The sequence below is a fragment of the Ruegeria sp. CDSC068 genome (genome assembly GCF_059610545.1).
Window position 1 is genome coordinate 55,320 of the sequence record NZ_JBXWNV010000012.1, and the last position, 56,133, is coordinate 111,452.

Annotated in this window: 56 protein-coding genes (2 of these 56 running past the window's edge); 20 read left to right on the forward strand and 36 right to left on the reverse strand. The window is 58.4% G+C overall.

Features of this window, described 5'->3' with window-relative positions; genetic code table 11:
• The 3 genes in view from AC2FID_RS20070 to AC2FID_RS20080 are tightly spaced (at most 28 nt apart) and all read right to left on the reverse strand, a layout consistent with a single transcriptional unit that may run on beyond the window.
• Positions 1 to 55, reverse strand: the 5' end (the start) of a protein-coding gene (locus tag AC2FID_RS20070; protein WP_496838388.1) for a 5-carboxymethyl-2-hydroxymuconate Delta-isomerase. Its footprint begins 293 nt before the window's first position; 55 of the gene's 348 nt are visible here — the first part of the coding sequence; it begins with the start codon at positions 53 to 55; the stop codon falls past the left edge of the window.
• 12 nt (positions 56 to 67) lie between these two features.
• Positions 68 to 994: an ornithine carbamoyltransferase gene (gene argF / locus AC2FID_RS20075; RefSeq protein ID WP_496838390.1), complete on the reverse strand. Its 927-nt coding sequence runs from the start codon at positions 992 to 994 to the stop codon at positions 68 to 70.
• 28 nt (positions 995 to 1,022) lie between these two features.
• Entirely contained in the window at positions 1,023 to 2,210 is a 1,188-nt protein-coding gene (locus AC2FID_RS20080; RefSeq protein ID WP_496838392.1) for an aspartate aminotransferase family protein, read from the reverse strand.
• A 292-nt stretch (positions 2,211 to 2,502) separates the two neighbouring features.
• Between AC2FID_RS20080 and AC2FID_RS20085 the strand changes: the two genes are divergently transcribed.
• The gene (locus tag AC2FID_RS20085) at positions 2,503 to 3,387 is read left to right on the forward strand and encodes a DMT family transporter (protein ID WP_496838394.1); all 885 of its coding nucleotides are present in this window, start codon (positions 2,503 to 2,505) and stop codon (positions 3,385 to 3,387) included.
• Between the two features lie 112 nt (positions 3,388 to 3,499).
• Positions 3,500 to 4,735 (forward strand): MFS transporter, encoded by a 1,236-nt coding sequence (locus AC2FID_RS20090; protein ID WP_496838395.1) that lies wholly within the window; start codon positions 3,500 to 3,502, stop codon positions 4,733 to 4,735.
• Here AC2FID_RS20090 and AC2FID_RS20095 read toward each other — a convergent pair.
• Positions 4,732 to 5,535, reverse strand: coding sequence for an ABC transporter permease (locus tag AC2FID_RS20095; protein WP_496761358.1), 804 nt, complete (start codon positions 5,533 to 5,535; stop codon positions 4,732 to 4,734). The two genes, AC2FID_RS20090 and AC2FID_RS20095, sit on opposite strands and share 4 nt — an antisense overlap.
• Positions 5,536 to 5,661: 126 nt before the next feature.
• Here AC2FID_RS20095 and AC2FID_RS20100 point away from each other — a divergent pair, with 126 nt between their 5' ends.
• Together AC2FID_RS20100 and AC2FID_RS20105 are read left to right on the forward strand one after the other, a co-directional pair.
• A complete protein-coding gene (locus AC2FID_RS20100; RefSeq protein WP_058272305.1) occupies positions 5,662 to 6,237 on the forward strand; it encodes a GcrA family cell cycle regulator in 576 nt (191 codons plus the stop codon).
• A gap of 125 nt (positions 6,238 to 6,362) precedes the next feature.
• Positions 6,363 to 6,959 (forward strand): hypothetical protein, encoded by a 597-nt coding sequence (locus AC2FID_RS20105; protein WP_496699791.1) that lies wholly within the window; start codon positions 6,363 to 6,365, stop codon positions 6,957 to 6,959.
• Positions 6,960 to 7,107: 148 nt separating this feature from the next.
• Here the strand turns inward: AC2FID_RS20105 and AC2FID_RS20110 are convergent, their stop codons facing one another.
• The 3 genes from AC2FID_RS20110 to AC2FID_RS20120 all read right to left on the reverse strand — a co-directional run bounded on the left by AC2FID_RS20110 (position 7,108) and on the right by AC2FID_RS20120 (position 10,693).
• A complete protein-coding gene (locus AC2FID_RS20110) occupies positions 7,108 to 8,184 on the reverse strand; it encodes a T6SS phospholipase effector Tle1-like catalytic domain-containing protein (RefSeq protein WP_058276975.1) in 1,077 nt (358 codons plus the stop codon).
• Complete coding sequence (locus tag AC2FID_RS20115) at positions 8,162 to 10,453, reverse strand: xanthine dehydrogenase family protein molybdopterin-binding subunit (protein WP_496838397.1); 2,292 nt, start codon at positions 10,451 to 10,453, stop codon at positions 8,162 to 8,164. The genes AC2FID_RS20110 and AC2FID_RS20115 overlap by 23 nt, the downstream gene beginning before the upstream one ends.
• Before the next feature lie 99 nt (positions 10,454 to 10,552).
• A complete protein-coding gene (locus tag AC2FID_RS20120) occupies positions 10,553 to 10,693 on the reverse strand; it encodes a hypothetical protein (RefSeq protein ID WP_186437380.1) in 141 nt (46 codons plus the stop codon).
• On the opposite strand from AC2FID_RS20120, the gene AC2FID_RS20125 reads away from it, so the two are divergent.
• The 4 genes from AC2FID_RS20125 (at position 10,692) to AC2FID_RS20140 (ending at position 15,786) form a co-directional block, all read left to right on the forward strand.
• Positions 10,692 to 10,880: a hypothetical protein gene (locus tag AC2FID_RS20125; RefSeq protein ID WP_496838399.1), complete on the forward strand. Its 189-nt coding sequence runs from the start codon at positions 10,692 to 10,694 to the stop codon at positions 10,878 to 10,880. The genes AC2FID_RS20120 and AC2FID_RS20125 overlap by 2 nt on opposite strands.
• Before the next feature lie 77 nt (positions 10,881 to 10,957).
• A complete protein-coding gene (locus tag AC2FID_RS20130; protein ID WP_496838401.1) occupies positions 10,958 to 14,113 on the forward strand; it encodes a valine--tRNA ligase in 3,156 nt (1,051 codons plus the stop codon).
• Positions 14,114 to 14,250: 137 nt separating this feature from the next.
• Positions 14,251 to 15,414, forward strand: a complete 1,164-nt coding sequence (locus AC2FID_RS20135; RefSeq protein WP_496838402.1) for a benzoate/H(+) symporter BenE family transporter — start codon at positions 14,251 to 14,253, stop codon at positions 15,412 to 15,414.
• Positions 15,415 to 15,453: 39 nt separating this feature from the next.
• Positions 15,454 to 15,786, forward strand: coding sequence for a DnaJ family domain-containing protein (locus AC2FID_RS20140; RefSeq protein WP_496707156.1), 333 nt, complete (start codon positions 15,454 to 15,456; stop codon positions 15,784 to 15,786).
• Here AC2FID_RS20140 and AC2FID_RS20145 read toward each other — a convergent pair.
• From AC2FID_RS20145 to AC2FID_RS20155, 3 genes are all read right to left on the reverse strand, one after another.
• Entirely contained in the window at positions 15,783 to 16,154 is a 372-nt protein-coding gene (locus AC2FID_RS20145; RefSeq protein ID WP_496838404.1) for a VOC family protein, read from the reverse strand. The two genes, AC2FID_RS20140 and AC2FID_RS20145, sit on opposite strands and share 4 nt — an antisense overlap.
• On the reverse strand, positions 16,151 to 16,933 hold the full coding sequence (locus AC2FID_RS20150; RefSeq protein WP_109313418.1) for a crotonase/enoyl-CoA hydratase family protein: 783 nt from the start codon (positions 16,931 to 16,933) through the stop codon (positions 16,151 to 16,153). Before AC2FID_RS20150 ends, AC2FID_RS20145 begins: the two co-directional genes overlap by 4 nt.
• A gap of 65 nt (positions 16,934 to 16,998) precedes the next feature.
• Positions 16,999 to 18,069 (reverse strand): SMP-30/gluconolactonase/LRE family protein, encoded by a 1,071-nt coding sequence (locus AC2FID_RS20155; protein WP_496838406.1) that lies wholly within the window; start codon positions 18,067 to 18,069, stop codon positions 16,999 to 17,001.
• Between the two features lie 95 nt (positions 18,070 to 18,164).
• On the opposite strand from AC2FID_RS20155, the gene AC2FID_RS20160 reads away from it, so the two are divergent.
• Positions 18,165 to 19,265 (forward strand): pyridoxal phosphate-dependent aminotransferase, encoded by a 1,101-nt coding sequence (locus tag AC2FID_RS20160; RefSeq protein WP_496838407.1) that lies wholly within the window; start codon positions 18,165 to 18,167, stop codon positions 19,263 to 19,265.
• On the opposite strand, the gene AC2FID_RS20165 is transcribed toward AC2FID_RS20160, so the two are convergent.
• The 6 genes from AC2FID_RS20165 to AC2FID_RS20190 all read right to left on the reverse strand — a co-directional run bounded on the left by AC2FID_RS20165 (position 19,262) and on the right by AC2FID_RS20190 (position 28,045).
• Complete coding sequence (locus AC2FID_RS20165; protein WP_496838409.1) at positions 19,262 to 20,458, reverse strand: pyridoxal-phosphate-dependent aminotransferase family protein; 1,197 nt, start codon at positions 20,456 to 20,458, stop codon at positions 19,262 to 19,264. The genes AC2FID_RS20160 and AC2FID_RS20165 overlap by 4 nt on opposite strands.
• 51 nt (positions 20,459 to 20,509) lie before the next feature.
• Entirely contained in the window at positions 20,510 to 21,142 is a 633-nt protein-coding gene (eda, locus tag AC2FID_RS20170) for a bifunctional 4-hydroxy-2-oxoglutarate aldolase/2-dehydro-3-deoxy-phosphogluconate aldolase (RefSeq protein ID WP_282120010.1), read from the reverse strand.
• Positions 21,143 to 21,145: 3 nt separating this feature from the next.
• Positions 21,146 to 22,951 (reverse strand): phosphogluconate dehydratase, encoded by a 1,806-nt coding sequence (gene edd / locus AC2FID_RS20175; RefSeq protein ID WP_432653518.1) that lies wholly within the window; start codon positions 22,949 to 22,951, stop codon positions 21,146 to 21,148.
• A 2-nt stretch (positions 22,952 to 22,953) separates the two neighbouring features.
• The gene (gene zwf, locus AC2FID_RS20180) at positions 22,954 to 24,399 is read right to left on the reverse strand and encodes a glucose-6-phosphate dehydrogenase (RefSeq protein ID WP_282120011.1); all 1,446 of its coding nucleotides are present in this window, start codon (positions 24,397 to 24,399) and stop codon (positions 22,954 to 22,956) included.
• Positions 24,400 to 24,516: 117 nt separating this feature from the next.
• Positions 24,517 to 26,760 (reverse strand): phosphoenolpyruvate--protein phosphotransferase, encoded by a 2,244-nt coding sequence (gene ptsP / locus AC2FID_RS20185; RefSeq protein ID WP_282120012.1) that lies wholly within the window; start codon positions 26,758 to 26,760, stop codon positions 24,517 to 24,519.
• Positions 26,761 to 26,806: 46 nt separating this feature from the next.
• Positions 26,807 to 28,045, reverse strand: coding sequence for an aspartate kinase (locus AC2FID_RS20190; protein WP_058272246.1), 1,239 nt, complete (start codon positions 28,043 to 28,045; stop codon positions 26,807 to 26,809).
• A gap of 165 nt (positions 28,046 to 28,210) precedes the next feature.
• Between AC2FID_RS20190 and AC2FID_RS20195 the strand changes: the two genes are divergently transcribed.
• Positions 28,211 to 28,564 carry a hypothetical protein gene (locus AC2FID_RS20195; protein WP_496838413.1) on the forward strand — a complete coding sequence of 118 codons (354 nt, stop codon included), beginning with the start codon at positions 28,211 to 28,213 and terminating at the stop codon, positions 28,562 to 28,564.
• On the opposite strand, the gene AC2FID_RS20200 is transcribed toward AC2FID_RS20195, so the two are convergent.
• The 5 genes from AC2FID_RS20200 to AC2FID_RS20220 form a co-directional block, all read right to left on the reverse strand.
• Positions 28,558 to 29,196, reverse strand: coding sequence for an SDR family NAD(P)-dependent oxidoreductase (locus AC2FID_RS20200; protein ID WP_496838415.1), 639 nt, complete (start codon positions 29,194 to 29,196; stop codon positions 28,558 to 28,560). The genes AC2FID_RS20195 and AC2FID_RS20200 overlap by 7 nt on opposite strands.
• A gap of 3 nt (positions 29,197 to 29,199) precedes the next feature.
• A complete protein-coding gene (locus AC2FID_RS20205) occupies positions 29,200 to 29,643 on the reverse strand; it encodes a DUF1178 family protein (RefSeq protein ID WP_496838417.1) in 444 nt (147 codons plus the stop codon).
• A gap of 71 nt (positions 29,644 to 29,714) precedes the next feature.
• Positions 29,715 to 30,179 (reverse strand): NUDIX hydrolase, encoded by a 465-nt coding sequence (locus tag AC2FID_RS20210; protein WP_496838419.1) that lies wholly within the window; start codon positions 30,177 to 30,179, stop codon positions 29,715 to 29,717.
• 124 nt (positions 30,180 to 30,303) lie between these two features.
• Positions 30,304 to 31,047, reverse strand: a complete 744-nt coding sequence (locus AC2FID_RS20215; protein WP_496838421.1) for an EcsC family protein — start codon at positions 31,045 to 31,047, stop codon at positions 30,304 to 30,306.
• A 52-nt stretch (positions 31,048 to 31,099) separates the two neighbouring features.
• Entirely contained in the window at positions 31,100 to 31,594 is a 495-nt protein-coding gene (locus AC2FID_RS20220; protein WP_496838423.1) for a GNAT family N-acetyltransferase, read from the reverse strand.
• 71 nt (positions 31,595 to 31,665) lie between these two features.
• Between AC2FID_RS20220 and AC2FID_RS20225 the strand changes: the two genes are divergently transcribed.
• Positions 31,666 to 32,271, forward strand: a complete 606-nt coding sequence (locus AC2FID_RS20225) for a flavin reductase family protein (protein ID WP_496838425.1) — start codon at positions 31,666 to 31,668, stop codon at positions 32,269 to 32,271.
• Positions 32,271 to 32,912 carry a CatB-related O-acetyltransferase gene (locus AC2FID_RS20230; RefSeq protein WP_496838426.1) on the forward strand — a complete coding sequence of 214 codons (642 nt, stop codon included), beginning with the start codon at positions 32,271 to 32,273 and terminating at the stop codon, positions 32,910 to 32,912. The genes AC2FID_RS20225 and AC2FID_RS20230 overlap by 1 nt, the downstream gene beginning before the upstream one ends.
• 29 nt (positions 32,913 to 32,941) lie before the next feature.
• Here AC2FID_RS20230 and AC2FID_RS20235 read toward each other — a convergent pair whose 3' ends face one another.
• The gene (locus tag AC2FID_RS20235; protein WP_472724206.1) at positions 32,942 to 34,576 is read right to left on the reverse strand and encodes a SulP family inorganic anion transporter; all 1,635 of its coding nucleotides are present in this window, start codon (positions 34,574 to 34,576) and stop codon (positions 32,942 to 32,944) included.
• Between the two features lie 200 nt (positions 34,577 to 34,776).
• Between AC2FID_RS20235 and AC2FID_RS20240 the strand changes: the two genes are divergently transcribed.
• Positions 34,777 to 35,649, forward strand: coding sequence for an S-methyl-5'-thioadenosine phosphorylase (locus tag AC2FID_RS20240; protein WP_496838428.1), 873 nt, complete (start codon positions 34,777 to 34,779; stop codon positions 35,647 to 35,649).
• A 9-nt stretch (positions 35,650 to 35,658) separates the two neighbouring features.
• On the opposite strand, the gene AC2FID_RS20245 is transcribed toward AC2FID_RS20240, so the two are convergent.
• The gene (locus tag AC2FID_RS20245; RefSeq protein WP_496838429.1) at positions 35,659 to 36,525 is read right to left on the reverse strand and encodes an alpha/beta hydrolase; all 867 of its coding nucleotides are present in this window, start codon (positions 36,523 to 36,525) and stop codon (positions 35,659 to 35,661) included.
• Between the two features lie 212 nt (positions 36,526 to 36,737).
• On the opposite strand from AC2FID_RS20245, the gene AC2FID_RS20250 reads away from it, so the two are divergent.
• Together AC2FID_RS20250 and AC2FID_RS20255 are read left to right on the forward strand one after the other, a co-directional pair.
• On the forward strand, positions 36,738 to 37,754 hold the full coding sequence (locus AC2FID_RS20250; RefSeq protein ID WP_282169122.1) for a DUF418 domain-containing protein: 1,017 nt from the start codon (positions 36,738 to 36,740) through the stop codon (positions 37,752 to 37,754).
• A gap of 52 nt (positions 37,755 to 37,806) precedes the next feature.
• Entirely contained in the window at positions 37,807 to 38,436 is a 630-nt protein-coding gene (locus tag AC2FID_RS20255) for a LysE family translocator (RefSeq protein WP_282169121.1), read from the forward strand.
• 4 nt (positions 38,437 to 38,440) lie between these two features.
• Here AC2FID_RS20255 and AC2FID_RS20260 read toward each other — a convergent pair whose 3' ends face one another.
• Entirely contained in the window at positions 38,441 to 38,623 is a 183-nt protein-coding gene (locus tag AC2FID_RS20260) for a hypothetical protein (RefSeq protein WP_496740575.1), read from the reverse strand.
• Positions 38,624 to 38,922: 299 nt separating this feature from the next.
• On the opposite strand from AC2FID_RS20260, the gene AC2FID_RS20265 reads away from it, so the two are divergent.
• Complete coding sequence (locus AC2FID_RS20265; protein ID WP_058272309.1) at positions 38,923 to 39,462, forward strand: adenine phosphoribosyltransferase; 540 nt, start codon at positions 38,923 to 38,925, stop codon at positions 39,460 to 39,462.
• Positions 39,463 to 39,632: 170 nt separating this feature from the next.
• Positions 39,633 to 40,115: a fasciclin domain-containing protein gene (locus tag AC2FID_RS20270; RefSeq protein ID WP_496757768.1), complete on the forward strand. Its 483-nt coding sequence runs from the start codon at positions 39,633 to 39,635 to the stop codon at positions 40,113 to 40,115.
• 34 nt (positions 40,116 to 40,149) lie between these two features.
• On the opposite strand, the gene AC2FID_RS20275 is transcribed toward AC2FID_RS20270, so the two are convergent.
• From AC2FID_RS20275 to coxB, 12 genes are all read right to left on the reverse strand, one after another.
• Positions 40,150 to 41,565, reverse strand: a complete 1,416-nt coding sequence (locus tag AC2FID_RS20275; protein WP_496757766.1) for an FAD-binding oxidoreductase — start codon at positions 41,563 to 41,565, stop codon at positions 40,150 to 40,152.
• Between the two features lie 38 nt (positions 41,566 to 41,603).
• On the reverse strand, positions 41,604 to 42,422 hold the full coding sequence (locus AC2FID_RS20280) for an MBL fold metallo-hydrolase (protein ID WP_496757764.1): 819 nt from the start codon (positions 42,420 to 42,422) through the stop codon (positions 41,604 to 41,606).
• An 88-nt stretch (positions 42,423 to 42,510) separates the two neighbouring features.
• On the reverse strand, positions 42,511 to 43,092 hold the full coding sequence (locus tag AC2FID_RS20285; RefSeq protein ID WP_496838433.1) for a hypothetical protein: 582 nt from the start codon (positions 43,090 to 43,092) through the stop codon (positions 42,511 to 42,513).
• 49 nt (positions 43,093 to 43,141) lie between these two features.
• Positions 43,142 to 43,726, reverse strand: coding sequence for a GNAT family N-acetyltransferase (locus AC2FID_RS20290; protein ID WP_496707182.1), 585 nt, complete (start codon positions 43,724 to 43,726; stop codon positions 43,142 to 43,144).
• Positions 43,726 to 44,988, reverse strand: coding sequence for a M16 family metallopeptidase (locus tag AC2FID_RS20295; protein ID WP_113790541.1), 1,263 nt, complete (start codon positions 44,986 to 44,988; stop codon positions 43,726 to 43,728). The genes AC2FID_RS20290 and AC2FID_RS20295 overlap by 1 nt, the downstream gene beginning before the upstream one ends.
• Complete coding sequence (gene thrC, locus AC2FID_RS20300) at positions 44,985 to 46,373, reverse strand: threonine synthase (RefSeq protein WP_496707184.1); 1,389 nt, start codon at positions 46,371 to 46,373, stop codon at positions 44,985 to 44,987. Before thrC ends, AC2FID_RS20295 begins: the two co-directional genes overlap by 4 nt.
• Entirely contained in the window at positions 46,370 to 47,047 is a 678-nt protein-coding gene (locus AC2FID_RS20305) for an SURF1 family protein (RefSeq protein WP_496838435.1), read from the reverse strand. The genes thrC and AC2FID_RS20305 overlap by 4 nt, the downstream gene beginning before the upstream one ends.
• 170 nt (positions 47,048 to 47,217) lie before the next feature.
• The gene (locus tag AC2FID_RS20310; RefSeq protein ID WP_058272267.1) at positions 47,218 to 48,033 is read right to left on the reverse strand and encodes a cytochrome c oxidase subunit 3; all 816 of its coding nucleotides are present in this window, start codon (positions 48,031 to 48,033) and stop codon (positions 47,218 to 47,220) included.
• Positions 48,034 to 48,055: 22 nt separating this feature from the next.
• On the reverse strand, positions 48,056 to 48,631 hold the full coding sequence (locus AC2FID_RS20315; RefSeq protein WP_496838437.1) for a cytochrome c oxidase assembly protein: 576 nt from the start codon (positions 48,629 to 48,631) through the stop codon (positions 48,056 to 48,058).
• Positions 48,631 to 48,792 carry a cytochrome c oxidase system small membrane protein gene (locus AC2FID_RS20320; RefSeq protein WP_170561014.1) on the reverse strand — a complete coding sequence of 54 codons (162 nt, stop codon included), beginning with the start codon at positions 48,790 to 48,792 and terminating at the stop codon, positions 48,631 to 48,633. Before AC2FID_RS20320 ends, AC2FID_RS20315 begins: the two co-directional genes overlap by 1 nt.
• Positions 48,789 to 49,745, reverse strand: a complete 957-nt coding sequence (gene cyoE / locus AC2FID_RS20325) for a heme o synthase (protein ID WP_496838439.1) — start codon at positions 49,743 to 49,745, stop codon at positions 48,789 to 48,791. Before cyoE ends, AC2FID_RS20320 begins: the two co-directional genes overlap by 4 nt.
• Positions 49,746 to 49,830: 85 nt before the next feature.
• Positions 49,831 to 50,742 carry a cytochrome c oxidase subunit II gene (coxB, locus tag AC2FID_RS20330; protein WP_058272310.1) on the reverse strand — a complete coding sequence of 304 codons (912 nt, stop codon included), beginning with the start codon at positions 50,740 to 50,742 and terminating at the stop codon, positions 49,831 to 49,833.
• A gap of 176 nt (positions 50,743 to 50,918) precedes the next feature.
• Between coxB and tldD the strand changes: the two genes are divergently transcribed.
• The 3 genes from tldD to topA all read left to right on the forward strand — a co-directional run.
• The gene (gene tldD / locus AC2FID_RS20335; protein ID WP_496838441.1) at positions 50,919 to 52,340 is read left to right on the forward strand and encodes a metalloprotease TldD; all 1,422 of its coding nucleotides are present in this window, start codon (positions 50,919 to 50,921) and stop codon (positions 52,338 to 52,340) included.
• A gap of 240 nt (positions 52,341 to 52,580) precedes the next feature.
• Entirely contained in the window at positions 52,581 to 53,714 is a 1,134-nt protein-coding gene (gene dprA / locus AC2FID_RS20340; protein ID WP_496838442.1) for a DNA-processing protein DprA, read from the forward strand.
• Between the two features lie 174 nt (positions 53,715 to 53,888).
• Positions 53,889 to 56,133, forward strand: partial view of a type I DNA topoisomerase gene (gene topA, locus AC2FID_RS20345; protein ID WP_496838443.1) — the 5' portion only. The gene runs 395 nt beyond the window's last position; the window shows 2,245 of its 2,640 coding nt (coding positions 1-2,245); its start codon is at positions 53,889 to 53,891; its stop codon lies off the right edge, out of view.

Consider the following 56,133-nt stretch of genomic DNA (forward strand, 5'->3'; position numbering starts at 1 on the left):
GAATATCATGGACCTGCTCTATGCCTTTCGAAAACTCCAGTGTGACATGAGGCATGGTGGACTCCGTTCAGACGCCCAGACACCAGCGCATCACGGCCTTTTGCGCATGCAGACGGTTTTCGGCCTCGTCGAAGATGACCGAGTTGGGGCCGTCCATCACTTCGGATGTCGCTTCTTCTTCGCGGTGGGCAGGCAAGCAGTGCATGAACAGCGCGTCCGGTTTTGCATGTGACATCAGCTCGGCGTTGACCTGATAGGGGCGCAGCATGTTGTGGCGACGTTCCTTGGCGGACTGGGAATCGTGCATTGAAACCCAGGTATCGGCGACCACCAGATCGGCACCCTCAACCGCTTTATACGGGTCTCGTTCGACCACGATTTTCGAGCCCTTTTGACGGGCAAGCCCCATAAACTCTTCTTCCGGATCAAGCTGGGCCGGGCCGGTGAAAGTGAAATCAAACCCGAACTGACCCGCAGCATGTAGGAACGAGGCGCAAACATTGTTGCCGTCGCCGGTCCAGACTACTTTCTTGCCCGCAATCGGACCGCGGTGTTCCTCAAACGTCAGCACATCCGCCATGATCTGGCAGGGATGGGTGCGGTCAGTCAGGCCGTTAATGACTGGCACGTCCGAGTATTCAGACATCTCGGTCAGAATGGTCTCATCGAAGGTCCGGATCATGATCATGTCGACATAGCGCGACAGGACGCGGGCGGTGTCAGCGATGGTTTCACCGTGGCCCAACTGCATGTCTTTGCCCGACAGCACCATGGTCTGCCCCCCCATCTGACGCACGCCTACGTCAAATGACACGCGCGTTCTGGTAGACGGTTTTTCGAAGATCAGCGCGACCATACGGTCTTTAAGAGGCTGTTCGTCATCAAGTGCTGCCTTTGGGCGGCCCAGGCGCGCCTGTTTCATAGCGCCCGCCTGATCAATCATGGTCCGCAGATCGCCCGCGCCGGTTTTATGGATATCGAGGAAATGGTTCATTTCAGTTCACTTTTCATTCGGGTGTGTCTTAGGCCGAGGCCATTGACTCTTCGACCTGCGCAGCGGCTTTGTCGAGGCGGATCACGGCTTGGGCGATGTCATCCTCGGTCAATGTCAGCGGCGGAAGCAGGCGGATCACGTTATCGGCGGCTGGGACGGTAATGACCTCATTATCATAGCCGGCGTTGACCATGTCGATATTGGGCGCTTTGCACTTCAGGCCCAGCATCAGTCCTGTTCCGCGCACTTCTTCGAAGACCTCCGGGTGCTCGGCGATTAGCCCTTCGAGCTTCTGGCGCAGCATCCCGGCCTTGCGATTGACGCCCTCTAGGAATGCAGGCGTTGCCACCTGATCAATGACGGCGCAACCCACGGAACAGCCCAGCGGGTTGCCGCCATAGGTAGAGCCATGCGTGCCTGCCGTCATACCGCTGGCGGCGTCTTCCGTGGCCAGAACAGCACCCAGAGGGAAGCCGCCGCCGATGCCTTTGGCGACCATCATGATGTCCGGGGTAATTCCAGCCCATTCATGGGCGAACAGCTTGCCGGTACGACCTACTCCACATTGCACCTCATCGAGGATCAAAAGCAGGCCGTTGTCATCGCAAATCTGGCGCAAGGCTTTGAGCTCCGCGTCAGGGACGGGACGGATGCCGCCCTCGCCCTGCACGGGTTCGATCATGATCGCGGCGGTTTTATCGGTGATCGCATTGGTGACGCCATCGAGGTCGCCAAACGTGACATGAACAAAGCCCGGCAGCAGTGGGCCGAAACCCTTGGTCATTTTCTCAGACCCGGCAGCGGCAATACCAGCCGACGACCGGCCGTGGAACGAGCCGTCAAAAGTGATTATCTCGACCCGTTCAGGCTGATCCTTGTCGTAGAAGTACTTGCGGGCCATTTTCACGGCCAGTTCGCAAGACTCGGTGCCCGAGTTTGTGAAGAACACGGTATCGGCAAAGGTGTGCTCGACCAGTTTGTCGGCCAGCGCCTGCTGCTGTGGGATGTGGTAAAGGTTTGAAACATGCCACAGCGCGTGCGCCTGCTCGGTCAGGGCATTAACCAGCGCGGGATGGGCATGGCCCAGGGCATTCACGGCGATCCCGGCGCCCAGGTCCAGAAAACGTCGGCCATCCGCCTCGGTCAGCCAGGCGCCTTCACCCTTCACGAAAGTCAGGGGCGCGCGGTTATAGGTCGGCAGAACGGACGGGATCATGGGATCATCCTTTTCAGGTAGTTTGAGCCTTGTGAGTGATACACTCGGCCTGTGTTCGTCAACTGATTTGGTGGAAATTGCGCCGATTTGAACAGCGCAAATAGATCAAAGGGGCCGGTTACGCGGCGAAGCGTCGGCGTCGGAGTCGCAGGATATGTGCGTTTTTGATCATAAGCCGCCGTATAACGCTGCCCGAAGCATCTGAAAACCCTGAAATTGGCAACCAGCGAAAATACTTGGCGCGACGCATTTGCTGCTTGCCATTTGACATGTGCTGACGCACCGCTGACATATGTTTGTCGCCAAAGCCCACAATCCGCCTCTTGCGGCCGTGCTGATCACCGCCGCCAGTGCATTGCTGGCCGGGACCACCCTGCTGGCCAAAGCCTTGGGGACGGACACATTGGGTCCCGCGCTACATCCAATGCAGATCAGCCATGGGCGGTTTCTGTTTGCCTTTATCGTGATCGTCACCGCCGTAGGCGTGATGCGGCCGCGCTTGCAGCGTCCGCATTGGGGCCTGCATATTGGGCGTACAAGTTTCGGCTGGGTCGGCATTACGCTGATGTTCGCCTCGGTCGCATTCATCCCGATCGCGGATGCGACGGCGATTTCCTTTCTGAACCCGGTCTTTGCAATGGTGCTGGCAATCCCACTGCTGAAAGAAGGTGTCGGCCCTTGGCGCTGGCTGGCGGCAGCGGTGGCGCTGGCTGGGGCGCTGATACTGTTGCGCCCGACACCCGATAGCTTTCAGCCAGCTGCCCTGTTGGCACTGACCGCAGCCGCAGTCATCGGGATGGAGCTGATATTCATCAAGAAACTCTCGGGTCGAGAAATCCCGATCCAGATCTTGCTGATCAACAACGCAATGGGCCTGACGATTGCCTCTGTCGCGGTGAGCTTTGTATTCCAGATGCCTACCTTAGAACAATGGGCAGCGCTGGCGGGTATCGGCGCGCTGATGGCCTGCGCGCAGGCGTGTTTTGTGAACGGCATGGCCCGGGCAGACGCCTCATTTGTTGCCCCAATCAGCTATGCGACGCTGATTTTCGCCGCTTTCTACGATTTCGTGATATTTGGCGTGATTCCGGACGGAATCAGCATGATCGGCTCAGCCATAATTCTGACCGGCGGGCTTATTCTCGTCTGGCGTGAAGCGCGGGCGCGGCAAGCCTAAAACTCTAAAAAGTTTTCCTGACATGGGCCGGGGGCGACCTGTATGTCGCAAACCCGGAAGAACGCGGATTGGTCCGGCGCAATGTAACCTCAGTTGATTTGAGAGTTTACCCATGCACGAACGCCGTATCCCCGAATGGGTGCGCCATGCCCCAGCACCTTCAGTCCGCGACTTCGGTATCCTTGCCGGGTTCGAGGCGATTGTCCGCGGCATTCTGATATCGGTCTTTCCACTGGCCATGTACCGAGCATTGGGTGATGCGTCTTCGGTATCATTCCTGTATTTTCTGGTCGGCGTTATCTCGTTGATTGCGGGGCTGATGGTGCCATTCCTGATCCGCTTTATACCGCGCAGATGGGCGTACACCGTTGGTTGCCTCATGTTCATCGGCGGTGCCCTTCTGGCGATTGAGGGCAGCCCGGCGGCAGTGGTAGGTGCGCTTGCCCTGAACACGGTAGCGACAGTGGTCACATTCATTTGCTTCAATGCTTATGTCCTGGATTACATCAGCAAAATCGAGCTGGGCAAATGCGAGACCAGCCGCATGTTTTATAGCGCGCTGGGCTGGGCAGGCGGACCGATGGCCGGCGTCTTACTGCTGGAGGTCTGGGCCCCTGCCCCCTTTGTCATCAGCGCGGTGGCAGGTGCGGTCATGCTGATCCAGTTCTGGCGCATGCGGTTGGGCAATGGCAAGTTGATCACCAAGGCGCGGGGCACCGCAAAAAACCCGCTGGCCTTTCTGCCGCGCTTCTTCGCCCAGCCGCGGTTGGTGGCCGGGTACCTTTTCGCCATGATCCGATCCTGTGGCTGGTGGATCTACGTAGTGTACCTACCCATTTTCGCCATTCAAAACGGGCTGGGTGAGCAACTGGGCGGCATCCTTCTGTCCACCACCAACGCGATGCTGTTCGCGGCCCCGCTTATTCTGCGCTGGGTGCAGGGGCGTTCGATTCGCACAGCAGTCCGCGTGGGTTTTGCTGCCTGCGGAACCTGCTTTGTCACCGCTGGGGCAATCGCAGGTTGGCCGATCGCGGCAGTTGCGGCGTTGGTTCTTGGGTCCATCTGGCTGATCGTTCTGGACATTTGCGCAGGGCTGCCATTCCTCATGGCCGTGAAACCGTCCGAACGCACTGAAATGTCAGCGATCTACTCCAGCTACCGCGACGTTTCCGGCATTCTGACACCCGGAGTTGCATCACTGGTCCTTCTGATCTCACCGGTCGCCGGGGTGTTCGCGGTCGGAGGCTTGGCCTTGTTCGGGGCCTGGGCCGTGGCCGCAAATCTGCACCCACGATTGGGAAAGCCCAAAATGACTTTTCAACCCGGTTCACTGGCCGAGACGGGTTAAGCCTTAAGGCGATACCCCGTTCGCAGCATCTGCCAGGTCAGCGCACCGACCAGCAGCGTGGCACCGGTGCATACCGCAATACCCAACCAGGGTGAGCTGTCGGACACGCCGATCATCCCATAGCGCAGGCCGTCTATCAGATAGAAAACCGGGTTCACATGACTCACCCGGTTCAGGATAGGCGGCAGCGCCTGGACCGAGTAAAACGTACCCGACAGGAAAGCCAATGGTGTCACGATGAAGTTCGTGATGGCCGCCATCTGATCAAACTTGTTGGCAAAAATACCGGCGAACAGGCCTAAGGCCCCCATGAATGCACCACCCAGAACTACGAAAATCAGGGCAAACAACGGGTTTTGCGGGTATATACCCAAAACCAGCGCAAGTGCGATCGCAACCACACAAGCGATCAGAACGCCGCGTGCAACGCCACCGGCCAGATAGCCCAGCAGGATCTCAAGCGGGGACAAAGGCGGCATCAACGTATCAACGATGTTTCCCTGCACTTTGGCGATCACCATCGACGAAGAAGTGTTGGCGAACGCATTCTGGATCACGGTCATCATCATAATGCCGGGCGCCAGAAAGGTCAGGAACGGCACCCCCATCACATCCGGACGCCCCGGACCGATGGCGATATTGAAGATCAGCAGGAACAGCCCGGCCGTCACAAGCGGCGCCAACAGGGTTTGGGTCCAGACCGCCAGAAACCGCAGTGTTTCACGCTGGGCCAGCGTGCAGAGCCCCATCCAGTTAACTGTTCCGAAACGCCGTTCGCTCTGATCTGCGGAAATCTGCATCACCTGCCCTCATCCTGATTCGAGAACCGCTTGTAACTCGGCTCGCAGTGATTAAAATAGGGGGCTGAGACGAATTCCCAAGGCGGCCCGAATCCGGGGCCGCTTTCCGCTTTTGAAAGGCAAATGATGTCCTGGACTGACGAGCGTGTAGAACTGCTGAAAAAAATGTGGGGCGAGGGCCAGTCGGCCAGCCAGATCGCCAAGGAACTGGGCGGCGTAACCCGCAATGCGGTGATCGGCAAGGTGCACCGTCTGGGCCTGTCGAACCGCGCAACCGGTGCCTCTCCGGCCAAATCCGAACCTAAAGACAAACCGGCACCCGCGCCCAAGGCCGAGGCCAAGCCAAGGCCCGCGCCTAAGACCGAACCGGCGCGCCCAACGCCGGCACCTGCAGCCGAGACAAAACCGGCCGTTCCAGCGCGCCGCCAGATCATACCGGCGGGTCAGCCACTGCCGCCGCAGCCTTCGGCCAACGAAATCAGCCCGGAGGCGCTGGCCAAGGTCAACGAGATCGAGAAGAAGGCCAAGAAGCTGACGCTGATGGAACTGACCGAGAAGACCTGCAAATGGCCCGTTGGCGACCCCGCGACCGAGGATTTCTGGTTCTGCGGCCTGCCGGTTGAAGCGGGTAAACCTTATTGCGAAGCGCATGTTGGCGTAGCCTTCCAGCCAATGAGCTCGCGTCGCGACCGCCGGCGGTAAACTCTTAGGCGTGCGCGCTGGTCTCTTGGTGTGACACGGGCGACTTGTTTTCTTAACTGACCACCCATCGAAAGGCGGGTGGTCAGTCATTTTTTGACCAGAGAGATTCTGCTATTCCACCAAGATTGAGATACAAAGTCCTGTTCTTCGCCTATGCTGTGCTGATCTTTATTGCCTACATGCAGCCGTTAGATCCGCAATTGTTCGAACCAAACACGGACAGAAAAGCCCTCTTATTGTTCATTCAAGGCTTGTTTCTGCTCGTTTGGATCATCCCAGCCGCACCCATGTGCATTGGTGGGCTTGCCTTGCTGGGGATGTGTCCAATCTCGCGTCTTCTAGCAGTATTTCTGGCGATCTCGTCAGTTGTGATTGGACTACTGCTGACACTGGCATCCGGCGTGCTCGCCTTATTTTCGGACACTCAGCTGTTGCATGGGATCAGCTTAACGATCGCGATTGCATCGAGCTTTCTCATTTGGTCGGGTCGTGATGGGAAGCCAAATCCATCACGGACTGCGAAAATCGGTATCGAACTCGACTCTGATCGCGCTCTGGTCCCTGCTGACGATTCCGATGCTCTTGTTTCAGGCACGGTTGATCGCGGACGGTTCGCCCTATTGCATCGCCGAGCATTCAAAGAATTCTCCGATCGAAACCCTGCACGGGCTACGTGGATTCTCATTCTACACAACAAAAACCGGATACAAATCGACGTCTGAATGGTACTTTCACGGTTTGATGCTCGTAGATCATCCGGACGATCAAAGGGTTTACAATTGGTCTCCAAGGCATTGGCGTTTCGATCTTGTAGAACGCCCGGACGCACTGATCGAACCGGTCAGAAACGCCTGCGTTGCTAAGTAAGTTCTACTGCGCCGGATGCGATGGCAAATCCGGCATCGGCACCCAGCGTGGCAATTCATCCGGGGAGACCGAGACATGGAGCTTCTCTGACCGGTCGCGGCCCACCTTGCGATGCTTCCGCAGCAGAAAAATTTTACCCCAGCCACGCCAGGTTCCGACAGAACGGGCGGAGGTATCCGTCGGGAACCGATCACGCCAACCCTCAGGTAGCGGAAGACCATGCAGTTCTGCCTTATCCAGCATCCAGACCAGAGAAATGTTGCTGAGGGGACGGGCCTCTTCAAAGCCGTTCAACTGGCCACCCACATCACCGTGAGTGCCACGGAACCAAACTTGTTCGACATGGCCTTTGAATTCGGGCGTACATTTCCACAAGACCGGCTCAAACACTTCGCGAGTCTCGTCCAGTGCCATTGCGTGGTACCCGTGGCGCGTCGCCGGTCCAAGCTGGTGGGTGTGAAAGGCGTGACGCTCTTCGGCCCAGCGCCACAGTAGCGGCAGACGCATGCCCAGCGCTTTGACCGTATCCCAGACGCCAACCATCTCAATCGCCACATCTTCGTGACAAAACTGCCTCCGGAACTCGGCCGCAGCCGACCCGCTGGCATTGCATTCATAGTGCCGGTAGGCCTGTTTGATGTTGCGCACAGTGGCATGTTCGGCCTTGAGCAGACCGATCATGTCAATCACACCAGCCAAGCTGCGCACACCGTAAGCGCCGCGTGAATAGCCGATGAAATAGATACGGTCGCCGGGTTTGTAACGTGAAGCGAGATAGCCATATGCGCGGCGGATCTGGCGGTTGATGCCCCGCCCCATCATCACGTCTAGCGAGGACTTCCAGTTTTCCCATTGCACACCAGATTCGTAAAAGACGGACACTTTGCTGCCCATTTCGCGGCATAGTCGCAGGGTCTGGCCCGCATGGGTTTCATAGCCCGGCTCCAACGTCGACATGGTGCCGTCCAAGATAATCACGTGGCTGACGGGCTCGCGGTGAAGCGCCTCGGCGGAATGCTCGGACCGTAAGGGCCGTCCGAGCCATCCCAGTACCTTTCTACTCAGCCGCGACAGAACCATACGTCAACAATTCCCATACTTTATGAGGTGTGAAAGGCATGTCCGCCTGCCGCACCCCGTAATCCCAGAGCGCATCCTGAACCGCGTTTGCCACCGCGGCCAGCGCGCCCACGGTGCCGGCTTCTCCGCATCCTTTCATCCCCATCGGGTTGGAAGTTGACGGAACCGGCGCCGAGGTAAACTTAATCATGGGTATCTCGGCCGCGCGGGGCAAGGCGTAATCCATCAACGAAGCCGTGAGCAGTTGCCCCTGCGCATCATGCACAACACACTCCGTCATTGCCTGACCGATACCTTGTGCCACCCCGCCATGCACCTGCCCTTCGGCCAGCATCGGGTTGATAAGATTACCGAAGTCGTCGACGACAGTATAGCGATCCACCCAGGTTTCACCGGTGTAAGAATCAATCACGACTTCGGCAACATGTGCGCCATTGGGATAGCTGCGCGCATCCAGATTGGCGCTGGCCTCGTGACTTAGCAGGTCGGCGCGCCCATCGGCGCGGGCCATCTCCGCAGCCTCGGTGAGCGTCGGCGTCAGGTTTGATCCCGGCGCGCGGAAGGTTTCATGGTCGAAACGCACATCACTTTCCTCCACCCCCATCTTATCCGCCAGATACGGCGTGAATGCGGCGATCATGACGTCAATTGTCGCCAGCGTGGCCGTACTTTGCACCGTGACTGAACGTGACCCGCCAGTCCCGCCACCATGTGGCAACTGATCGCTGTCACCCTGGACCACATTGATCTGGTCCATCGGAACTCCGGTCTGGTCTGACAGGAATTGCGCATAGACCGTCTCATGCCCCTGCCCGTTCGATTGGGTACCGACATAAAGGTTCACCGTGCCATCCTCGCAGAACTCGACTTTCGCGTTTTCCGAAGGGTCACCCAAAATGCTTTCGATATAGTAACACAAGCCCCGCCCCCGGATCAGGCCACGCTCCGCATCTGCAGTTTTTCGTGTCGCGAACCCCTGGGTCTGGGCATCTGCTCGGAACAGGACCATATCGAAATCACCTACGTCATAGATTTCGCCGGTCGCGGTTTTGTAGGGGAAATTTTCCGGCCGGATGAAATTCCTGCGGCGCAACTCCCAAGGATCGACGCCCAGTTGGCGCGCGGCGCGATCCATGACACGTTCCAGAACATAGATCGCCTCGGGCCGCCCTGCCCCCCGATAGGCGTCGACTTGCGTGGTGTTGGTATAGAACCCCTCAACCCGCAGATACGTCGTTTGAACGTCGTAAACCCCCATCAACACCTTGCTAAAAAGACTGGTCTGGATCGCTTGCCCGAAATGACTGCTATAGGCACCTAGATTTACCTTGCTGTGCACACGGTAGGCCGTGATTTTCAGGTCCTCGTCAAAGGCGAGCTCAGCCAATGAGGTCAGGTCGCGACCGTGATGATCCGACAGCATCGCCTCGGATCGGTCAGACATCCAATGAACCGGCTGCCCGAGTTTCATCGCAGCAACTGAGACGCAAAAGTACTCAGGGTACGGCATGACCTTCATGCCGAATCCGCCACCCACATCCGGAGTGGTGACACGGATCGCCTCGGGTTCCAGCTTCAGCTTTTGCGCCAACTGCCCCCGCATCGCCCAGACGCCTTGCCCACCATAGGCAAAGTGCAAACGTCCATCGACCCAATTGGCCTGACATCCCCGTGGCTCGATTGAGGTGATGATCACGCGGTTGTCGGCCACATCCAGCGAAACGGTATGCGCGGCGGCCTGAAAGGCGGCATCGGTTGCTGCTTCATCGCCCAACCCCCAATCAAAAGCACGATTGTCGGCGACCTGATCATGCAGTGGTTCGCCACCGGCTTCGACATCCAGTTTTGCGGGCAGATCATCTGTGTCCATCCAGATCATCTCAACCGCATCTCGCGCCTGCAACAGCGTGTCTGCGATCACGACAGCCACAGGTTCGCCAACAAACCGGACGCGGTCTTGGGCCAGCATATGCCTGTCGGGCGCAAGGGTCTGAGAGCCATCGCGGTTCTGCACAGTTGCTGCGTTCATCACAGTGTCGATCCCAGCCGTCGAGAGATCATCCAGCGTCATGACAAGGCGCACCCCTTCCGCTTCACGCGCGGCATCCAAATCCAGCGCCGTGATCCGACCATGGGCAACCGGGCTGCGAAAAAAAGCTGCGAACAGAGCATCTCCGGGTACATCATCGTCCATGTATCGTCCGTGCCCGGTCAGAAACCGCTGATCTTCTGTCCGTTTGACGGGCTGGCTTTTGCCGAACTTTTCCATGCGATGATCCTCCTGCGATGGCGACCGTAGCCCGCCACAAGACGATGTCCAGTCGAAGAGGCAGCTCCCTCGTGTCTTGCCAGTCATTTTTTGGTTAACCTACAGATCATCACATGGGCACATGACAGCGTATTTCCGTTCACCGCCCTGCTGACCAGCGGCGGCGAAGCCACCCACGACGTGTATGTCGGTTCCGACGCCCGCGCGGGCATGGTACGGAACGGCCCCGGCCTTCGTCATGCGCTACGCCGATGACAAACTTGCCTCAGAAAGGCATATGGGCGTCCTGAAGGATGCTTTCGGTGATCATCTTGAGACGGTGGAACTTGACGGCAACGACCACTCATTGCTGACTCTGGATTTTCATCAACCGGCCTACCAGCGTGTTCAGGACTATTTTCGCGCGCGCTTTGCCCAAGCCGAATAGCATACAACCCTTCCCCTTCCCTTACGCATTCGCTATTGCAGGCGCTGACCCGAATTTGTTGACGCAGGACGCATCCAATGGCGATGGAAAAGACATTCAACGCGGCCGAGGCTGAGGCCCGCATTTATGAGGCTTGGGAACAGGCCGGGGCCTTCAAGGCAGGCGCGAACAGATCGCGCGACGAAAGCTTTACCATCATGATCCCGCCGCCCAACGTGACGGGCGCATTGCATGTGGGCCACGCGTTCAACAACACCTTGCAGGATATCCTGACCCGCTGGCACCGGATGCGCGGCTTCGACACGCTTTGGCAGCCCGGTCAGGACCATGCCGGTATCGCCACCCAGATGCAGGTCGAAAAGATGCTGGCCGCCACCCAACAGCCCAGCCGAAACGAGCTGGGACGCGAGGCTTTTCTGGACAAGGTCTGGGAATGGAAGGGCGAATACGGCGGCACGATCATCGAGCAGCTGAAACGTCTTGGCTCCTCCTGTGACTGGTCGCGCAACGCCTTCACCATGGCGGGGGCACCACGCGATCCGCGCACCGGGCATGAAAACTCGGCCAACTTCCACGACGCGGTCATCAAGGTCTTCGTCGACATGTATGAAAAGGGCCTGATCTATCGCGGCAAGCGGCTGGTCAACTGGGACCCGCATTTCGAGACCGCGATCTCGGATCTGGAAGTCGAGAATATCGAAGTCGCCGGCCACATGTGGAACTTCAAATACCCGCTGGCTGGTGGTGAAACCTACACCTATATCGAGAAGGATGAGGACGGGAACGTCGTTTTCGAAGAAGAACGCGATTACATTTCGATTGCCACGACCCGCCCCGAAACCATGCTGGGTGATGGCGCGGTTGCGGTTCATCCGTCGGATGAACGGTATGCGCCAATCGTTGGGAAACTTTGCGAAATCCCGGTTGGTCCGAAAGAGCATCGCCGTCAGATCCCGATCATCACCGATGACTACCCCGATCCCAATTTTGGCTCGGGCGCGGTGAAGATCACAGGCGCACATGACTTTAACGACAACATGGTCGCCAAGCGCGGCGGTATTCCGATGTACCGCCTGATGGACACCAAAGGTGCGATGCGGGCTGATGGTGCGCCCTATGCCGAAGAGGCGGACAAGGCGCAGGAATACGCACGTGGTCGCGCGTTCACCGAGAACGAGATCGACGCGATTAACCTCGTTCCCGACCATCTGCGGGGTCTCGACCGGTTCGAGGCGCGCGCGAAAGTGGTCGAAGAGATCAACGCCGACGGTCTGGCTGTGATGACCCGTGCAGATGACCCGGTTCTGGGCACCAAGCTGGGCGAGGATGAAGATCCTGCCGCACTGGTGCCGCTGGTCGAGAGCAAACCGATCATGCAGCCCTTCGGCGACCGCTCGAAAGTTGTGATCGAGCCAATGTTCACCGATCAGTGGTTCGTGGATGCCGAAAAGATCGTCGGCCCCGCGCTGGATGCGGTCAAAGACGGCACGGTCAAGATCATTCCCGAGTCGGGTGAGAAGACCTATTACCACTGGCTGGAAAACATCGAGCCCTGGTGCATCTCGCGCCAGTTGTGGTGGGGGCACCAGATACCGGTTTGGTATGGTCTGGATTTGTCTGCAGAGAAATTCATCGATGACGAAAATGATGGTGACCTGGATCTGGTCGAACTGGGCCGGTTGCTCAATGAAGGTGGCATGTTACACCGTGGCAGCGTCATGGAATGTGCGCCTACTTTTGAGGCGGTCACCGAAAAATTCCTCAATGACAATGCCGACATTCCCAGCCCGCTGAGCCACGCAACTGTTGTTGAAGTTTCAGACAAACACGAGGCGATCCATCGGTTTGCTGAAAGTCTCGCTCAGTATGCCGTCGAACAAGACCCAACCAAACTGATCTATCCGGTCTGGCGCGACCCCGACGTCCTCGACACATGGTTCTCCTCCGGCCTCTGGCCAATCGGCACGTTGGGCTGGCCCGAGCAGACAGATGAGCTGGAACGCTACTTCCCTACGGACGTTCTGATCACTGGCGCGGACATCCTGTTCTTCTGGGTCGCCCGGATGATGATGATGCAGCTGGCCGTGATGAACGAGATCCCGTTCCACACTGTCTACCTGCACCAGCTCGTCCGTGACGAGAAGGGCAAGAAGATGTCCAAAACCACCGGCAACGTCATCGACCCGCTGGAAATCGTGGACGAATTCGGTGCCGACGCGCTGCGCTTTACCAACGCCTCGATGGCGGCGATTGGCGGCGTGCTGAAACTGTCCCGTGAACGCATCACCGGCTATCGCAACTTCGGCACCAAGCTGTGGAATGCTGTCCGCTTTGCCGAGATGAACGAGGTCTTCACCGACGCCGTTCCTCAACTGGACGTGGCTGACCTGAAGCCCAAAGCTGCGGTGAACCGCTGGATCATCGGCGAAACCGCACGTGTGCGGGAAGAGGTCGACGCGGCGCTGGAAAGCTATCGCTTCAACGACGCGGCCAACGGGCTTTATGCCTTTGTCTGGGGTAAGGTTTGCGACTGGTACGTGGAGCTGTCCAAGCCACTGCTGCAAGGCGACGATGCCGAGGCGCAGGCTGAAACCCGCGCCACGATGCGCTGGGTTCTGGATCAGTGCATGGTCCTGCTGCACCCGATCATGCCGTTCATCACCGAAGAGCTGTGGGGCTTGACCGGCGACCGCGCCAAAATGGCCGTCCACGCCGATTGGCCAACCTATTCTGCCGCCGACCTGATTGACGCGGATGCGGATCGTGAGATGAACTGGGTGATCTCGGTGATCGAAAACACCCGCTCGGCCCGTGCGCAGATGCGGGTTCCAGCCGGCCTCTATGTGCCGATGCTGGTGACCGAGATCGACGCCAACGGCCAAGCCGCGTGGGACCGCAACGAGGCGCTGATCAAACGTCTGGCGCGGATCGACAGCCTGACCAAAGCGGATGAGTTGCCCAAAGGTACGATCTCGATTGCCGCCCCCGGCGCCTCTTTCGGCCTGCCGCTGGCGGATATCATCGATATCGGAGCGGAAAAGGAACGGCTGGAGAAAGCCAAGGGCAAACTGGCCAAGGAATTGGGCGGTCTGCGCGGACGTCTGAATAACCCCAAATTCGTGGCTTCGGCCCCGGAAGAGGTTGTCGCGGAAGCCAAAGCCAACCTTGCCGCCCGCGAAGAAGAAGAGGCGAAACTGAATGAGGCCCTCGCCCGTTTGGCCGAAATCGCCTGATCTTCAGAATTTCGCAAATACTCAAAATCTAACACCCGCCGCTCACCCGGCGGGTTTTTTTGTTCGGTGACGTATTTCACCTTGTTTCTATCCGCTTGCGATTGTTAGCAATCTCTGCAGACAACTCCGAGGAAGTCATGGTGCGCCCTTTCCCTCCTGTGCAGACAATTTCGACTGGCCTTGTGGTGGCCGTTGTCGGCTTTTTCAGCTCTTTCCCGATCGTGCTGCAGGGCCTTATTGCAATGGGCGCCTCGGAGGCTGAGGCGGCCTCGGGTTTGATGATGGCCGCGGTTGCAATGGGGGTGACGGCGATTGTGGTCAGCCTTTGGTACCGGCAGCCGATCAGCGTGGCATGGTCAACACCTGGTGCCGCACTGCTGGCGGTCTCAGCGACCCCATTGGTCGGATTTTCTGATGCAGTTGGTGCATTTCTTTGCGCCGGAGCCCTGACTGTTGTTGCCGGATTGTGGCGTCCGCTTGGACGGCTTGCGGCCGCAATCCCGACAACACTTGCACAGGCCATGCTGGGCGGGGTTTTGCTGCCCTTGTGCATCATTCCGTTCAAGGCGGCAGTTGAGCTGCCCTGGCAAGCGCTGCCGGTCATTTTGACGTGGTTTATCGCCGGGCGGATCAATCGGTTGATCGCAGTTCCTGCCGCAGTGGTTGCCGCGGCAATCGTCGTTGTATTGAACGCCGGTGACGGTTCGGTCCGACCCGAGCATCTGGTCGCCGCCCCTGTCTGGACCATTCCGACATTCTCGATCGCATCGGCGATCGGGATTGGCATCCCCCTGTTCATCGTCACCATGGCTACGCAAAACATACCCGGCATCGCCGTCATGCGCAGCTTTGGGTATGCGCCAATTGCTGGCAAGTTGTTCTCAGCCGTCGGAGGAGCCAGTATTCTGTCTGCCCCCTTTGGCGCTCCGGCCACGTGCCTTGCCGCGATTACCGCTGCGATGTGTTCAAACGAAGACAGCTACCCGGACCCGAACCAGCGTTACTGGTCAGCGGTTATGGCAGGCCTATTTTACTGCGTATTTGGCGTCTTTGCCGTGGCAATCACCGGGTTCGCGGCCCACGCGGACCCATTGCTCATGGGTACACTGACCGGCATTGCCCTGATTGGTGTGATGGCAAATGCGACCTTTGCTGCGTTAGAGGTTCCCGCCGAACGCGAAGCGGCGATTCTGACATTCGCCATAACCGCATCAGGAATCACCGTCTTCGGCCTGGGCGCTGCAGTCTGGGGTTTGGCCGCAGGTGGTATCGCCTATCTGGTTACCAACCGATCCAGATGACAGCTTTCCCCCGCTGTGCTGGTCGGGTACTACGAACCTATGTTTGGATCGCTCGGAAAACTGGTCGAACGCCAGATCAAAAAGGCGCAAGCCGAAGGTCAGCTAGAGGGGCTGGAGGGCGAAGGACAGCCGCTGCCTGACCGTTCGTCCGAGGCTCAGACCGATCCGGCCGTCGCCGCCGGTCATCGGATCATGGCGCAAGCAGGCGTTCTGCCCGAAGAGTTCAGCATCAAGAAAGAATTAGATGCCGCCCGCAAAACCTATGCGTCGCAGTCCGATGCTGACGAGCGTAAAGTGACTATGGCTAAGATCGCCGAGCTTGAGATGCGATACAATATGGCCCGTGATGCACGACGGGCTTTTATGCGTTAATTACCGGGCGCAAATGCCCTGCTTGGCACGGAAATCGAGTTTCCCGACGGATCCTTGGCATTCGCGAAACTGTAGCCATCCGCTGTGTGGATCGGACCGAATCTCAGCCCGTGCTGCGCGGTTTGTTTGCAAAACTCGGCAACGTCCGCGACATCAAAAACGATTTTGACCGCCGCTTGCCCCTGACGGGCGGCCTTGCTGGCCGGATGCAACAACAGGCGCAACCCGTCTTTGTCAGGCACAAGCTCTACAATCCGGTCCCCTTCCAGTTGGCGCGCTGCGTAGCCAAAATGCGTCTCATAGAAATGCACCATCTTCTCGATATCCTTGGCGTACAGGATCAATCGTGTGACAGATGGCCAGATCATTTGAACTCTGGTTTGCGACCTTGCAAATTCGCCGCAATGACCTCCATCTGGTCCGGTTTGCCGATCAGTTCCGCCTGCTCTGACGACTCCTCCAGCAGCACCTCTGTGCGGGGTTTGGCTTCCGCAACCTCGATCAGGCGCTTGGCCGCGCGGATGGCCGAAGGGCTTTGGCCCGCAATGTCCTCAGCCAAGGCCAATGCCTCGGTCAGCGGGTCATCCGACAGCTTGGTAACCAGCCCCCAGTCCGCTGCCTGCGCGGCACCGATGGGGCGGGCCGAATAGGTCAACAGGCGTAAAACGTCCGACCGGACCAGCTTTGGCAGCAAAACCATACCGCCCATGTCGGGGATCAGGCCCCATTTCATCTCCATTACGGCGAGTTTAGCCTCGGGATGTGCTATTCGGATGTCGGCGCCCAGCGCAAGTTGCAAACCGCCGCCATAAGCAACACCCTGAATGGCACAAATGACGGGAACGGGCACGCGTTGCCAAACCAGGGCAACTTCCTGCACCTCATTGGCGTCCTTGTGGCTGCGGGTCATCAACCATTCGGTCGGGTCCGTTTGCGCCATGCTCGCAAAGCTGGCCATGTCCAGACCCGCGCAAAAGCTTTTGCCTTCACCCGATAGCACCACCGCACGGGCATCCGAGGCAGCGACCTCCTGCCCCGCAGAAATGATGGCCTTTATCATCGCATCATCCAGCGCATTCATCTTGTCGCCGCGCGTCAGAGTTACGTGCGCGATGTGATTTTTGTATTCGACGGATACTCGTGACATCTCAGGCCTCTCAATTCCGGTTAGGGGTACAATGCCCCGATGGATCAGGCAGTTCCACCTCAACGTTAGGGCAGATTTGACGCAGGCATGCGCCCGAACCAGGGCGAATCCAATGTCATGACGTAGAAATGTCCCCCGGCCAACTTGCCACCCGTGGTGATGCCCAGCCGACCCCCGGGGTCTTGCAAGGTCTGCAGGATGTTCCCGTCGCCGTCAAACTGCACCATCATCCCGCGATGGATCGGCGCAGGCCGCACCGTCGGCCCCAGTCGCCAGATCACCTTGCGCAAGAACGGGTATGGCATCAGTGCCTCGCTTGGCACGCGCGGGCTGGCAAAGGCCATCCAATACGTACCATCGCCCTGTGCCTCGATGTTGTCGGGATAGCCTGGGAGATTGTCCATCAGGACCTCTTGCTGCCCGGCCTTCGGGCCGGTCAGCCAAAGCTTGTGCACCCGGGCGCGCCCGGTTTCAGCGATCAGCAGAAAATCCTCACCTGGCGACAACGCGACGCCGTTTGTGTAGACAAAGCCTTCGGCCAGTTTCTCGGTCGTGCCATCGGGCGCGTGGCGGGCAACGTAACCTGTGTCCGATTGCTCCCAGATGGTCAGTACCGAAGTCGGTTTGGTCCCGCCCATCGTTTCGGGATCGAACCGATCGGACGAGTTTGAGAAATAGATCGTCCCGTCCTTCGCCACGTCCAATTGATTTGCATAGATCACCGGCCCGCCGTTTATCTCAGACACGACTGGCTGCAGCGTACCGGGGCCGGTCCAGCGCATGATGCCTCGGAAGCTGTCGGCGATGTAAAGCACCCCATCCGGACCGACCGTCAGGCCCAAGGGCCGACCGCCGAGGTCGTCAACTTTCACCGGGGACTCGTCGTCTATTCGGTACAGAGCCCCGGACAAGCTGGTCGTGTACACGGACCCGTCGGGCATGATGGCAATGTCTTCGGGGCCTTTCTCATCGTCAGGCAACGAGATCAGCTCCAGTTGGTCCAACGCATTGTTCTCCGCGAAGTCACCAGTGAAACCCGGTGCTTCGGGTGGGGTCCATGCCACCGGTTGAACCGGGACCGGCCAGAAAACCAGATAGGCGAGGCCGACAATCAACAAGCCCAAAACAATGCGCATGCGCGCTCCTCCCTTTAATCGTTACGCGAACAATGCGGAGCAGCATCCTGCAACGCAAGCTTGCCTGTCGTATGACCTTACGTTTATCTGCCCCCATGACAGAGCCACGCTATACCCCGCTTGCCCAATCCCTGCCTGCAACCGTGCCGTTTGTTGGCCCCGAAACGCAGGAACGCCAGCGTGGCGCGCCATTTGTGGCGCGGCTGGGCGCAAATGAAAGCGTGTTTGGACCCTCTCCGCACGCCATAGCGGCAATGGCAGAAACGGGGATCTGGATGTATGGCGATCCGGAAAACCACGATCTGCGCGCTGCATTGGCGGATCACCATGGAATCGGGCTGGAAAACATCGTGGTTGGCGAAGGCATCGACGGGCTCTTGGGTTACCTGGTGCGGCTACTGGTCGGATCCGGAGACGCGGTTGTCACCTCAGATGGGGCATACCCGACCTTCAACTACCATGTGACGGGGTTCGGCGGAACGCTCCACAAAGTGCCGTATCGCGACGACCACGAGGATCCGGCGGCGCTGTTTGCCAAGGCGGGTGAAGTGGATGCCAAGCTGGTGTATCTGGCCAATCCTGACAACCCGATGGGTAGCTGGCATTCCGGAGCGGATATCGTGGCGGCGCTGGACGATCTGCCCGACGGGAGTCTGCTTGTATTGGACGAGGCCTATGTGGAATGTGCGCCTGAAGGCACCGCCGCCCCTGTGGCAGCAGACGATCCGCGGGTGATCCGGATGCGAACTTTTTCCAAGGTGTACGGCATGGCGGGCGCGCGGGTTGGCTATGCCATCGGCGCACCCGGCCTGATTTCAGCCTTCAATAAGGTGCGCAACCATTTCGGGATGAACCGAGCCGCGCAGGCCGGTGCGCTGGCCGCACTGAATGATGCCGAGTGGCTAAATCATGTTCAGACCAAGATTACCGAAGCGCGTGACCGGATTGGCCATATTGCACGAGAGAATGGTTTGGCCCCCTTGCCCTCGGCCACCAACTTCGTTGCCATTGATTGCGGGAAGGATGGAGCCTTTGCCAAGGCGGTTCTGGACTCGCTGGTTGCGCAGGGCATTTTCGTGCGTATGCCCTTTGCCGCCCCGCAAAATCGCTGCATCCGCGTCAGCTGTGGCGAGGCAGCCGATCTGGATGCCTTTGCCACAGCATTGCCAAAAGCGCTTGCCGAGGCGCGGCGCTAGGCCGTCGACGCAAGCACCGCAGCTGCAGCTTCTAACGCGCCTTTACCGCGAGGGATATCCAGCGCGGCCATCGCTGTTTCCACACCACCCAAAGTAGCCATAACCATCTGGCCGTTGACGTGACCCATATGGCCAAGGCGGAAGCATCCGTCCCAGTCGTCCATCCCCAGACCAATACCAAGGGTCAACCCCAGTTGGTTTTCAGTGAACTTGCGCAATGGCGTGCCGCGTCCCTCGGTTAGTCGCAAGGCGGTGACAGCGTGGCTGCGATGTTGACGATCCGCAACATTCAGATGCAGCGCGTCACCTTGCGCCCAGGTTTCACATGCTTCCCAGATGGCCGTGGCTAGCCTCTCGTGCCGCGCCCAAACCTGTTCCATCCCCTCGGCATGGATCATGTCCAAGGCCGCGCGCAAACCGTAGAGGTGATGGGTCGGTGCGGTGCCGTTGAAATACTGATAGAACAACTCGGGGTTGGATCGTGGCTGCCAGTCCCAATACTGCGAAACTCGTGGCATAGCGGCCCGTTTGGCCTGTGCCTTGTCATTGAAGAAGACAAAGCCGGTGCCAGCGGGTGTCATCAGCCCCTTCTGACAGGCCGTAACAGTGACGTCGACGCCCCAGGCATCCATTTCGAACCGGTCACACCCCAGCGAGGCAATGCAATCCGCCATCAAAAGCGCCGGGTGGTCCAGATCGTCCAACAAGGCCCGCAGCGCCGGAATGTCGTTCCGGATTGAGCTTGAGGTGTCCACATGAACGGCCAGTACCGCCTTGATCATGTGGGCTTTATCGTCACGCAATGCCTCGCCAATACGGTCAAAATCCCACGCCGAGGACGAGCCGAAGTCGATCAATTGAACGTTGGCGCCGATACCCTCGGCCATCTCGGCCCAGCCATGGGTAAATCGGCCAGATGCGGGGGCTAGAACCGTTTCACCGGGCGCGATGACGTTGGATAGCGCGGCTTCCCACGTTCCGTGGCCGTTAGAGATATAGATTGCAACGCTATGCTCGGTCCGCGCCACGCGGCACAGATCGCGGGTCAGCGACGGCATCATCTCGATCAGCTCGCCTTCGTAGATATTCGGCGACGGGCGGTGCATGGCCTGCAAAACCGCATCCGGGATGACCGAAGGTCCTGGAATCGCCAGATACTCGCGCCCTTGCGCCAGGGAAATGGGGTCTGTCATGGGTTCAACCTGTATGAATTGACGCCCACCCTAGCGCAGCTTTAAGCGGCGTCAATCCATCAGCTTGGAGGCCGCGCGCGCAAGGTTTTCGATACCGGCCCAATCCCCATCAATGACCATCTTTTTCGGCGCAACCCAGCTTCCGCCCGCGCAAACCACATTGGACAAGGACAGGTAATTCTTTGCATTTTCGGGCGACACACCACCGGTCGGACAAAACTTGATTTGCGGCAACGGTGCGCCGATCGCCTTCAACGCCGGTGCACCACCCGATGCTTCGGCCGGGAAGAACTTGAGCATGTCATAGCCCTTTTCCAACAGACGCATCGCCTCACTGGCTGTGGCGGCGCCGGGCAACAAGGGCAAGCCTTCGGCCTCGCAAGCCGCGATCAGAATGTCGGTGGCACCGGGCGAGACCCCGAATTGCGCGCCTGCCTCTTTCGCGGCGCGCACATCTTCGGGCGTCACCAAAGTTCCTGCGCCGACGACGCCGCCCGGAACATCCGCCATCGCGCGGATCGCGTCCAGCGCGGCGGGTGTGCGCAGAGTAACCTCAAGCGCGGGGAGGCCACCTGCGACAAGCGCCTCGGCCAAAGAGCGCGCCTGAGCCGCATCATCGACGACAAGGACAGGAACAATGGGCGCAAGTGCGCAGATTTCACGCGTGCGTTGGGTTTTGGACATGGGTCAAACTCCGAAAATACTGGCGCCGGTGTCTGCTGATCCGACGTTTTGGCGGAAGGTAGCGAACAGGTCACGCCCCACGCCGTGTTGGTTGGCCGACAGATCAGCAGTGGCAGGGGCACGGTCCAGAACCCCGGGGGTCAGAATCTCCAACTCACCCTTCACCGCATCGACGCGCAAGATGTCGCCATCCTGCAGGTAAGCGATCGGCCCGCCATCCAGCGCCTCGGGGCAGACATGGATCGCCGCAGGGACTTTGCCGGACGCGCCGGACATACGACCATCGGTTACAAGCGCCACCTTTTGCCCGCGGCCCTGCAAGATCGACAGGATCGGCGTCAGCGAGTGAAGCTCGGGCATGCCATTTGCTTTGGGTCCCTGGAACCGGACAACAACGATGACATCGCCGGTGAACTCTCCGGCCTTGAACGCGGCTTTTGCTTCGTCCTGATCATGGAACACGCGTACAGGCGCTTCGACAACCTGATGTTCCGGGGCGACGGCCGAAACCTTCATCACGCCGGTGCCCAGATTGCCGGTCAGACGCGACAACCCACCAGTGGGTTGGAACGGGTCTTTCGCCGGACGGACGATTTTTTCGTTCAGACTGTGGCCAGCCCCGTCTTCCCAAACCAGTTCACCGTTCTTCAGCTTCGGTTCTTTGGTGTAATTCTGCAGCCCCTGCCCCGCGACAGTCAGAGTGTCAGGGTGCAGCAGCCCGTCTTCCAGTAGCGTTCCAATGCAGTACCCAAGACCACCCGCTGCGTGGAAGTGGTTCACGTCTGCCAGACCGTTCGGATAAACCCGCGCAACCAAAGGAACCACGGCGGAAATGTCAGAAAAATCCTGCCAATCCAGTACGATACCACCTGCGCGCGCCATTGCGATCAGATGGATCAGCAGGTTGGTCGACCCACCCGTGGCCATCAGACCCACGATGCCGTTCACAAACGCCCGCTCATCCAAAACCTGATATACCGGCGTATAATGATTGCCCAGCGCGCTCAGCGACAGGGCGCGGCGCGCGCCCTCCTCGGTCAGCGCATCCCGCAGAGGCGTGTTGGGGTTGACGAAGCTCGACCCCGGCAGGTGCAGGCCCATGAATTCCATCAGCATCTGATTGGTGTTCGCGGTGCCATAAAAAGTACAAGTACCCGGTCCGTGATACGCGGCCATTTCAGCGGCCATAAGCTCGTCACGGCCGATCTCTCCTGCGGCAAATTTCTGGCGAATCCTGGCTTTTTCATCGTTGGGCAGACCGCTGGTCATCGGTCCGGCTGGCAGGAAAACAGCGGGCAGATGGCCAAACGCCTGTGCGCCGATAATCAAACCGGGCACGATCTTGTCACAGACGCCCAGGAAAACCGCCGCATCGTAGGTGTTGTGGCTCAGCGCCACTCCCGTCGCCAGGGCAATCACGTCCCGGGAAAACAGAGACAACTCCATCCCAGCCTCACCTTGGGTGACCCCGTCACACATGGCTGGTACGCCACCCGCAACTTGTGCGGTGCCACCTGCGGCTCGGATCGCATCGCGGATCAGGCCGGGATAACGCTCGAACGGCTGGTGGGCGGAAAGCATGTCGTTATAGGCGGTGACGATGCCCAGATTACCGGCCGTATCAGTGGCCATCGCTTGCTGATCCTCACCCGAACCGGCATAGGCGTGGGCTTGACCGCTGCACGACAAATGCGCGCGCGCAGGTCCCTTGGATCGGGCATGTTCCATACGCTCAATATGCGGGCCGCGCAGTTCGGCGCTGCGGTCGATGATGCGTTGAGTGACGTCGGTGATGACTGAATGTACCATGATTACCCTCCGATCTGACGCCAGCGGCGCCCATCGCGATGCATCAGCATCAGCGCTTCTTCTGGGCCGGAACTGCCCTGATCATATTTCGCGGGGCGATCTCCACGCTCTTCCCAACTGTGAATAATGGGATCAACCCAGGCCCAGGCGGCTTCGGCTTCGTCGCCGCGCATGAACAGGGTTTGGTCGCCGCGAATGACATCCATAACCAGACGTTCATAGGCGTCCGGCGATTGCGCTTCGTCCCCAAGCGCCTCGGCAAAACTCATGTCTAGCGCCACATCTGACAGGCGGAACCCGCCCTGCCCCGGTTCTTTAATCGTCGTGCGCAGGGTAATACCTTCGTCCGGTTGCAAGCGGATCACCAGCACGTTGCCGTGCAGCGGGCCGACATTGGGGAAGATCGTATGCGGCGGATCCCGGAAAAACACCGCGATTTCGGATTCGCGGGCCCGCAGGCGTTTTCCAGTTCGCAAATAGAACGGCACACTGGCCCAGCGCCAGTTGCCGATATGAGCCTTAAGAGCGATGTAACTTTCTGTGCGGCTCGCGGGGTTGCCAACATGATCCAAGTAACCGTCGCCACCTTTGCTCGAACGATATTGACCGCGTGCGATGTCAGACGGCGCAACGGGCTCCAGCGCTTCGATCACCTTGACTTTCTCATCACGCACGGCGTTGGGCGAAAATTTGGACGGAGGTTCCATCGCAGTCAGGCACAGAAGTTGAACAAGGTGGTTCTGCACCATGTCCCGCATCGCACCGGACTGATCGTAATAGGCTCCGCGCCCTTCGACACCAACAGTCTCGGCCACTGTAATCTGAACATGATCGACATGCGTCGCGTTCCAGAGAGGTTCGAACAGGGAATTGGCAAAACGCAGCGCCATCAAGTTCTGCACCGTTTCCTTTCCCAAATAGTGGTCGATCCGATATATCTGATGCTCTTCAAAGCAGGCTCGCAGTCCGGAGTTCAGCGCCTTGGCCGAGGCGAGGTCGTGGCCAAAGGGTTTTTCGACCACGATACGGCTGTCGGGCGTCGCCATGCCATGATCGCTGAGCCTTTTTGCGATACCAGAGAAAAGGCTGGGGCCAACTGACAGGTAGAACGCGCGTACAACGTCAGGACGCAAGGTATTGGCAAGGTCTTTCCAACCGGAGTCTCCCAGTGCGTCAACGGGAACATATTCGACATGGCTGAGAAACTGTTCCAGAACGTCCTTTTTGAACGCTGGTGCGAACTCTTTCATCGAGGCACGTATTTGGTCCCGGAATCCGTCGCTGTCCATGTCGGACCGCGCCGTGCCGATGATCTTTGCGTCTTCGGGCATCTGGCCAACTTCGAACCGGTGATAGAGCCCGGGCAAGATCTTGCGCTGCGCCAGATCACCGGTCGCGCCGAATAGCACCAGATCGAACGGGTCTACCGGGATTACGCGTGAAACCATCTATGGGCTCCTTCAAATCTGCTGGCATCACTCAGGCGCAGTTATCATTGGTCCTTGTGATGCAAGCATTGTTACCGCTAACATTCAGGCACTGAATAGGGAAGCGCAACTGGAAAATCAACCCTGATTCCGCAACCACTCCATTACGGAGGATCGAACCGATTGGTCTCCACGATGGCGGGCGTCGGCGATGATCTTACGCAGTGACTGCAAATCGGCGCGCAACAGCACGCTTTTGACCGGGCCAATCGACGCCGGGCGCATGGACAAGGTCCGAATACCCATGGCTGCCAGACAAAGTGCCTCAACCGGTCGCCCGGCATCCTCGCCACAGAAAGACAACGGCGTGTTCGAGATATTGCAGCGTTCGACAATCCGTTCGATGAAGGAGAGGAAGCTGACATTCAGCGTATCATAGCGTCGGCGAACCAGCTCGTTTTCGCGGTCAGCGGCAAAAAAGAACTGTTTCAGGTCGTTGCCCCCGATCGAGACGAAATCAACCTCGTCAAAGAACTTCTGTGGGGCAAAGGCGAGAGACGGCGTTTCCAGCATTGCGCCAACTTCGATCGATTCTGGCAGCACATGACCAAGGCGCTTTTCGCGTTCGATGGTCTTGTTCACTTCCCAACGTGCCTCACGGTATTCTTCGGCCTGCGCCACAAACGGGAACATGATTGTCAAAGGCCGCCCATTGGCTGCACGCATCAACGCCTGCAACTGCATCCGCATAACTCCGCGCTTATCCAGACCAACGCGAATAGCGCGCCAGCCCAAAGCCGGGTTGGGCTCTTCGACGTGCTTCATGTAGGGCAGAACTTTGTCCGACCCGATATCCAGTGTGCGGAACACCACGCGCATGTCGCCAGCAGCATCCATGACGCGCTGATATTGTGTCACAAGCTCGGACCGCTTGGGCATCTGATTGCGGATCAGGAACTGAAGCTCGGTGCGGAACAGGCCCACACCCTCGGCCCCGGAATTGCCCAACGACGGCAGATCCGCCATCAGGCCCGCGTTCATAACCAGATTGATCCGTTCACCATCGCGCGTCACTGTCGGAGTATCGCGGATCGAGGCATAGCGTTCCTGCGCCTTGGCCTGCATTGCGATTTTATCGCGAAACGCAGAGACAACCGTATCTTCCGGACGCAATTGGACCATACCCTGATCGCCATCAACCAGAATATGATCTCCGTTCAACGCCTCGGTCGTGATGTGCCCAACGTGAACCACCAGTGGAATTGCCAGGGCGCGAGCCACAATCGTTGCGTGGCTACCGACCGAGCCTTCCTCAAGAACGATCCCTTTCAACGAGCGACCATATTCCAACAGATCCCCAGGTCCGATATTTCGGGCAACCAGAATCGGATCCGGTGGCAGGTCGGCCCCGTTGGTGCCCCCCTGCCCGGTCAGAATGCGCAGCAGCCGGTTGCTGAGGTCATCCAGATCTGCCAGCCGTTCACGCAGATAGGGGTCGGTAACCTGCCCCATGCGCGCCCGCGCTTGCGACTGTTCTTTCTCAACCGCCGCTTCGGCGCTAAGGCCTAGGGCAATGTCCTCTTCCATCCGGCGCATCCAGCCTTTGGAATTGGCGAACATGCGATAGGCTTCCAGAACCTGCAATTGTTCCTTGTCACCGCCTTGCGAAATCTCAAGCATCTTGTCGACGCCCACGCGCAGCTCATCCACGGCCTCGTTCAGGCGTTCACGTTCGCGGTGGGGATCGTCGGCAATCGGGTTGGTGACGACAACACGGGGCTCATGCAACCAGACATGCCCTTCGGCAGATCCTTCCTGTGCTGGTCCCCCCTCAAATTGCACCGATTGCTGGTGCCGGGGTGAAAGCGCTGCGCCCTCGCCCACAAAGGCACCAAGCTCGGTCATCTCGGCCAGAACCATGGCGACCACTTCCAGAGCATAGACCTCGTCGGCTGAATACACGCGCGCATCACGGGATTGCACGACCAGTACGCCCAGCTTTTCACCCAAACGCTGGATCGGCACCCCGATGAAGGACGAGAACCTCTCTTCGCCGGTTTCTGGCATGTACCGAAACCCTTTGGTCGAAGGCGCGTCTGCAGTATTCACGACCTTGCCGGATTGCGCGACATGACCAACAAGCCCTTCACCCAACCGCATACGTGTTTTGTGAACCGCCTCTGGCGACAACCCTTCAGTCGCGCAAAGCTCAAGGGTGTCGGCATCCCGGAACAGGTAGATCGAGCACACCTCGGCCCGGATACTATCCGCGATCAGATGCGTGATCCGGTCAAGACGTTCCTGACCGGCGGCTTCGCTCGCCATCTCTTCGCGCAGCCGCCCCAGCAGCTTGCGGGATTCAGTTTCGGTGCCTTCCGCCATATCCCACCCAAATTACGGAATCAGGCGAGACCTTTGGCTGAAATGCTCAGGCCGCCTTGTCCAATTCAAAGGCATCATGCAGTGCCTGAACAGCAAGTTCCATGTATTTCCTGTCGACTAGGACGGAAATTTTTATCTCGGAGGTTGTAATGACCTTGATGTTGATCCCCTCATCCGAGAGTATCTTGAACATCTTGGCCGCCACGCCCGACTGCGAGCGCATGCCGATCCCCACGACCGAGACCTTGCAAACATCCTGGTCCGCGACCAGTTCGGCATAATTCAGCTCACCCGCATCCTTGATTGCCAGCAATGCCTGTTCGGCGCGGGCCACCTGATCGGTGGGGCAGGAAAAGGTCATGTCCGTGCGCCCTTCGTCCGAGATGTTCTGCACGATCATATCGACATTCACGCCCGCGTCGCTGAGCGCGGTAAAGATGATCGACGCGATGCCCGGGCGGTCAGCCACCGAGACAACGGTCATCTTGGCTTCGTCGCGGGAATAGGCCACACCGGCCACAACATTGGATTCCATGATATCCTCCTCATCGCAGACCAGCGTACCGGCCTCGTCGGATTGTTCCTCAAAGCTTGAAAGAACGCGCAGTTTTACCTTGTAGCGCATCGCCAATTCGACTGAGCGGGTCTGCAGCACCTTTGCCCCCAGCGAGGCCAATTCCAGCATTTCCTCGAACGAAATGCGGTCCAGCTTGCGCGCCTTTTCGCAGATGCGCGGGTCGGTGGTATAGACACCGTCAACGTCCGTGTAGATGTCACACCGCTCGGCACCGAAGGCAGCAGCAAATGCCACGGCGGTCGTGTCCGACCCACCCCGGCCCAGGGTCGTGATACGGCCTTCGGGGCTGATGCCCTGGAACCCGGCGACAACGGCAACCTTCATGCCCTCACCAAACTTCTGGTTCAGGTTATCGGTCGGAATTTCTTCGATCCGGGCCTGGCTGTGGGCGCTGGTGGTCATCAACGGAACCTGCCAGCCCTGCCAGCTGCGAGCCGGGACATCCATTTCCTGCAACGTCAACGCCATCAGGCCAGCGGTGATATTCTCGCCCGAGGACACGACCGCATCATATTCCCGCGCATCGTACAACGGCGATGTTTCATCGACCCAGCCCACAAGCTCGTTTGTCTTGCCGGACATGGCTGAAACGATGACGATCACGTCATAGCCCTTCGCCACTTCGACGCCGATGCGCTTGGCTGCGCGGCGGATACGGTCAAGGTTGGCCACCGAAGTGCCGCCAAATTTCATCACGAGTAAGGGCATGGGGGCAAGTGTCTCCGCGCCTTGGATTTCTGGTCCCGTGCGTCTTATGCGAGGGGGGCCGCAAGGGCAAGAGTTCAAAACCGGTCGGATGGCCGCATCTGACCGCTTTACAACCGACACAGAGGCTGTCAGCCTGCATCCCGAAATTATTCCCAGAGGTTATCCATGTTCCGCGTTGCCGCAGCCCTCGCCCTTTTGTCTTCATCCGCCCTTGCGCAGGTTTCAACACTGGCAGCAACCGACGGCAAAAATGCTTTGGGCACGGTGCCCTGTGCCAAGGCCGGTGCGGCGCTAAGCAGCTGCCACGCCGAACTGCGACACCATGACGACGGGACCACGACCTTGGCAGTGGGGCTGGGCGGCGCCGAAGTACGCAGCATCTATTTCACCGATGGCGTACCGACCTCTAGCAGCTCACCTGCCCGGATCAGTCACGAAACACGGGGTGACCTGACAGTGGTCTTCATCGACCCCGATGAAGTTTACGAAATCCCCACGGCGGCTTTGAAACGTCAATAAGCGTGCGGCTGACCGTCCCAGGTTTCAAAACACCCGGTTGTGGCAAGTGACAATGCCCCAAAACGGTCAAGCAGCCCGTCGGCAGCCTGATCAACAGTGATCGCAGCCTGAGTGCCCCCCATATCCGTCTGCACCCAACCCGGATGATAGATACCCACGGCGACGCCATCCGCGCGCAGATCCGTCGCCAGATTGCGCCCCAGATTCAGGGCCGCCGCTTTGGACGCGCGATAGATATAGCTGCCACCGGGCGCGCGCGTATGCGACGCCATCTGCGACGACAGGATCACAACTTTGCCTTGCGCTACCTGAAGATTGGGCAAAAGCGCCTGCACGGTTAGAAACACGCCCGTGACGTTGGTCGCAAAACTCTGCGCCCACATGTCGGCCGGATAGCCGTCTATGCCGTGGCCTTTGTCCAAATAGACCCCTGCGTTGCAGATCAACAGATCAACCGGACGACCCGCAAGCCCTTGTGCCATGGCGGCTTGCTGTTTCGGATCAGTCACATCCAGTACAAGCTGCGCACTGGAATCCCGCGCAGTTCCGGTTACGTCATGCCCCTGCGCGCGATAACGATCTGCCAGAGCTTGCCCAATTCCGCGATTAGCCCCGGTGATAACGATATGCATGGGTCAGTTCGTTTTACGGGTGGGTAGGAAAGGCAACGGCGAAACTGGCACGCCGTCTTCGATCAGCGCTTTGGCCTCATCGGGCTTGGCCTCGCCATAAATCGCGCGTTCGGGCGCATCACCCAAGTGGATCTTGCGCGCTTCTTTGGCAAAGTCCTTGCCGACGTAGTCCGAGTTCTCCTCGACCTTGCGGCGCAGATCGGCCAGTACCTTCTCGATATCTGCCGGCGGCGTCGCGACATCCACCTGTTTGCTTTGTGGTTCAGTTGTCTGGGCATTTCGGGCCGGACGAACGCGAGGGGTCATGATAGCCTTATCTACTTGCGCGTCACCACACACAACGCAGGTCACCATACCTGCAGAGGCGAGTTTGTCGTAAGCGGCGGCCGATTGAAACCAACTGTCAAATGTATGGTCGCGGCTGCATTTCAGCGAATATTGAATCATGGTCCGTCCATTTTCCGGTAGGCAAATAGATACCGACAGACATGGCAAGATCAAGCCCTTCGAAAGGCGAGTCAGTGTAGAATCGGGCCAAGACGGCGTAACAAAAGGGACAGTTCCCGCGATTTCACCAGAGAGGCCGCTTTTTTAGGCGAAACCCATTTTCGCTTTCGTTGGGCCCGTTCAGGAAATTCAGGCGCAATGGACGTAACACAGAGGGGAAAGACATCCACCAGACACAATACGGGGTTCGTACTGGAGCGGGGTTTCAAATATGAGAAACGGCCCATGGGCTTGTTTGCGCAATTGCCTTTAACCCCAGCCTCTTCCCAAGCTTCTCGTCTGGCGGTTTGCGACGGTGTCATATCCGCGATCAGCCAGCCCTTCGGTATGATCCAGCGCTTGGATTTGCGCGTTGTGATCAGCAAAACCCTGAGCTTTCCGTGTTTGATGCGATAGCAGAGCGCTGCCGATTGATGCTTAAGCCGCAGGTGCTGTTCGCTTCCCTGCAGACACGTCGGTTGCCTCGCACCGATCACGCCGCACCACCTTTCAAACTGCTTTCATCCTCAATCGCCGACCTTTGAGGTTCTTATACATTTAGCGGCCGGCTGGGGTCAGAATACCATATGGTGCGGTTTCTTCCAAGCATTTAGGCCGGTTTCAAACGCGGGCAGCCAGCTTCCGAACCAGATCTTCATGCGGGATATCGGCATCGATTGCCAGTCGCCGCAGCCCAAAGTGAACTCGGGCCACCTGCTGATAGTACCGGGTGTAGACGTAGTTCGTACCACCACCTGCGATCGCACCCAGAACTGGTATCGATTGCGCCGCCAGCTTCTGGCCCAGTACAATGGACAGTCGCGGCGCTACCGCTGAAATTAGCTTTTGCATCGCTGGGCCAGTCAACGTCAGGCGGACCGAAAAGAAGCCCAGATCTGCGCCATCGTCAAAAGACAGTGGTCCGGCTGCAGACAGGACCCGAACGCAATCAAATTTGACGCCTTCCTCGGACGGATCGAACCCTTCGCGGAACGCCGCACCCTGAATGGCACGCAATAGCATGGCCGTTGTTGCAGGCAATTCCATCAGGGCAGTCGACACGCCACCCAAGCCACCGGCCGCCCCCATCGCCGTTGCGACAGCCGTGTTCACCCATGGCTTTTGATCCGGAACGGCCCGGCGCGACCCCTCGGCTGCGTGCATCGCTAGCCAAAGCGCCTGTTCCGTGGCCCCTGTCAGCCCCTGCCGCACAGATGCAGGCAGTTGTTCCAGCAAGGATTCTGCCGAACCTCCCAAACTGTTCAACAGTTTAACGCCGGGACCTCCGGCGGTTCTGTAATACTTGGCCAACCGATCCAATTCGGCATCGGTATCCAGCTTTTCGACTAGAAGCACGTCCTGCATATAAGCCCTCCTGACGTTAAACATCGGGGCTTAATGGCAGGGTTTCAATAGCTCAGCGGGTCCAGCGTGTGACCGGGCCACGCACATTCAACCATTCACCAGGGCTCAATTCCGCGCCTAAAACCCGGTCAGGGTTTGTTGGGGGCGGCATTTCCACACCGGAAAGTCGTGTGAAACCGAAACGCGCATAATAAGGCGCATCGCCCACCAACATCGCCCTTTGCCAGCCTATTTCGCGACCGGCCTCAAGCCCCTGATGGATCAGGAATCCCCCCAGACCTTCGCCTTGATGGGTCGGGTGCACGGCCACGGGACCCAGCAATAAAGCGTCGTGATCGCCCACATGCACGGGCCAGAAACGGATCGCCCCGGCCAGAATGCCCTGCCCGTCGCGCGCAACAAGGGAAAGACCCGACACCGGCGGAACATCATCGCGCAGACGATACGAGGACAGCGCCTCACGCCCCGGCGCAAAGCACAGGTCGTAAAGTGCCTCGACCTCCCACCAATCATCCGGCTCCTCCGGCCTGATCACGAACTGCTGCACCCTGCCCTCTTTTCCTAGCTGGCAATCGCCCTAGCACTTCGGTACGCCTTGGGCAAACGCTTGGAGATCTTATGTTCTATCGCCCCGAAGACGGCCACGACCTGCCGCACAATCCGTTCAACGCCATTATCACGCCACGACCGATCGGCTGGATTTCCACGCGTGACACAGATGGGATCAACAATCTGGCTCCGTATTCGTTTTTCAACGGCGTTGCTTACACCCCGCCGCAGGTGATGTTTGCTTCAACGGGAACCAAACACGATCAAGACGGCACGAAAGACAGCCTTGCCAATATCAAGGCAACGGGGGTGTTTTGTGTAAACGTCGTGGCCCACGCACATCGCGACGCAATGAATGCCAGCTCAGCAGGCTTGCCGAAACATGTCGACGAATTTGGCCATGCAGGCCTGACACCCTTGGAATGCGAAACCATCCCATGCGCCCGGATCGATGGGGCTCCGGCAGCGCTGGAATGCAAACTAACCCAGATCGTGTCCCTTCCGGGCGAGGCCAATCGGGTGGTGTTCGGAGAAGTAACCGGCGTACATCTGCGCGACGATTGCCTGAAAGACGGCATGTTCGACGTCACAACATTCCAACCGCTGGCAAGGCTTGGGTACCGGGACTATTCAGTGGTCACCGAGCTGTTCAGCCTTTCACGACCGGATGACTAATGCCGCTTCCTGACCCCTTACGCAGATACCCGATCACGCTCCCTGATGGCTCTGATCACAAGGGCACAGTTTTCCTGTCTGAAGCGATTGACCATCCCAGGTTTCAGGCCGGAGAATACAGCTACGCATCGGATTTTGAGCCGTCAGACGATTGGGCGCAACGACTTGCCCCCTACCTGTTTCCGTTTTCGCAAGAAAAGCTGGTGCTGGGGAAGTTCTGTCAGATCGCCCATGGCGTACGTTTCATCACATCATCGGCCAATCATTCAATGGATGGATTGACGTGCTTTCCGTTTCCAGTGTTTGACCCGGACGGAATGACCGGGTTTCAGCCGGACACGCGCGACACTCTCATCGGCCACGATGTCTGGATTGGCTATGGCGCAATGATCCTACCCGGTGCGCAGATCGGTTCGGGGGCAATTATTGGTGCCGGGTCTGTTGTTCGCGGAAACGTACCGCCCTATGCGATCATCACCGGAAACCCTGCCGAAGTGCGGCGGTTCCGGTTCGAAAAGGACACCATCGGCCGGCTTTTAGCATTGAACTGGTGGGATTGGCCCGCCGAAAAGATCGCCAAAGCCGAAGAGGCGCTTCTGTCTGGTAATATTGAAGAATTGGAACGAATTGCTCCAAAGTAAAAGGCGGCCGAAGTGGCCGCCTTTTGCAATCAATGCCCGCCCAGCACACCCGTGCGGACCGAGTAATCGACGGCCAGTTCGTAGTCCGGGTCATCGTCGCTATCGACCATAAGGTGGCCGGCCTTGTTCAGCAGTTTGTGGCAATCCCGGCTGAGGTGGCGCAGCATGACGCGCTTGCCCGCAGCCTCGTATTTTCCAGCGATGTTTTCGATGGCTTGCAGCGCGGATTGATCCACGACGCGGCTTTCGGCAAAGTCCACGATTACAGTGTCAGGGTCGTTCTGAATATCAAACAGTTCAATGAATCCGTCGGACGAACCAAAGAACAAAGGCCCCTGAATCTCATAGACTTTTGCGCCCTCTTCCGTGGCCGAGTCCCGCGTGACTGCGTGAATGCGTTTAGCATTGTTCCAGGCATAGGCCAGCGCCGAGACAATCACACCGACAACCACGGCAACCGCAAGGTCTTCCATCACGGTCACAACAGTCACCAGAACAATGACGAACGCATCCATCAGGGGCACCTTGCGCATGATTTTGAACGAGTTCCATGCAAAGGTCCCGATCACCACCATGAACATCACACCAACCAGCGCGGCCAGCGGAATCTGCTCAATCAGCGGTGAGGCGAACAGGATGAACACCAGCAGGAACAGGGCCGCAGCAATCCCGGCGATGCGGGTACGGCCGCCGGATTTTACGTTGATCATCGACTGACCGATCATCGCACAACCGCCCATACCGCCGAAGAATCCAGTCGCTACATTGGACACACCCTGCGCAATGCATTCTTGCGAGGCCCCTCCGCGCTTGCCGGTGATTTCACCAACGAGGTTCAGGGTCAGCAGGGATTCAATCAAGCCGATGGCGGCCAGAATGACAGCGTAAGGCAAGATGATCTCAAAGGTTTCCCAGTTCAGCGGCACCATCGGGATGTGAAACGCCGGCAGGCCGCCCTCAATTGAGGCCAGATCACCAACGCGCGGCACATCAAGTCCGAACCCAATCACCAGCGCAGCCACAACAACAATCCCGGCCAATGGTGCGGGCACGATACGCGTGATACGCGGCATGACCCAGATCACGGCCATCGTCAGGGCAACCAGACCCAACATCGTGTAAAGCTGCAGGCCCGACAACCATTCACCACCGCTTAGACCGTGGCCGGTGTTTTCCATGGTGCCCGGAACCTTGAACTGCCCCATCTGGGCCAGAAAAATCACGATGGCCAGACCATTCACAAACCCCAGCATCACCGGATGCGGCACCAGTCGGATGAACCGACCCCAATGCATCGCGCCTGCAATGACCTGCAAAATACCCATCAGAACCACCGTGGCGAACAGGTATTCCACCCCGTGTTCAGCCACCAACGCCACCATCACAACAGCCAGAGCGCCGGTTGCGCCGGAGATCATGCCCGGCCGACCACCGATCAGCGCTGTAATCAAGCCCACCATGAACGCGGCATACAGTCCGACCAACGGGTGCACACCTGCGACAAAGGCAAATGCTACCGCCTCGGGGACCAGCGCCAGCGCAACCGTCAGGCCCGACAACAGCTCAATCCGCAGGCGCGAGACGGTCAGCCCCTCATCCGGCATCCAGCGGAGATCGGGTTTGGCTATACGATTGGCAAAGCTTGCCAGCATGGCTCGGGGCATGAGACGTCCTGTGGGGTTGTTTGTTCGCGCGAAAGATGCCTTTTACCTGTCATACCTGACATTAGATACTGCACCCAGCGGGACCCTGATATGCGTAAACCGCATAGCTAGCAAGCAAGTTACACAAACCCTTGAAGCCACTTGCCAAACCCGCGGCTGCCACGCAGAACTCTTACAACAGTTTTTCACGGAGAGCAGCCATGACCCAGACCAAAATCGCGATCATCGGCGGATCAGGTATTTACGACATCGACGGTTTGGAAAAAGCGAAATGGGTTACGGTCGAAACCCCATGGGGTGATCCTTCGGACCAGATCCTGACCGGATCGCTGAATGGCGTTGAGATGGCCTTTCTTCCTCGTCACGGGCGCGGCCACGTGCATTCCCCTACTGAAGTGCCTTACCGCGCCAATATCGATGCGCTGAAGCGACTGGGCGTGACGGATGTGATCTCGGTGTCGGCCTGCGGGTCGTTCCGCGAGCACATGGCGCCGGGTGATTTCGTGATCGTCGATCAGTTCATCGACCGGACATTCGCGCGCGAGAAGAGCTTTTTTGGCACCGGCTGCGTGGCCCATGTCAGCGTTGCACACCCCACCTGCCCGCGCCTGTCGGACGCGTGTGAGACTGCCGGTCGAGCGGCAGGGATAACCATCCATCGCGGCGGCACCTATCTGGCGATGGAGGGGCCGCAATTCTCGACATTGGCGGAATCCAAGGTGTACCGCGAACACTGGGGCTGCGACGTAATCGGCATGACCAACATGCCCGAGGCCAAACTCGCCCGCGAGGCCGAGCTTTGCTATGCCTCGATCGCCATGGTCACCGATTACGATAGCTGGCACCCGGATCACGGCGAGGTGGACGTCACCGCCATCATCGCCACACTAACCGGCAATGCCGAGAAAGGCCGTGCGCTTGTCAAAGGTCTGCCCGATCTGCTGGGCGCTGACCGCGCGCCCTGCCCTCATGGCTGCGACCGGGCACTGGAATATGCCATCCTGACCGCACCGGAGAAACGTGATCCCACCGTGTTGGCAAAATTGGATGCTGTTGCTGGTCGGGTTCTCTGACCGGCAACTTTAGTTGGCTGGCAAAGACTGTTGAACCTGATCCCACAATCCGTGCGACCAGAGGTCGTTGTGTGTGCCGTCCGGGATGACATAAATCTGCGCCGTCTCCCCGGCCATCGCGGCCAAAGCTTCGCCGTGATGCAGTGGAACCGTTTCATCCTCGGTCCCGTGGAATATCAAAGTCGGAACGGTGACGTTCCCGATCAAATCACGGGTCGCGAACTGATCCCGCATCAGGGCATGCACCGGTAGCCAGGGATATCTTTCCTCCGCGACGTCCACCGTGGCTGTAAAGGGTGCCTCAAGCACCAGCAGCTGTGCATTTGGGCGCTGTTCAGCTACGGCGGTCGCAACGGCTGTTCCAAGACTTTGGCCGTGCAACACAACGTCCGCACCTTGGCGATCCAGCTGGTCATACATCTGGATGCCGTCGGAAATTAGCGCCATCTCGGACGGTTCGCCCTCGCTGCCCGGATATCCACGGTAGCTGGGGGCCAGCAGGCCGAAGCCACTGTTGAGGATCTCTCTCATCCGATCGGACCGGTCGCCCAGGTTGCCCGATTGGCCATGAAAGAACAAAACTGTCGGCGCATCATCGGTCGCGGGCGGGGCGGACCACGCGGTCAGCGTAACGCCATCGGACATTGTGAAGGAAACGGACTCCACATCAGCCAACCCTACCGTGTTGGGCGCTGGTAATTCTCCGTCCGGTTTGAACAACAGCGATTGCTGGTTCACATACATGTACCCCACGATGCCCGCATAGATCACCGCGAGGACCGGAACCAAAAGGATCAGCGCGCCCTTTAGGTGGGCAAGCCGCGAGTGGCTGGTTTCAGGTGCCGCGTTCGCGCGTGTTTGATCTGTTTGAACCATCGGCCTCTCCGAAGTGTTGCGTCCGCTCCAAGGTCGGTGGCCCAAGGAACCGTTTCAAGCCGCGCGGGTTACACTTAATCCAATCTTAAAACTTGTTGCCGCGTTGCACAGCCCCGGTTCTTTTTTGCCCTTCATCTTGAAAAATCGCCTGTACTGCACCGATCTGTGGTTCGCACGGCACCGTCAAAACACTGGCGAAACAGAGGGATAGCATGAAGCGACTTGAGGCATTGGACGCAGCCCGGTTTCTGGCGTTTTGCGGAATGGTTCTGGTGAATTTCCGCATTGCCGCTCAGGTCGCCCCCGGCAATGACTGGGCCTCGACCCTGATCGATTTGCTTGAAGGCCGCGCGGCCGCTTTGTTCGTCATCCTGGCCGGCATCGGAATTGGGATATCCTCTGTTTCAGCGTCGGTGCTGCTGCGGCGCGCGGTGTTTCTGTTCGCTCTCGGTCTGATCAACATGACCGTATTTGACGCCGATATCCTGCATTTCTACGCCGTGTACTTCGTTGTTGGCGCTGCTTTCCTGACGGCACCAACCCGTGCATTGTGGTTGGGTTCAGTTGGGGTGGTGGCGCTGGCTGTCCTCGCTGTCATGATTTTCAACTACGACCTTGGCTGGGACTGGGAAACGCTGACATACACCGACCTTTGGACCCTGCCCGGTTTTTTGCGTAACCTGTTTTTCAACGGCTGGCACCCGGTCCTTCCCTGGGCGGCGTTCCTGTTGATCGGAATGGCTATTGGACGATCCGAACTGCACACGATCTGCATTCAACACAGGCTGATTATGTGGGGGTTCGGAGCTGCCATATTTGCCCTGTTTCCGCAAATGTTGGCCTCGGACCCTGATCTGGTGATCTATCTGGGAACCGCGTCCATCCCACCGGGACCGTTCTACATTATTGCCGGAACCGGCTCGGCTTGCGTGGTGATCGGATTGCTGTTGAAGCTGTGGCCCAAGATCGAAAAGTTGCGCATCGGCCCAGCCCTGACCGCGCCCGGTCGGCAGAGCCTGACGCTCTATGTGGTGCACATCCTGATCGGCATGGGCATACTGGAGGAGGCCGGGTTGCTGAACGGGTCACTGAACGCCCCGCAGATCGCGGGTTACGCTGTTGCGTTCTGCGCCGCGTCCTCGATCTTTGCCCTATTGTGGTCCCGCAAATTCAAACGCGGCCCGCTTGAGGCGCTGATGCGTCTGACAACGCAACCACGCAGGGCTTGACCTTGCGCGCTGGTCCGGGCTTGCTGCGGGAAACGTATTCACAGGATTTCCGATGTCCCTTGACCTTTGGCTCGCCTTTGTCGCTGCATCTACCGCCTTACTATTGATCCCAGGCCCGACGGTCTTGCTGGTGCTCAGCTATGCCCTATCCAAGGGGCGCAGCGTGGCTGTCGCCTCGGCGACGGGTGTAGCTGTTGGAGATCTGGTGGCTATGACGGCCTCTCTTTTGGGGCTTGGTGCGCTGGTCCTGGCCTCGGCTGCCCTATTCACGGCCCTCAAATGGGTCGGTGCCGCCTATTTGGTCTGGCTGGGGATCAAACTGTTGCGCAGCGCGCCATCAGGCGGGCTTGAGACTGTGGACACCGGGCGCAATGTCACCGCACACAGCGTTTTTGGCCATGCTGCCGCCGTCACCGCGTTGAACCCGAAATCTATCGCGTTTTTTATCGCTTTCGTTCCTCAGTTTCTGCGCCCGGCTGACCCGCTCGGACCGCAATTTGCTATCCTGATCGCAACCTTTGTGGGGCTGGCATGGCTGAATTCGCTGGCATACGCCCTTTTGGCGGACCACCTGCGCCAGATGATCGGCCGTTCGGGCGTCGTCACCGCAATGACCCGGTTCGGAGGGCTGGCATTAATCGGGATGGGAGTGGCCACCGCTGTTCTGCGCCGCCCGGCCTGAGGGCTCAGCTCTCAGCGTGTTCCTTCATGAAACCGCGAATGAACCGCCGGATTTCTCGCGCGGCCGACGTGTCCAACTCTTTGCATAGCTGAACAAACTCGTCCCGTTCATCCTTGTCCAGCCGCAGGACCAACTGACTGTTTTTCTTAGTTGAAACCTTGCCGTCTTTCGTTCCCACGCGTCCCATTCCCATCAATATCCCAGGCCTGCAAGATAGGCTTTGTATATACGTCGCATATAGTTTGTAATTCACGAGCACCTAACAACAAAAGAAGGTTATGGCAACGAACCTTCATGTCGCTCAGGCGATTTTTTCAAAAGATCAAGGCAAGGGGCACAAACCATATCTGACGCGGCCGGTCGATGCACTGTATCGCGACCACCGTCAGTCGAAACGCCGCACGCCTGGGGCGGCAATCTTTCCTTGCATGACTCACACCAATGGGCCAAACAGCCCAGCGTGTTTTGACGCCAGAGGGGATGGCCATGTCCAGAAACAAGTCGGTCAAAGATTACATTCGGACCATCGTGGATTTCCCACATGAAGGGATCATGTTCCGGGACGTCACGACCCTGTTCGCGGATCCGCGCGGTTTCCGCATGGCGATCGATCAAATGCTGCACCCCTATGCCGGTGAGCGCATCGACAAGGTCGTTGGCCTCGAGGCGCGTGGCTTTATCCTAGGCGGCGCAATCGCGCACCAGCTAAGCGTCGGATTCGTGCCCATCCGCAAAAAGGGCAAGCTGCCGGGAACCACGATCAGTCAAGACTACAAGCTTGAATACGGCGAGGCGATTGTCGAAATCCACGACGACGCCATCCAACCGGGTGAAAAAATCCTCGTGGTCGATGATCTGCTGGCAACAGGCGGCACCGCAGCTGCCGGAATCAAACTGATCGAACGACTGGGCGGCGAGATCGTCTCATGCTCGTTCATTATCGACTTGCCCGAATTGGGTGGGCGCAAGGCTTTGGAGGATATGGGCATGGACGTCCACGTCCTGTGCGAATTCGAAGGTCTTTGACAGGCTGCGCATTCACAAGATCGTGAGTGGAAATCTGAAACCGCGCTGGCTTAGCGCGGTTTTTCTTTGGATCAACCCGAACTTATCGACAAATTCAGTGATCTCCCTTTGATGCCGCCCCGTATTCAAATCGATGCCACCAAGGGCATTCCAACAAGGGATATCATACCATGTTTCGCAAACTCGCAATTGCCGGTGTCGCAAGCTTTCTCGTAGGAACGGCCGCTTATGCAGATGGTCACTCCAAGGATATTGTCGACACCGCCGTCGGCGCAGGCAGCTTTGAAACTCTCGTGGCAGCCGTTCAGGCCGCAGAGCTTGTCGATACGCTGAAAGGTGAAGGGCCTTTCACCGTCTTTGCCCCCACTGATGACGCCTTTGCCGCTCTGCCCGAAGGCACAGTTGAAACCCTTCTGAAGCCCGAGAACAAGGATCAACTGGTTGCCATCCTGACCTACCACGTGGTGCCCGGCAAAGTGATGTCAGGCGATCTGTCCGATGACATGACAGCCGCAACCGTACAAGGCGGTGAAGTCACGATTGACCTTGATAACGGCGTAATGGTCAACGACGCGAACGTTGTTCAGGCAGACATCGAGACATCGAACGGTGTCATCCACGTGATTGACAAAGTCATCCTGCCCGCATCGTGAATCCAGCGCGCGGCCTGTACTAAATGGGCCGCGCCTAAGCCCTTAGAACGGCACCCGGATTCATGATTCCTTTTGGATCAAGCGCGGCCTTGATCGAGCGCATCGCCGACAGCTTTACCGGATCGCCATAGCGACATAGATCATCCGTTTTCAAACGCCCTATGCCGTGTTCTGCGCTAATCGAACCACCGAACTCATGCACCAAATCATGCACCAAGCGCTTTACCGTTTGCCGCTGTGCGTCATACTCTGAACGGCTATGCCCCTGCGGCGGGAACACGTTGTAGTGAAGGTTGCCGTCACCCAAATGCCCAAAACAGTTAATCCGGAAATCCCCCAACCTGCGTACAATTTCGGACCCTCGCAGGATGAATTCGGGGATTTGCGAGATCGGGACCGAGATGTCATGGCTCGAGACCGAACCGATCAACCGGTTGGCTTCGGGAATATGCTCACGTACGGCCCAAAGCTCCATTCGTTGCGCTTCGCTTTGGGCTATGACTGCATCACCTACAAGCCCGCTCGCCTCCGCTGTTTCGAACAGCGCCATCAGCGCGTCTGACGGTGACGCACCGCCAGAAAGACCCAATTCAATAAGCACCATCCATTCAGGCTGGACGTCAAAGGGCTGGCGGATATCGGGCAAAACCTCGGACAAGAATTGCAGGCCCTGCTTGTGGATCAGCTCAAAGGTGCTGACCCCCTCGCCCACCTGATCGCGTGCCAGCGCCAGCAATTCAATGGCAGCATCCGGAGAGGCCACCTGGAACATCGCGGTGCCGGTCTCGGCCGGACGCGGGTACAGCTTCAACGACGCAGCTGTGATGATCCCCAGCGTGCCTTCCGCCCCGATCAGAAGGTTGCGCAGATCGTACCCAGTGTTGTCCTTGCGCAATCGGCTGAGGCCGTGCCAGATTTCACCATTTGGAAGAACTGCTTCCAACCCAAGACACAGGTCACGTGCATTGCCGTAGCGCAATACATTGACGCCACCCGCATTCGTCGCAAGATTTCCACCTATCCGGCAAGACCCTTGCGCCGCCAATGCCAACGGGAACAATCGATCAGCTTCTTCCGCAGCAGCCTGAACATCGGCCAGAATGGCACCGGCCTCGGCGATAAGAATGTTCTCGGTCGGATAAACCGCCCGGATGGCTGACATCCGCTCCAGTGAAATAAGCAACGGGGCCGGGCCGTCGGTCATCACCTGCCCGCCGACCAATCCGGTGCCGCCGCCGTAAGGCACGACGGGAACCGAAGCATCCGAGGCGAGCCGAACGAGCGTCGAAACCTGTTCTACCGACTTCGGCAGCGCCAAAACGCCGACATGGCCTGCGAACCTGCGGCGCGGCTCTTCCAGGTATCGTTCCTCGACAGGGTGCAGAATATCATCGCCCACCGCAGTGCGGATTGATTGGGCAAAATTGTCATCGGCAGGGTTTAGTTTCATACCCTTTCCTTGCCCAAGTCGTGACGCCCCGACAAGCCTTATTCCAGTTCGATGAGGTATTGCGGCTCAAGCACCACGACCGTCGGGCGATCAGGTAACGTACGCAGAGACACGGTGATCTCAGACACACCTTTGCGCTCAACGGGGAAGTCGTTGCGGATATCGACCAGAAAACGGTCCAGTGAGAAACTGGAAAACCAGTGCATTGGAATGATGACAGAGCTTTTCAGCCGCTTCAATACCGTGATCATTTCCGGCAGCGGCATCGTCGTTCCACCATCCACCGCAGCCATCACAACATCCAAACGCCCCAGGGCGGCAAATTGTTCATCCGACGGCACATGATGCAGGTGACCCAGATGGCCTATGCACAACCCTTCAACCTCAAACACAAAGATTGAATTTCCGCGCTCTTCCACACCGCCATAAGAGGATCGGATATCGGTTGATACATTGCGTATCAGCATCTCTCCCAGATCAAGATAGTGTTCGATCCCCTGCCCGAACTCGCCCCACCCCGGCAACACATTCGGGATGGCAGGATCCGGATGGGCGGTCCAATGGGTGCCGTGGGCATGGTTCATCGTCACCACGTCCGGGATCAGATCCGCGCTGCCGATGAAACCGGTGAAGTCCGTTACCGCGTTCAACCCGCCCTGCGTCTGGATCATAAACGACGCGTGAGCGATATAGCTGATCCGAACCGAGAACTCGGGCACCGGGTCCTGCCAAGCTGCTTTGTGAATATACTCAATCCCCGGTGCGGCATCCGCGATGGCAATGCAATGGCTCGGCCGCCGTTCCTGTGCCGAAGCCTCACCCGAGATCACCATCAATACCGCAACAATCCAGCGCATGTCCGGAGTGTAGCGCAGAACACGGGTAAGTCACGCCTGCAGATATCGCGTGAGTGAATTCACGGACTTGGCATTTTCTAGGAGCAATTCAGAGAACGATGCACTTCCGCAGCTTGAACGGGCGCGAGACTTTCGCCGCACGCAACGCTTGTGCCAACGGATCACTCACAAAAAAGGCGTGGCGCATTTGTGTGTCTATCCAGATGTCAGGACCATCCAGGGCCGAAGCGCTGACCGCAATATCCTTGTCTTGCATAGCCCCAGGCGGCTGCCAGATAGCATAGTTTGGGTAAGGCTTTGTTATGCGCGGAGATTGCTCTGTCAGCACGCCAGTCTTTTGTGCGCCGAAGTTCAGACAGAAGTACTCGCCTTCCACCGGCGTGGTGCGATCATGCTGAAACAACTTCACAGGATAAAGGTTGCCATCACCGAGATCGAATTCGCGAAGGACAGCCGCACACACGGCGGACACGGTCCATGCACCCGCAGCCATAAAGAAGTCTGGTTGTTTCTTCTCTTTTTTGTCTTTGTAATCGGCAAATACCTCCGAAGGGAAGAAATCCGCTGTAAGCGGATCTCCTCGGACATTTCGGGTGTTTGCGTCCGCTGTGAACTTCAGATCATTATCCCAACGATCAGAATGAAATCCTTTCAACGCCGCAGTGCCCACCATTGCATCGCTGATCCAGATCACTGGCTTTTTGAGCCGCACCATCGTCCTACCCTGCGTCCGTCTTCCCGCGCCGGTCCGACCTTAGGCTGGCATACAGCACATGCGTCCGCCACCGCCCGTTGATCTGCAGATACGACTGCGCCACGCCCTCGTATTTAAATCCCGAACTTTCCAGCAAGCCACGTGACGGTTTGTTCTCGGGCAAGCAAGCGGCCTCGATCCGGCTGAGGTCCAGTCGGGTAAAGGCGTGATGAACGATCGCACCGATGGCCTCGCGCATGTAACCCTGACGGGCAAAAGACTGGCCCGTCCAATATCCCAAGGTTCCTGCCTGCGCCGGGCCGCGACGGACATTGTCCAGCGTGATGGCGCCCAGAAGTACATCATCCGTGCGACGGAACAAAAACAGTGGGATCGCCGTCCCACCGGCCACGGAGCGCTGCGCCCAATAAACCCTGTTGGTAAAGGACTTGCGGCTCAGATGATCCTTGGCCCAGATCGGCTCCCACGGGGTCAGGTATTGCTGCGACGCGCGCCTCAGCGCCGCCCAGTCGTTAAAGTCGGAATGCGCGGGCGGGCGCAAGCTCAGGCGCTCGGTTTCAAGTTTCAGCTTGCGTCTGCCCAACAGCATCACGCCGCACGCCTCTCCTGCAATTGCGCCAGCGTGGGTGCGCCCGAGACAGGACCGTAAAGCGCCAGCGCAGCAGGGGCCTGCACTGCCATCTGCTCGGCGAAGGCACGCACATCTTCGGTGCTGACGGCGTCGATCTTGGCCACGGCATCCTCAAGCGAGGGAACCCGGTCCCAGATCTGCACCAGACGCGCCAGACGTTCCGCCCGGTTCGACGGGCTTTCCAGCCCCATCAGCATACCGGCTTTCATCTGCGCGCGGGCGCGGGCAACCTCTTCGGCGCTCATGTCTTCGGCGGCGCGCTTCATCTCATCAATCGTTATGCTGGCCAGCTCTGCGACCTGATCCGCCGACGTTCCGGCGTAGATCGTCGTCGTGCCGGTATCGGCATAAGCTCCGGTCTGCGCAAAGATCGTGTAGCACAACCCGCGTGTTTCGCGCACTTCCTGGAACAAGCGAGAGGACATGCCTCCGCCAAGCGCCGTCGAATAAATCTGTGCGGTATAGATCGCATCGTCGCGATAGCCGGGGCTTTCCAGCGCCAGCGCGAAATGCGCCTGCTCCAGCTCTTTCTCCTGCCGCGCTTCGCCGCCAGTGAAACGGGCGGTTTCCGGGATCAGCCCCTTGCACGGTTTAAGATGGCCAAACAACGCCTCAGCGGTTTTCATCAGCGCATCGTGATCAACGGCACCAGCAGCAGACAGGATCATCTGTTCGGGTCCATAGTGTTCTGCCACAAACCCGGACAAATCTTCGCGCGAAAACGCGCTGACACGTTCGGTCGGACCCAGAATGGTTCGACCCAGCGGTTGATCGTGATAGCTCTGCTCTTGCAACCAATCAAAGATCACATCGTCGGGTGTGTCATAGGCCTGACCGATTTCCTGTAGGATCACACCGCGTTCAACTTCGATCTCACGCGGGTCGAAGATCGGGTTCAGAACGATGTCACCGATGACATCCATCGCCAGCGCCACATCGTCTTTGAGAACACGCGCGTAATAAGCCGTCACCTCGCGCGACGTGTAGGCGTTGATATACCCGCCCACGTCCTCAATCGCCTCGGCGATTTGCAAAGCTGAACGACGCTTGGTTCCCTTGAAAGCCATATGCTCAAGGAAATGCGCAATACCGTTCTGTTCAATCCGCTCGTGCCGCCCACCGGCGGTCACCCAGATGCCGATGGCAGCCGATTGCAACCCCGGCATATGTTCACTGACGATACGAAATCCGTTCTTCAGTTGGTCTTGTCTGACAGTCACTCAGCGATATGCCTTCTGATATGATCCTCGAGAGTGCCCAGATCGTTGGCAATGCTGGTCACCCGTTCCGGACGTTCATACAGATCAGACATGCGGGATGGAAGAGGCGGATGCGTGCCGCTTGCCTTCTCGACCGCTGCTGGGAATTTTGCGGGGTGCGCGGTGGCCAGCGTGATCATCGGAACGTCGGTCGAGCGATGTTCTTCCGCAACCTTGATGCCCACGGCGGTATGCGGGCACACCAGTTCCGCACTATGGGTCAGAGTGGACTTGATTGTCGCCAGCGTTTCATCCTCTGAGACTCGGCCCGAGTCAAAGCTCTCGCGCAGCGCTTCCATCGCGCCCTGACTGACGTTAAAGCCGCCGGTCTTCAATTCATCCATCAACTGCGCGACAGCGCCGCCATCTTCACCGTACGCATAGTAGAGCGCACGCTCAAAGTTCGAACTGACCTGAATGTCCATCGACGGGCTGATTGAGGGGATGGTGTCGCCCTTGAAGTACCCCTCGCCCGACAGGCAACGGTGCAGAATGTCGTTCTGGTTGGTTGCGACAACCAGACGATCAATTGGCAGGCCCATGCGCTTGGCAAGGTAGCCCGCGAAGATGTCACCGAAATTGCCGGTCGGCACCGTAAAGCTGACTTTGCGATGTGGTGCGCCGAGGCTGACAGCAGCGGAGAAGTAGTAGACGATCTGCGCCAGAACACGGGCAAAGTTGATCGAATTCACGCCAGCCAGCTTCACGCCGTCGCGGAAGTCGAAATCGTTGAACATGTCCTTTAGCGCGGCCTGACAATCGTCAAAATCGCCGTCCACGGCCAACGCATGCACGTTGCGGTCCGCGGGTGTCGTCATCTGCCGACGCTGCACTTCCGAAACTCGGCCATGCGGGAACAGGATGAACACGTCCACGGCGTCGAGCCCCCGGAACGCTTCAATCGCAGCCGATCCGGTGTCACCGCTGGTCGCGCCAACGATGGTCACACGGTCGCCACGGCGCTTCAGCGCCACCTGAAACAGTTGACCGATCAGCTGCATGGCGAAGTCTTTGAAGGCCAAGGTCGGCCCGTGGAACAGCTCCAACAGGAAGTGGTTTTCGTTCAACTGCTTCAATGGTGCGCGGGCGTCATGGCCGAAGCCTTCGTAGGCGCGGCCGATGATCTCTTTGAACTCACTCTCACCGAAAGATCCGCTGACATAGGGCCACATCACCCGGAACGCGATTTCCTCAAAGGGCAGTCCGGCCAGTGCCGCGATCTCATCCTGCGTCATCACCGGGATCTCGGCAGGCAGGTACAGACCACCGTCACGAGCCAATCCGGTCAGCATCGCCTCTTCAAACGTCAGTTCGGGCGCCTGCCCGCGGGTCGAGATGTATTTCATGTCGCGTCACTCTCAGAAGGGGCGCGGCTGCGCCACAGAAAATATCCGGTCATCGCGGCCCAGACCAAAGCCAGGCCAAACCATGTTATTGCATATTGCAAGTGATCATTCGGGATACCCGTCACCGAAACAGGCAAGGGTGTGATGTTGGGGTCGGTTTGCGACCGCGCGATTAGCAGAACAGGCTCAGCCCCAAGTGCGGCGGCCAGGTTCGGTACATCGCGGGCAAACCATATATTGTCCTCAATATCCGGCTCAGGCGTGTAGCCGTCAATTTCGTCCGGCCAGTGCAGATTTCCAGTGATCTCCATCGGTCCATTCAGCCTTTGATCGTGCTTCGCGGTCACAGGAACAAAGCCCCGGTCCACAAGAATTATCCGGTCATTTGTGCTAAAAGACTGGATGATGCGATAGCCCGCCCCAACCTGTTTGACCGAGACAAGAACGTGGATCTCGCCCGGCTCGACCTCGCCCGCAATCGTGACCGGTAGATACTTATCAGCATCAGGCGACACGGTGTCAGGCAAATCAACCGGATCGGCTGAAATCCGATTTTCGATTTCTGCTAAAACGCCTTGTTTCCACGCCAACCGCTGCATTTGCCAGACACCCAGCGACACAAGAATCGCCAGACCGGCAATACCAAAGATCATCAGAAAGAGAATGCGGCGCATGTCAGGACCAGGTTGTGTTGTTCGAAGGCTCTACAAGAGCCGGCGTCTTGTTAAGGGCTGCAGCCGCAGAAAGGCAACCTTGCAATTGTATGGGGCGCAATCTTGCGTCCCAAATAGAGAAAAAGCCGCCCCAAAAGGGCGGCTTTTGCAATTTGTTCGCCCGTCTGGCGCTACATCAACGGCGCTTGGCCCCAGATGTATACTGCGAAGAACAGGAACAGCCAGACAACGTCAACGAAGTGCCAGTACCAGGCAGCCGCCTCAAACCCGACGTGTTTCTCAGGTGTGAAGTCACCCTTAAGCGCCCGGATTAAGCACACTGACAGGAAGATGGTACCGATAAGCACGTGGAAACCGTGAAAGCCGGTTGCCATAAAGAAGTTCGAATAGAACTGATCACCGCCGAATTTCCAGCCTTCATGCGCCAGCAGCTCATAGTATTCAAAGGCCTGCAGACCGGTGAATGCGACGCCCAGAGCGATACCGATGGCCAAGCCCTGCACCAGCGCCTTGCGATCATTGCCGTGTACCAGCGCGTGGTGCGCCCAGGTGATTGCACAGCCCGACAGCAGCAGGACCAGAGTGTTGATCAGCGGCAGGTGGAACGGGTCAACCGCATGAATGTCAGGCTGGATGTACTCGGTACCGGCATAATCGTACATCGGGTACATGCGATGTTTGAAGAACGACCAGAACCAGGCAAAGAAGAACATCACCTCGGACATAACGAACAGGATGAAGCCATAGCGCAGGCCAATGCGGACAACTGGCGTGTGATCGCCCTGGCGGCTTTCGACCACAACCTCGGACCACCATGCGAACATGGTGTAAAGAACGGCTACCAGACCGGCCCAGAACATCCACGAGGTAACCCCGTGCATCCACAGGACGGCTCCGAACAGCATCACAAAGCCGCCGATCGCGCCGATCAGAGGCCAGATCGACGGGGCCAGAATGTGATAATCATGGTTTTTTGCGTGTGCCATCAGCGTCCCTCACCTACAGGCGTTAGTTCGTTGTTATATCAGCCTGCGTCTCAAGGGCGGCAACGCCCTCGGGCAGGTCAATTTCGTAGAATGTATACGACAGTGTGATCGTATGAACATACTTAGCTTCAAGATCCTCGACCATTTCAGGGTCGACGAAAAAGGTGACCGGCATCTCAACACGTTCACCGGGTTGCAGCACCTGCTCTTCAAAGCAGAAACAGGCAATTTTCTGAAAGTACCCGCCGGCCGAATACGGTGTCACGTTATAGGACGCCTGCCCGGCAATGGGGCGGTCGGTCGGGTTGTAGGCTTCGTAAAAGGCCAGTCCGGTTTCGCCAATACGCACTTCCATCTCGCGCTCGACCGGCTTGAATTCCCATGCCATGCCTTTCGCCTTCGAGGCGTCAAAGCGGATGGTCACCTTGCGATCCAGAATGTCTTCGGGTGCAGTCGCGGCCACACCGGTGGTGCCACCAAAACCGGTGACACGGCAGAACCAGTCGTAAAACGGAACAGATGCCCAGGCCAGGCTGCCCATCAGGACAACCACGCCAACTGTCTGCGCAACAGTTTTCTGAGGACCTGTCAGCGCCATCAGTTCTGTACCTCTTGCGTCGCCAAGCTGAAATCAGTGCCTGAAACCTTTACGACCGTCAGACCGAATATGATCACGATAAAGGCGGCCAGCGTCAGGCCGACCCCAAGGTTACGGCTGAACCGGCGTTGGTGAAGTTCGTGGCTCTTGCGCAGGCTCATGACCAACCTCCCAGCCCATAGGGCTTCAGCAGCGCTTCGACCAAGATAGCACCGAAATGCAGGAACAGATACAGCAGCGACAGCTTGAAGAACGCGCGTTCGACCTTGAAATTGTCGGCCTCGGAGTCTTCCTCGTTCCGGCGCGAAATCTGCCACGCTCCGCGCAGGAACAGCGCGTTCAACACCACAGCGACGGTCAGGTAGATCGGACCGCCAATACCCGAGAATGCGGTTCCAACAGCCAGCATGGCCAGCAGCCCGGTATATACCAGAATGTGCCAGCGCGTGGCGCGACGACCATGTGTGACGGTCAGCATCGGAACACCCGCATCGTCGTAATCCGAGCGCATGAACAGCGCCAGAGCCCAGAAATGCGGCGGGGTCCACATGAAAGTCAGGGCAAACATCAGCCACGGCTCGATGGACATAGACCCCGTTGCGGCAACCCAGCCGATGACCGGCGGGAATGCCCCTGCCGCGCCGCCGATCACGATGTTTTGCGGCGTCGAGCGTTTCAGCCACATCGTATAGACGACAACGTAGAAAAAGATCGTGAAGGCCAGGAAAGCGCCAGCAAACCAGTTGGTTGCCAGACCCAGCATAATAACGGACAGCCCCGACAGGGCCAGCCCGATTGCCATCGCCTCACCCTCCTGGACCTTGCCAGAGGGGATCGGGCGGCCTTTGGTACGCTTCATCACGCGGTCGATATCGGCGTCCCACCACATGTTCAAAGCGCCGGATGCGCCACCGCCAATGGCGATGAACAGGATGGCGCAAAAGCCGACGAATGGATGAACAGGGACCGGTGCCGCAAGAAGGCCGACCAAAGCGGTGAACACGACCAGCGACATCACACGCGGCTTCAGCAAGGCAAAGAAATCGCCAAAGCTGGCCTCATCCGCGTGGGATTGGGCGCCTACTGTGCTGGCATTGATGCTTGCGTCGCTCATTTCCGGTCCTTCTGGGGCGAAAGCTGCGCGGATACAGCGCAGCCTGCATTACCTTTGGCGCGAGCTTTTCAGCCCGCGCGGGTCATTACTTGAATGCAACCTGATAGGCTGCGGGCTGACCTGCATACTCTTCCAGTGCGCCTTGCAGCCACTGCTCATACGCCTCTTCGCTGACCACTTTGACGGTGATCGGCATATAAGCGTGATCCTTGCCGCACAGTTCGGAACATTGACCGAAATAGATGCCTTCCTTTTCGGCCTCGAACCACAGTTCGGCCAGTCGACCCGGAACACCGTCCTGCTTCACGCCGAAGGACGGGATGGTCCACGAGTGGATCACGTCCGAAGCGGTAACCTGCATGACGATGACTTTGCCAACCGGAACCACAACTGCGGTATCGGTGGCCAGCAGCCATTCGTCATCGCTGTAGCCCGCATCCGCCAGCTTGGCACGCATCGCGTCGTTCAGAACAAACGGGGTCACATCCGCATCAGCCGGGCGTGCGCCTTCATCCAATGTGGCAGGATGGCCCAGCAGATAACTGTCGAAGGCGAAATCGTGATCAACGTATTCGTAGGTCCAGTACCACTGGTTCCCAACGACTTTGATGGTGATGTCGCCTTCGGGAATTTCCTGCTGATTGAACAGAACTGGCAGCGAGAAGGCACCGATGAAGACCAGAATCAGGATCGGGCCAAGGGTCCAGGCAATCTCAACCGGGGTGTAGTGCGAGAATCGCGCCGGTTCAGGGTTGTTACGCGAATTGTAGCGAATGATGCAGTAGATCAGCAGACCCGCAACAAACAAACAGATCGCGGTGATGATCACCAGAATCATATCATCCAGCCGCTGAATCCCCGAGGCCAGGCTGGTGGCCGCGGGCTGGAACCCAAGGCCGCCATCAACCGGCTTACCAATAATCTCAAGCTCCTGAGCCATTGCGGGAAGGCTGGAGAGGGCTGTCATCAACCCCGAAAGCATCAAAGCATTCTTCATTTTCTGTCCTGATCGTCTGATCTTTGCTTCTCTGGCGAAAAGGTGTGAATCAGTCGCACCTCTCCCGTTGTCTTTGGCCGCGTTAAAAACCATATTCCGTCGGGTAGATAAAGCAAAATGCTTGCGTCAAACAGACGCTATTTTTGATCTGGATCAAACTCGGAAGGTCCCAACAGATGTCCAATGACCCGTTTCGCCCATTTGATAGCGCTATTCCGCATGACGAGGCGCTTGCGGTTTTGCAATCCGCCACTTCCGGGGCAGAAGACGGAGAGCTGTTTATCGAGCGGCGAAAATCCGAGGCTTTGGTCTTTGACGACGGGCGCTTGAAGACGGCATCTTATGACGCATCCGAAGGGTTTGGCCTGCGGGCGGTGCAGGGTGAAGTTGCCGGGTATGCGCATTCCACCGATGTCTCAATTCCGGCGCTGAAGCGGGCAGCCGAGACCGCGCGCCTGGCTGTTGGCGACGGCGGCGGCACGCTGGCCGATGGTCCGCGCGCTACCAATACCCTCCTTTATACGGACGAAGACCCGATTGAATCCGCTGATTTCCCGGTCAAGATCGAAACACTGCGCGAGATCGACGCCTATGCCCGCGACATGGATCCCCGCGTCGTGCAGGTTAGCGCGACAATCGCCGCAGCCGTGCAAGAAGTCGAGATTTTGCGCCCGGACGGCGTACTGATGCGAGACGTGCGGCCAATGACCCGCCTCAATATCTCGGTCATCGTCGAACAGAACGGTCGCCGCGAAAGTGGCTCGGCCGGGGGTGGCGGGCGCGTCGGGCTAGACGGCCTGATCGATCCGTCGGATTGGCAGGACAAAGCGCGCGAGGCGTTGCGGATCGCCTTGGTCAATCTCGACGCGATCCCGGCCCCTGCCGGCGTGATGGAGGTCGCGCTTGGCCCCGGTTGGCCAGGCATCCTCTTGCACGAGGCAATCGGACACGGTTTGGAGGGTGACTTTAACCGCAAGGGAAGCTCGGCCTTTGCCGGTTTGATGGGACAGCAGATCGCATCCAAAGGCGTGACCGTTGTTGATGACGGCACAATCCCGGATCGTCGGGGCTCGATCTCTTTGGATGACGAAGGCACACCCAGTTCCAGGACTGTCTTGATCGAAGATGGCGTCCTGACCGGCTATATGCAGGATCGCCAAAACGCACGCCTGATGGGCGTGGCCCCCACCGGAAACGGGCGGCGGCAAAGCTATGCGCACAAACCCATGCCGCGGATGACGAACACTGTGATGCTGGGTGGTGAGGCTGATCCGGCCTCTTTGGTTGCGGACATCCAGGACGGAATCTGGGCCGTTGGTTTCGGCGGCGGTCAGGTGGATATCACCAACGGCAAATTCGTGTTCTCGTGCACCGAGGCGTACCGCGTGGAAAACGGTAAGATCGGGGCACCCGTCAAAGGCGCGACCCTGATCGGCGACGGTCCATCCGCCCTTAAACGCATTCGGGGGTTGGGCAACGACATGGCGCTGGATCCGGGCATGGGAACCTGTGGCAAAGACGGCCAGTGGGTACCGGTCGGCGTTGGCCAGCCTACCGTTCTGATGGATGGCCTGACAGTCGGCGGATCGGCCGCATAGCCGGGAATCGCTTGGCGGGAAATCGAGAGCGCAGGGTTAACGCTGCGCTTTCAGCCCGCCGGCGCCTTAACATCCTGTCAGGCGCCCGCATTGAAGGCCGTTGTGTTTATTTCATACATTTCAACGCACTAAATAACTCTAAGTGATAAACGCCGAAAATTATCCGGATAATTTGAAGAGATTCACAAGCTGTTAACCCCAGCAATCGTAAACCAGTTCTGCAATCAGGCGGAGCATCGGATGACCGAAGAGCAGCATTCTTCCTATCACCCCACACTCCCACCCACCACGGAAGAGGATCGGTTTTCCTGGCTTCGTCTGTTGCGCTCTCGCAAGGTTGGTCCGGCGACGTTTCGTCGGTTGCTGCGGGAACATGGCTCGGCGCAGAACGCGCTGGCCGCGCTGCCGGAGATGGCACACGCTGCCGGAATTGATGGGTACGAAGTTTGCCCCCCCGGCGTGATTGAGGCGGAACTCAAGGCCGCAAAAGCCGCGAACGCGCACCTTTTGTGCCTTGGCTCCGCCGATTATCCAGATGCCTTGCATGATCTTTCCGACGCCCCACCAATGCTTTGGGCGATTGGAGATAGCTCTCTGCTGCAGCGCCGGTCGATTGCACTGGTCGGTGCGCGGAATTGTTCGTCCCTGGGGGCGCGGATGGCGCGGGGGCTTGCCACAGATCTCGGCAAGCAAGGCTATGTCGTTGTGTCCGGCCTGGCACGCGGCATTGATACAGCGGCCCATATGGCCGCGCTTGAAACGGGCACCGTCGCTGTGATGGCGGGCGGCGTGGATGTCGTCTATCCCACCGAAAACACTGATTTGGCGGAAAAGATTGGCCAAACCGGGTTGCGTGTCTCTGAACAGCCTATGGGCGTCACACCGCAGGCCCGGCACTTCCCGCGCAGAAACAGGATTATCTCAGGTCTGGCCCAAGCGGTTGTCGTCGTCGAAGCTGCCGCAAAATCCGGCAGTCTGATTACCGCACGGGACGCCTTGGATCAGGGGCGCGAGGTTCTGGCCGTACCCGGGCACCCTTTCGATGCACGCGCTGCCGGGTGCAACATGCTGATCCGGGACGGCGCGATATTGGTGCGAGCCGCCGAAGACGTCATTGAGGCGCTACCGAAACGGGCACCTACCAGTCAGGTCGAGGGGCCCGCCGTGCCCGACGTTGTAGCCAAACCGGTGATCGCAGGTACCGCACTGCATCGTGAAATCCTGTCGCGATTGGGCCCCTCCCCGATTGCCGAAGATCAGTTGATCCGCGACATTGCCGCAACGGCCGGAGAAATCGGACCCGCATTGATTGATCTGGAACTCGAGGGACAGATCCAGCGCCAGCCCGGCGGCCTCCTGTCGCTGTCAGCATAACCTTCATCGCTGAGGCCTGGTTTCTGCCCAAGTCCTTTTTATACACAGGCTACGTGATTGAAATAACAACATAACTTCTGTGTTCAAAGGAACGCATTGACAATTCGCCCTTGCCCTCCACATCTTGCACGATCATAGAAGGCGCCAATTCCGTCGAGCGAGGTTTTCCCTTAAATGCCTGTAGTTGTTGTAGAATCCCCTGCCAAGGCCAAAACAATCAACAAATATCTTGGCCCTGACTACACGGTGCTGGCCTCATATGGCCATGTCCGGGACTTGCCGCCCAAGGACGGATCCGTCGATACCGAGCATGAATTTGAGATGAAATGGGAGGTCGGCAACGACAGCCGCAAACATGTCAAAGCCATCGCCGATGCGCTGAAAGAAGACAACGCTTTGATTCTCGCGACTGACCCTGATCGTGAGGGTGAGGCTATCAGCTGGCACCTGCAAGAAGCCCTGACCAAGCGCCGCTCGATCAAGAAAGACACGCCCGTCAGCCGCGTGACCTTCAACGCGATCACCAAGGATGCGGTGACCGAGGCGATGCAGAACCCGCGCCAGGTCGACATGCCGCTGGTCGAGGCCTATCTGGCCCGCCGCGCGCTGGACTATCTGGTGGGTTTCAACCTGTCGCCGGTCCTGTGGCGCAAGCTGCCCGGCGCGAAGTCCGCCGGTCGCGTTCAGTCAGTCTGTCTGCGCCTAATCGTCGAGCGCGAGATGGAGATCGAGGCGTTCAAGCCAGTCGAATATTGGTCTGTGAAGGCAGTGTTCGAAACACCGCGCGGCCAGACTTATGAGGCACGCCTGGTCACACTGGCCGGTAAGAAACTGGACAAACATGATTTGGCCAACGCCACCCAGGCTGAATTAGCGGTGCAAGCCATTACCAGCCGCGCGCTGAGTGTTTCTTCGGTCGAAGCCAAGCCTGCCGCGCGCAACCCCAGTGCGCCCTTCATGACCTCTACCTTGCAGCAGGAAGCAAGCCGCAAGTTCGGAATGGGCGCGCGTCACGCGATGCAGGTTGCTCAACGCCTCTACGAGGCGGGCTACATCACATATATGCGGACCGACGGCATCGACATGGCGCCCGAGGCCGTGGCGGCCACTCGCGATACCATCGCAGACCGTTACGGTGCAGAATACGTGCCGGACAGCCCGCGTATCTATAAAAACAAGGCCAAGAACGCCCAGGAAGCGCACGAATGTATCCGCCCGACGGATATGTCCCGCGATACCAAGGCGCTGAAGGTCACAGATGAGGATCAGCGCAAACTGTATGACCTGATCTGGAAACGTACCATTGCCTGTCAGATGGCTGCGGCCCGGCTGGAGCGCACTACGGTCGAGATTGGCAGCGATGACGGCCAGGTCGGCCTGCGCGCCACCGGTCAGGTTGTTCTGTTCGACGGGTTCATGCGCGTTTATGAAGAAGGCCGCGACGACGTGGCCGATGATGATGAAAAGCGCCTGCCGCAAATCATGCAGGGCGATCCAGCTCGGTTTGCCAAAACATCCCTGCGCGATCAGTTCACCAAAGCGACCAGCGAAGGCACTGAAAAGGCCGCGAAAGAGGCCATTCTGTCCGAGAACGAATCTGTACTTGCCCTGCAGCACCACACGCAACCGCCGCCGCGCTACACCGAGGCTACGCTGGTCAAGCGGATGGAAGAGCTGGGGATCGGGCGACCGTCGACCTATGCCTCGATCGTGACCACGATTCAGGACCGGGAATATGTGCGCAAAGACAAGAACCGGCTGATCCCAGAGGAGAAGGGCCGGATCGTTACGATCTTCCTGCTGAACTTCTTCCGGCAGTACGTGGGGTATGAGTTCACCGCCAATCTGGAAGAACAATTGGACGACGTCAGCGCCGGTGGGCGAGACTACAAGGAGTTGCTGAGCAAGTTCTGGCGCGATTTCTCGGCTGCTATCGGCGAAACGTCCGAATTGCGGATTTCTGAGGTTCTGGACAAACTCGACGAAGCCCTGGCGCCGCAACTTTACCCGCCGCGTGAAGACGGCTCGGACCCGCGTGTCTGTCCGAAATGCGGTCTGGGTCAGTTGCACCTGAAGACGTCGCGCACCGGCGGGTTCGTTGGGTGTGGCAACTATCCAGAGTGCACCTATACGCGCCCCATCGCCGGCGAAGGTGCCGAAGGCGAGGAACGTCTTCTGGGCGAAGATGCAGGGGAAGATATCTGGCTGAAGTCCGGCCGGTTTGGCCCCTATGTTCAGCGCGGCGAACCGACGCCCGAGAACAAAAAACCACCGCGCGCCTCACTACCGCGTGGCTGGAGCAAGGATGACATGGATCTGGACAAGGCGCTGACGCTGCTGTCCCTGCCCCGCCAGATTGGCGAACACCCAGAGGGTGGCATGATCAGCTCGAACTTTGGGCGGTTTGGTCCCTATCTGA

What these genes read in the sequence shown, in the direction of transcription:
- argF (WP_496838390.1), bottom strand. Translation starts at nt 994, where the DNA reads ATGAACCATTTCCTCGATATCCATAAAACCGGCGCGGGCGATCTGCGG.
- AC2FID_RS20080 (WP_496838392.1), bottom strand. Translation starts at nt 2,210, where the DNA reads ATGATCCCGTCCGTTCTGCCGACCTATAACCGCGCGCCCCTGACTTTC.
- AC2FID_RS20085 (WP_496838394.1), top strand. Translation starts at nt 2,503, where the DNA reads ATGTTTGTCGCCAAAGCCCACAATCCGCCTCTTGCGGCCGTGCTGATC.
- AC2FID_RS20090 (WP_496838395.1), top strand. Translation starts at nt 3,500, where the DNA reads ATGCACGAACGCCGTATCCCCGAATGGGTGCGCCATGCCCCAGCACCT.
- AC2FID_RS20095 (WP_496761358.1), bottom strand. Translation starts at nt 5,535, where the DNA reads ATGCAGATTTCCGCAGATCAGAGCGAACGGCGTTTCGGAACAGTTAAC.
- AC2FID_RS20100 (WP_058272305.1), top strand. Translation starts at nt 5,662, where the DNA reads ATGTCCTGGACTGACGAGCGTGTAGAACTGCTGAAAAAAATGTGGGGC.
- AC2FID_RS20110 (WP_058276975.1), bottom strand. Translation starts at nt 8,184, where the DNA reads ATGGTTCTGTCGCGGCTGAGTAGAAAGGTACTGGGATGGCTCGGACGG.
- AC2FID_RS20115 (WP_496838397.1), bottom strand. Translation starts at nt 10,453, where the DNA reads ATGGAAAAGTTCGGCAAAAGCCAGCCCGTCAAACGGACAGAAGATCAG.
- AC2FID_RS20125 (WP_496838399.1), top strand. Translation starts at nt 10,692, where the DNA reads ATGCGCTACGCCGATGACAAACTTGCCTCAGAAAGGCATATGGGCGTC.
- AC2FID_RS20120 (WP_186437380.1), bottom strand. Translation starts at nt 10,693, where the DNA reads ATGACGAAGGCCGGGGCCGTTCCGTACCATGCCCGCGCGGGCGTCGGA.
- AC2FID_RS20130 (WP_496838401.1), top strand. Translation starts at nt 10,958, where the DNA reads ATGGCGATGGAAAAGACATTCAACGCGGCCGAGGCTGAGGCCCGCATT.
- AC2FID_RS20135 (WP_496838402.1), top strand. Translation starts at nt 14,251, where the DNA reads ATGGTGCGCCCTTTCCCTCCTGTGCAGACAATTTCGACTGGCCTTGTG.
- AC2FID_RS20140 (WP_496707156.1), top strand. Translation starts at nt 15,454, where the DNA reads ATGTTTGGATCGCTCGGAAAACTGGTCGAACGCCAGATCAAAAAGGCG.
- AC2FID_RS20145 (WP_496838404.1), bottom strand. Translation starts at nt 16,154, where the DNA reads ATGATCTGGCCATCTGTCACACGATTGATCCTGTACGCCAAGGATATC.
- AC2FID_RS20150 (WP_109313418.1), bottom strand. Translation starts at nt 16,933, where the DNA reads ATGTCACGAGTATCCGTCGAATACAAAAATCACATCGCGCACGTAACT.
- AC2FID_RS20155 (WP_496838406.1), bottom strand. Translation starts at nt 18,069, where the DNA reads ATGCGCATTGTTTTGGGCTTGTTGATTGTCGGCCTCGCCTATCTGGTT.
- AC2FID_RS20160 (WP_496838407.1), top strand. Translation starts at nt 18,165, where the DNA reads ATGACAGAGCCACGCTATACCCCGCTTGCCCAATCCCTGCCTGCAACC.
- AC2FID_RS20165 (WP_496838409.1), bottom strand. Translation starts at nt 20,458, where the DNA reads ATGACAGACCCCATTTCCCTGGCGCAAGGGCGCGAGTATCTGGCGATT.
- eda (WP_282120010.1), bottom strand. Translation starts at nt 21,142, where the DNA reads ATGTCCAAAACCCAACGCACGCGTGAAATCTGCGCACTTGCGCCCATT.
- edd (WP_432653518.1), bottom strand. Translation starts at nt 22,951, where the DNA reads ATGGTACATTCAGTCATCACCGACGTCACTCAACGCATCATCGACCGC.
- zwf (WP_282120011.1), bottom strand. Translation starts at nt 24,399, where the DNA reads ATGGTTTCACGCGTAATCCCGGTAGACCCGTTCGATCTGGTGCTATTC.
- ptsP (WP_282120012.1), bottom strand. Translation starts at nt 26,760, where the DNA reads ATGGCGGAAGGCACCGAAACTGAATCCCGCAAGCTGCTGGGGCGGCTG.
- AC2FID_RS20190 (WP_058272246.1), bottom strand. Translation starts at nt 28,045, where the DNA reads ATGCCCTTACTCGTGATGAAATTTGGCGGCACTTCGGTGGCCAACCTT.
- AC2FID_RS20195 (WP_496838413.1), top strand. Translation starts at nt 28,211, where the DNA reads ATGTTCCGCGTTGCCGCAGCCCTCGCCCTTTTGTCTTCATCCGCCCTT.
- AC2FID_RS20200 (WP_496838415.1), bottom strand. Translation starts at nt 29,196, where the DNA reads ATGCATATCGTTATCACCGGGGCTAATCGCGGAATTGGGCAAGCTCTG.
- AC2FID_RS20205 (WP_496838417.1), bottom strand. Translation starts at nt 29,643, where the DNA reads ATGATTCAATATTCGCTGAAATGCAGCCGCGACCATACATTTGACAGT.
- AC2FID_RS20215 (WP_496838421.1), bottom strand. Translation starts at nt 31,047, where the DNA reads ATGCAGGACGTGCTTCTAGTCGAAAAGCTGGATACCGATGCCGAATTG.
- AC2FID_RS20225 (WP_496838425.1), top strand. Translation starts at nt 31,666, where the DNA reads ATGTTCTATCGCCCCGAAGACGGCCACGACCTGCCGCACAATCCGTTC.
- AC2FID_RS20230 (WP_496838426.1), top strand. Translation starts at nt 32,271, where the DNA reads ATGCCGCTTCCTGACCCCTTACGCAGATACCCGATCACGCTCCCTGAT.
- AC2FID_RS20235 (WP_472724206.1), bottom strand. Translation starts at nt 34,576, where the DNA reads ATGCCCCGAGCCATGCTGGCAAGCTTTGCCAATCGTATAGCCAAACCC.
- AC2FID_RS20240 (WP_496838428.1), top strand. Translation starts at nt 34,777, where the DNA reads ATGACCCAGACCAAAATCGCGATCATCGGCGGATCAGGTATTTACGAC.
- AC2FID_RS20245 (WP_496838429.1), bottom strand. Translation starts at nt 36,525, where the DNA reads ATGGTTCAAACAGATCAAACACGCGCGAACGCGGCACCTGAAACCAGC.
- AC2FID_RS20250 (WP_282169122.1), top strand. Translation starts at nt 36,738, where the DNA reads ATGAAGCGACTTGAGGCATTGGACGCAGCCCGGTTTCTGGCGTTTTGC.
- AC2FID_RS20255 (WP_282169121.1), top strand. Translation starts at nt 37,807, where the DNA reads ATGTCCCTTGACCTTTGGCTCGCCTTTGTCGCTGCATCTACCGCCTTA.
- AC2FID_RS20260 (WP_496740575.1), bottom strand. Translation starts at nt 38,623, where the DNA reads ATGGGACGCGTGGGAACGAAAGACGGCAAGGTTTCAACTAAGAAAAAC.
- AC2FID_RS20265 (WP_058272309.1), top strand. Translation starts at nt 38,923, where the DNA reads ATGTCCAGAAACAAGTCGGTCAAAGATTACATTCGGACCATCGTGGAT.
- AC2FID_RS20270 (WP_496757768.1), top strand. Translation starts at nt 39,633, where the DNA reads ATGTTTCGCAAACTCGCAATTGCCGGTGTCGCAAGCTTTCTCGTAGGA.
- AC2FID_RS20275 (WP_496757766.1), bottom strand. Translation starts at nt 41,565, where the DNA reads ATGAAACTAAACCCTGCCGATGACAATTTTGCCCAATCAATCCGCACT.
- AC2FID_RS20280 (WP_496757764.1), bottom strand. Translation starts at nt 42,422, where the DNA reads ATGCGCTGGATTGTTGCGGTATTGATGGTGATCTCGGGTGAGGCTTCG.
- AC2FID_RS20290 (WP_496707182.1), bottom strand. Translation starts at nt 43,726, where the DNA reads ATGCTGTTGGGCAGACGCAAGCTGAAACTTGAAACCGAGCGCCTGAGC.
- thrC (WP_496707184.1), bottom strand. Translation starts at nt 46,373, where the DNA reads ATGAAATACATCTCGACCCGCGGGCAGGCGCCCGAACTGACGTTTGAA.
- AC2FID_RS20305 (WP_496838435.1), bottom strand. Translation starts at nt 47,047, where the DNA reads ATGCGCCGCATTCTCTTTCTGATGATCTTTGGTATTGCCGGTCTGGCG.
- AC2FID_RS20310 (WP_058272267.1), bottom strand. Translation starts at nt 48,033, where the DNA reads ATGGCACACGCAAAAAACCATGATTATCACATTCTGGCCCCGTCGATC.
- AC2FID_RS20315 (WP_496838437.1), bottom strand. Translation starts at nt 48,631, where the DNA reads ATGGCGCTGACAGGTCCTCAGAAAACTGTTGCGCAGACAGTTGGCGTG.
- AC2FID_RS20320 (WP_170561014.1), bottom strand. Translation starts at nt 48,792, where the DNA reads ATGAGCCTGCGCAAGAGCCACGAACTTCACCAACGCCGGTTCAGCCGT.
- cyoE (WP_496838439.1), bottom strand. Translation starts at nt 49,745, where the DNA reads ATGAGCGACGCAAGCATCAATGCCAGCACAGTAGGCGCCCAATCCCAC.
- coxB (WP_058272310.1), bottom strand. Translation starts at nt 50,742, where the DNA reads ATGAAGAATGCTTTGATGCTTTCGGGGTTGATGACAGCCCTCTCCAGC.
- tldD (WP_496838441.1), top strand. Translation starts at nt 50,919, where the DNA reads ATGTCCAATGACCCGTTTCGCCCATTTGATAGCGCTATTCCGCATGAC.
- dprA (WP_496838442.1), top strand. Translation starts at nt 52,581, where the DNA reads ATGACCGAAGAGCAGCATTCTTCCTATCACCCCACACTCCCACCCACC.